Here is a 57,671-nt window from a genome sequence, read left to right as displayed (position 1 = left end):
CAGTCCTCGTATAGTCAGGAGTTAGAGGTGAGTAAAGGCCTAACAACAAGAACCCACACTATTTCTTCTAAAATAACGGGGCACGATTATGAACTGGAACTATCATTTCCAGAACGTTACTCATTAAACGATACAGTATCTTACCCCGTATTATATGTTATTAATTCCTTGGGGTTATCCGACTTTAAAGAGGCACAGAAAAAATTGGGTTCTGAGGGGGAAGTGGAAGACGTTATTATCGTAGGAATTGGTTTCGAGAATACTACTTCATACGATTCGTTTGTTAAAAGATATCACGATTTTACGCCATCTGTTGACACCCTGGATATGCGAAGAATGGAAAGTTTTTTAGATTTCCTAAAGGGACCTTAAAAGCTGGAGGGGCCGACGAATTTTTGGAAAGTTTAAAATCAGAAATAATTCCATTTGTAGATAAGCACTATAATACGAATTCGGATAGAGGAGTTACAGGAGAATCTTTAGGAGGTTTGTTTACTGCCTATTGTTTTATAAACTCTGATGGTTATTTTACAAGATTCGGAATAAACTTTCCTCGGCTTGAGTGGAATAATGACGAAGTTTTAGATAATGGTATCTCTAAGTTCAAGGCAAGTGATCATTGGGATATACCTGCAACAAAAGTCTTTGTTTCTTCGCATGAACCCCTTATTTCAGTAGTAGGTATAGAAAGGGTTTCCAATGTTCCAACAACATTAAAGTTTAGCGCCTCTTTGGAAAACAGTAATTATGAAAATATAGCCCTTACCCAACATATATTTATTAAAGAACCTAACCGATCCATATCGTCGGCTAGTGCTAGTAAAATTCTTTCCGCATTATATAGAAAGGAATAGAAGATTAAAACAGTTGTAAAGTGGCGGTTGATATTTTTCAACCTGCAATAGGCATGGAAAAAGAGGATAGTCACAAGAATACCTGGCTCGGTTACAGCGGAAAATGGATTGCGCCAGATGAACTAACGACGTTTACAGGTAGCAATAGAAATATCGCAATAAATGTGGAGCTTTCTAATTAACTCTCATGAAGTACCCGAAACATCTTTTGTGCTATCACTCTAAGAATACAAAATCAAAAATACCCCCAGCAGCACTCCAGCTAAAGGCACCAATTTCTTTCGCTTATTCTGTTCCTTAAAAATAAGTCCGCCAATTACCACCGCAATTAAAAGCTGACTCCGTTTAATGGCAGAAAGCAGCATTATTAAGGCCTCTGGATCTTGTAGGGCCTTAAAATAAAAATAATCGGCAGCCAATAGAAAAATACCCACCGCTGGGATACTCCAACGCCAGGTAAAGGCCTTGCGTTTCTCAGCATTGGGAAACCAGCTGATCGATAAAATGATCAGCAAAATCAAAATCACATAAAAACTAAACCAAAAAATTAAGGTTTGCGGATTTAAATCCACGTACTGCACAAGGAACTTATCATATAAACCGCTGGAAGCCCCCAAGAAAGTAGCTCCTATAATGGCAAATATCCATTTGTTCCTTTTAAAATTAATGCCCTCTTTCTTTCCTATTCTAGAATACAGGATCATGGAGAAAATAATGACAAAAAATCCAAGCCACTGCAAAAGATTCGGGCGCTCATTGTATATCAAAATAGCCCCGATAAAAGTGAAAAACGGTCCGGCAGATCGTATGGGGGTAACAATGGTGATGGGCAAATGTTTTAGCGCCTGATAGGCTAAAATCCACGAGGCCGCCATAATAGCCGATTTAATGAATATAAAGCCATGTACCTCCCAGGGAATGCTGGGAATATAAAATCCGCTAGCCATACTGTACTCCGGAAAAAATAGGGAACCAAAGAAAATGGGTAGAATAAATAAAAATCCCGAACCAATGGTGCCCAACAGTACCGGAAATACCTCATTGCCCTGTACAGCATGTTTTTTGCACAAGTTGTGCAATCCTAAAAAAAGCGCGGCTAAAAGCCCTAAATACATCCACATTCGCGCGAAGATAAACCTATTTTTATATATGGGGTGGACATTGCTGCTCTGCTCCACCTTGCACGCCTTTTGCTAAGAGGAGTTTTTTTTGGGAGGTGGTTAAGCATCTACTAAGAATACTGCATAGAACGCCAGATGCAGCAACCCTCTACCCAATATATGCTTATAAAGGGGTTAAAGGTCTAGGGGTATGGATCTAGGAAGTGTAAGTGGCTAGTGAACTATTCAGGTTTCATAAAGATGCTATTTTCCAAAGCGTTTAACCTTGATGCTTTTTTGCTCCACTAGAATTTTAAAAGGAGACAGTTTACTGGTTTTCCCAGATTCCACCGTGAAACTGGCGGTGGGTTGTTCGCAATGGGTCTTACTGGCTAAAGAGCCTTTATCCAAGGAAATTTGATAGGTTCCATTCGGTAAAAATACGGTGAATTCACCATCGTTGGTAGTGGAAATTCGCTGTATATGTTTCCCGTCCTTGGAGATGTTAAAAAGAATGCCTGCTATTTTAGGTTGAAATTTTTTGGATAGCATAGGATCGTACTCATACCGTATTTTTCCTGTAACGCTTCCGGTTTGGTGCAAAGGGATGGAAAGCTGCTGGTGGTAGGCGTTTAATTCAAACTCCTGTTCATTGGTAAACCATCCTTGGGCAGCAACAGAATTAATGGTGTAGGTTCCAAAAGGAACAGATCTGTACACAAGCTCACCGTTCTGGTCTGTTTTAAAAATAGCATCGTTCAGTTTAATAAGGTAGTCTGGTGCAATTTCATCGCCTTCATCAAATACATTATTGGCGTTGTGATCGAAGTATGCCTGAGCCCTAATTTTCCCTTTCCTAGCAGTAGAAGGAGCTTTCCCCTTAAAATTAATGGTTAGTCCGGCTTCTAGTGTAAATTGGTTGTTCTGGGAAGTATATACATAATTGTCATTACGCTGTGTCTGATATTGGGACCAAGAAGTATTGAGAAATAGTCGATATCGATTATTTGGTTGATAGTGGATATTTAGAAATGTGGAAATATTACTGCCTAGTTGGAAATTATTATTGTAGTTGAGACCGGAGTTGATAGCGAGTTTATCTTCCAAAAAGTTTTTGTTGGCGGAAACCGAAAATAGTAGGCGTTGGTATTCCTGGTTTGTACTGGTATTTTGTTGGGCTAAAGTACTCTCAGATAGGTAGAAACTTCCATATTGATAGGTGGCATTGGCATTTATCCAAGCAAAACGGTACATCAGATTGGTTTTTAATTGAGGTTTTAGAGAACTTTCATTGGCATATTTTACCAGCCCTTCTTCCATTCCAAGTAATACGGAGTGTTTCCTATTTAAGCTAGACCAATTTAGGCTATTTGTAATACGGTTGGCGCTCATTTTTCCTAAGGTAGTTTCCAAATCACTTTCTCTGAAGTTGGTACGGGTTTCCGTATGATGATAAAATCCGAGCCGTAGTCCAAATACCTTCCTTCTAGGGAAATTAATCCCCATATTAAAGCGGTAATTGGTAGAGGCGTAATTTATCTTATAGGTATGCGATTTGGGCGAATAGTTGGAAATGAATAGATTGGAATAGATAGAACGATTTTTGGATATGTTTTTAGATGCGTTCTGATGGATCTGAATAACCCCACGCCTATTACCTGGAAAATAATCACTGCTTAAAAAATAGTTCCCTGAAAGCTTTACCCTTTTTATATTTCCGGAGTACTGCGTTTCCAAGGCGTAGGAAGTTTGACTCTCATCTATTTCTTCATAGTCGCTAATGGCGGCATTTCCTTTAACGTTTAAGCGCCACCCTTCCCCAAGCCTGTAGGCTTTTTCCATTCCTAGCATGTGGTTTCGCGAATTATCCATTTTATCCTCCTTAAACACATAGCTGCCCAAGGTGTAATTATGGGTGTTTACATTGCCAAAAACACTGCTAACATACATTCCGTACCCCCGCTTTAAAAAAGCATTTTGCTCAATTAAATTATAGTTTTGATCTATAAAACCCAATTCCAAGGTTCTGTTGTTGTCTCTATTGGTGATACTGGAGGCTATACCGCGACCATAAAGTGGCATTTCCAATTGCTGACTAATATTTCCCACCTTCAATGAATAATTGTCTAAATGATACGTCAAGGAGGTGTTCGTTATATAAGGTACGTCTGCATTCTCTGTCAGATACATATTGCCGTCCATAGCCAAATAGCCCGCAGAAAGATTTACATCTGCCGAACCAATTACTTGATAACTATTGGTGTTTGCTCCAAGTCTTCTGTAGGAGGTGGTGATACTGTTTCGATGCGAATTATAAGTATCTCTGGTAGCTCCCAGATCGTGATGCTGCTTGCTAGAGGAAATGTTTTGAACGGTGATAGAGGTATTGCCAAAAAGATCTTTCCCCGGACCTCGCATTGCGGCTATCTGAACGGTGAATTGTGGTGAGGTTAACAAGGACCTTGGCGGTAGAAATCGCAAGATAAAATCGGTGTCTTCTCCTATGTGTACCACTCCATTTTTTTCAAAGAAATTCTTTTCCCCCGTAAGGTTAGGGATGCTAAACACCACGGTAGCATCCTGTATTTTGTTGCCTAAGTTGCTTACCGTTACTTTTAAAACCAAGGTATCGTTAGGATTGGTCAATAAGACCATAGGACTTTCGGTGAAAAGTCGCATGTGGTTATTTTCTTTTACCGTCTGGGCTGTTTCTTGGGTCTGTAGCACTTTCTTATGGGCGTCCAAGAGGTCTACTCCTATAGTGGAGGTGCCAACAAGGGCAGCAGGTTGACGCAATAATTTTGAGGAAATAAAGCGTTTTTCTCCAGGTTCTAAGGAAATAGGAACAAGTGGCTCAGAAATACTTTTAAATCCCGCTGGGGTATTAATTTGTATAAAACCCTCAAAGGGACTTTCAGTAGAATTGGTAAGACCTATTAGTACGTCTACCAGGTTAGATCTTGCTTTTCCGTCTTCCACTTTAACCGTCATTTCTAGGCCTTGTTGTGCGTAGGTAGAAAAACACCATAGGAATCCAAAAAGACAGCAGAGTTTTTTAGCAACGGATGCGCGCATAGGTGGGCCTGGGGTTTATTGTGGCGTGATGATATATTGTAACGTTGTACTGTAAATATCCGATGGGGCATTAATAAGATTAGGGTCGTTTGGATTGCTCTTATAGGTAATGTCAAAATTTACAGGTGTTCCTTCTGTGGTTCCTCCGGTCGCAATTATTTGTTCCAAGTTGCTTAGTGGAACGGGATTGGTTGTAGCGGGATTGTTGGCTCCTGCGGATAGCAAAACGCTTATAGCTTCCAGTGCAAGTGTGTTGCCGGAAGGGGAGCTGAAGAGGTCTTGAGATGATCTTACTTGTACTTGATAATCAGTATTGGCGGATACAGTTAGTCCGCCTGTGTAAGTTATTTGGGTGCCTTGTTCATAGTCGTTCACGGACTTTAGCTCCAAGAGGCCGTTGGATGCATCGGCATTCACTTCTATTGAAAACTGGGGAGTAACTGGAGGTATTTGAATTTGTATTTTTAAATTAAATTCTGTTGTTAGGATATCAGTTTTGTTTTTATTCTTTTTATAATAAAATCTGGCGCGCAATGGTAAAATAAATTCCGAGTTTTCCGGGTAGGTGTTTAGATAGGCTCCTCCGGCTACGCTAACATGGTAATACAAATCAAAAGTGCCTGAGAAAGAGGCGTTGGATTGAGGTACTAAAAATACTTCAGCTGTTTGTTGAAAAGGAACATGTGTGGGCATGCCTATTTCATCAATACTTGGATTACTGGTAGTGTTGGAAGGTTGAAAACTGATTTTGTCTGCGGGGAAACCGTCAAGGTCGATAGCCTCCACTGAGATTCGCCAGGTTCCTTTATCTATAGATGAATTCCCAGAGCCTTGTAAATTAAAATAAAATGCGTCCTGATTTGATTGTCCACCCTCATCCGTGATAATGATCGTAGGATTTTGTTCAACTACTCCAAAACTAATGTTTTGTGCATCGAGGGTTGCAAATGAAGCTATAAAAAAGACGATATATAGAGCGTTATTTTTCATAGGCAAAGGTTAATTCGGCCATTTCAAGGCTGGCATCATTGCCATAATCCATAATTATGGTTGCCACGTAATCCCCCGCTTGCAAGTCTTGGGGTAAGGTAATCTGGGTTTCCCTGTAATTTCCTGGCATGGTATAAAACACCAAGTGGTCTAGGGTTATTTTTTCCCCGGTACCGGTATGTAATAATTCTGGGTATAGAATACCATCTGTCCATATATTCCCCAAATTTTCAAAATGGACGGCAATTTGATTGGTTTCCTGATCATAAAGCATGTTTTGAACTTCCAGCTTTTTGTTCTGTGTTGTCCTGGTGCGGTGGTATAGCTTAATGCCAGAGCGCACACTAATCTTCATATTGGCGCCCGCTTTGCTAACATCGTCTATGGGGTTCATTTGGGTAACGTACAACATGGCCGTATGTACAGGGACGTCGTTGGTAAGCGTTTGCGGAGTGGCAATACTTACCTCTACCTCCTTGGATTCTCCTGGTTTTAGGGAGAAATAGTGTTGGTCTTGTTTTAAACTTACCCAACTGGCGCAGGAGGTGGCCAAACTATCGGCAGGATACATCATATTGTCTCCTTTTACATTGTACTCCCAATCGCCCAAGCTGATGGCAAGGTCTAAGCTGTTGGAAACACTCTCATTGGTCACCCTTATTTTTTGGGTACTATGTTGTCCTGGGTCTGTTTCAAAATATACCCGTGGGGGCGATACCGAGAGTCCGGTTTGTGCCTGGAGGGTGCCGTATAAAAGAAAGCATAAAAAAAGAATGGGGTATTTCATGGGGAGCGTAAGTTTTTACTTATTAAACGGTAAAAAGTGCTATATGGTATATAGCACTTTTTATAAATTGTGATTGCTGTAATAGAATTATTGGGCAGTAAGAGTATAGGTTACGGTCGTTTGATAGATTGAGGTTCCTTGATCTTTTACGTAATAATCCAAATAGCTGTCGCCTCCTCCATATTCTATGTTGATACCCTTTCTAGCGGCACCTTTATTATAACTTACAATAGTGCTTCCCGTTTTAGATAAAGCAACTCCGGTTGAGTAGGAAGGTTTTGGGGAACTAGTAATAGGTTTAGTTGTACCTTCTAATGCAGAGATTGTTATGGTATTCGCTGCGATTGATCCATGAGATCCATTCGCTACTGTGTTGTCAATATCATCCACTGATGAACTTGCGGTTACTTGGAAGCCTCCAGTGCTAAAAATCTCTAAATGGTCTTCTTGAAGAAGTTTCACACCAGCTGCATATTTTGCTTCTGTGTCATATACTAAATCCACTGTTGTTTGCGCAGGGTTCACCGTGATAGTATGAATACCTTTAAGTTTTACGTTTAAGGTGACATCGGCCGTTTCTGTTTGCGCATTTACAGCAAATGCGAACAACAGGGCTGAGCTAGCTAAAATAGTTTTTGTAATTTTTTTCATGGTTTTATGGTTTATATAAGTTTTGTTGGTTGCTAACGAGAACCTTAGAGGATGAATACTTTTCTGCGTTAAGAGGTTAATTTATTCGTTCAATAGCCTTTGGTGTCTTGTAGTCCGTTTTGTAAGTGGTGACGATTTAATCAAGTGGTAGCTGATAGGCATTATGGTGAATTTCTGATTTGATGCCTCTTGTTTATCTGAAAATACCCACGCTGAATAAGATTTTTGGGTTGTTTGTAGGAAAAAGACATTATTCCCATAAAATACATCAATGGATTGATCCCCCTTGGTGGAGGTTGCAATCGAAATTAAAGGATAGAAGAGGTAGTAAAGAACCCAGTATTAAACCGCACTCCTTGAATTAAATAATAAATCCCCTTCAAGCCGCTTGCGTTTACCACTTCTTAATTAAATAGTGGGGCATTTTCTCCACAGCTCCTAAAATAACCTCTCTAAAAGCCTTAGTTTAGTAAAGACAAAATAATCAAACCTTGTTGTCTATAATCCAATGTTGGCTAGTCTTTTGAGAGTTTTCCTTGTCATTGGAGTTAAGAGATGCTTTGAACCTAAAATCTAACCTTATGAATATCGATACCGCCATACTTGTAATCCTTAGTGTTTTTGGAATTTTTACGGGCATAATAATTATAACAAGAATTTTTGGACTGAGGACGTTTGCCAAAATGTCTAGTTTCGATTTTGCCTCCACCATTGCTGTTGGTTCCATCTTAGCAGCGATTGTTATCAATAAAGACCAAGGTGTCTTAAAGGGAATCTTGGCCCTGGTCTGTGTTATTGGATTCCAAACCCTGTTTTCCTTCTTGGTGAGGAAAAATGATTGGTTCAAAAAACTGTTTACCAATAAACCCCAAATGTTGATGAAGGACGGCGAGATTTATTATGATAATCTGCAAAAATGTAATGTTGGGGTGAGTGATCTAATGGCAAAACTAAGGGAGGCAAACGTTCACAAGTTTTCAGAAGTTCAGGCTGTGATATTTGAAAGTACGGGCGATATTTCCGTTTTGCACAGTAGCGCGATGGATGAGGTGGATTCCATGATATTGGAGGACGTTGCCACTTAAAAAAAAATTGACGGTTTTAAGGAAAAAATCTTGAAGAAATGTATTTTGCAATCGCATAGTGCAGAGCTGTAGTGGTTTTATTAAAAAAGATTTTTAAAATTATTTATATGAAAACAGGTAGATTGGAAGCGTTCAGTGATGGGGTTTTGGCCATTATTATTACCATTATGGTGCTGGAAATGAAGGTGCCCCAGGGTACGGACATGTACGCATTACTCCCCGTATTGCCAGTTTTCCTTACCTACCTGGGAAGTTTTATTTACCTGGGGATTTACTGGAACAATCACCATCACCTGCTGCAAGCAACCAATAAGGTGAACGGATCCATTCTTTGGGCCAATCTAAACTTGCTTTTTTGGCTATCCCTCTTTCCTTTTGTAACAGGTTGGATGGGTGAAAATCATTTTCAACAGAACCCTGTAGCTCTCTACGGTATTGTGCTACTGCTGGCAGCCATTGCCTATAAAATTTTATCCCACTATGTAATTAAAAGCGAGGGAAGAGAGTCGGTGATTGGGAAAGTACTTCAGAATAACAAAAAAGAATATGTCTCCATGGCACTCTACGCATCGGGGGTTGTCTTAGCCTTTGTAGAGCCTATTATAAGTGTTGCAATATATATCTTTATGGCTATATATTGGATTATACCAGATAGGAGAATAGAAAAGGAGCTTAAGTAGCAGTACGCTTAGATTATTGCTCCTACGGAGCCCCCTTTTTTTGTTAATCATGCCATGAGGTTTATGGTTTCTAAATCGGCTCCCATGGGAATTGGGGGTGCCTCCCTTTTTTGATTACTAAAGGGGGTAATAGACAATTAATTTCTAACTTGCCCAAAAGTTTTAAAATCCTAGGCTAAGCGGAAGATAAGCGTTTGCCTTAATTTTATTCACATGGAGAAAAAAATAAAAAATGTATTTGTACAAGGTGCTATAAGCCCCGAATTTATTGCTAATTCCATTGCCAAGCACCAATCCAAGACCACTATTGGGGCCCATGATATTTTCTTGGGCCAGGTAAGGGCCGATATAATTAACGACCAGGAGGTTGCAGCTATAGAATATACCGCTTATGAGGAGATGGCCAATCTGAAATTTCACGAAATAAGAGAAGCGACTTTTGAGAAATTCGATCTCAGTTGTATGCACATCTACCACAGTTTGGGAAGGGTGAATGCCGGAGAAATTTGTCTATTTGTTTTTGTTTCTGCTCCGCATAGAAAGGAAGTTTTTAAAGCCATGCATCATATCGTGGACGAAATTAAGAGTCAGGTTCCCATATTCGGTAAGGAGCTGTTTAAGGACGATTCCTATCAATGGAAAGTAAATACATAGGTTATGGTAGATATCACCCATAAAAAAGAGACGCTACGCACGGCCATTGCCCAGGCGGTGGTACAGCTAAGTTCGGAAGACACCATAAAAGCCATAAAGAATAATGCCGTTCCCAAAGGGGATGTTTTTGCCATGAGCAAGGCAGCGGGATTATTGGGGGTTAAGAAAACACCGGATCTGTTACCGGACTGTCATCCCTTACCCATAGAGTTTACGGATATCACCTATTCTATAGAAGGATTGCAAATTAAAGTACTGGTAACGGTTAAAACTATTTACAAAACCGGGGTAGAGGTAGAGGCCATGCACGGGGCCAGTATTGTAGCTCTAAATATGTACGATATGCTAAAACCCATTGACAAGGGAATTGAAATTCTAAATATAAAATTGGTCTTAAAAACAGGGGGTAAATCCGATATAGGAACCAAAAACGTGGAGGGTAGTTAGGCCATTATTTTTAACAACATCTTAATAGAATATAGTCTTATCTTTGTAAGGTGAAAGTAGCTATACATCATAGGATTATACTCTTACTCCTCTTGCTGGGACTTGGAAGTGCAGTTATGGCGGCACCTCCAATGGATCTCAACGAGATTCCGGATTATGGGGTAGAAAAGAATAACCAACAACTGTATGGGGATCTGCCTTTGTCGGTAAGTTTGGTGTTGCAGGAAAGCAACTCGGAATTGCCTGCCCCCTCCAAATCCAATTATACGCTACTATCCCGTCAGGAAAAAAATTATACTTCTCTCGCAGGCAGGAAACCAGTGTTGCCGTTAAGAAAGAAAACGGATATCACAGTAGGTCTGGATAGCCTGACGCTCATTTACCCTTTTCACACTTTTTTCTAGAAGCTTGATTTCATTAAACTTTTTTGATAGGAATCCTATCCAAAAAAAATGCTTCTCCCTAGTGGAGGGAGGCAAGACTATAATTAAAAATCAAGCTTATCCAGACTAATTTAAATACCAGCTAGGATTTCCATGGCCTTTTAGAGGTATGGTAGCTCGGGATTTATGTGGGTCGTAATTAAAAAGAAAAAAGAATGAGTAACTCAATGATTTTAATATCCGTGTTATTGGTACTAGCAGTGGTGGTTCCATTAATAGTTTTAAATATCTCCGGGAAAGGGGAGACCAAAACAGTCATCCATAAAACCAAAGAATATGCCAAAGAGGCCCAGCTTAAATTTGATGCCAAGGAAAGTTGGGGCAACAGGTTTATCGCCATTGATAAAAATCGAAATGTACTGGTTTTCTCGAGGATGGTAAACGGCGAGGTGATGATAAGGAAAATCGCCCTGGAAAAAGTAGAAAAAGTAGAAGTTCAAATGGAGACCAAAACCGTGAAAGTAAATGCGGTAAAAGAGAAGCTGTTACAAAAAATGGAGTTGGCCATTGTATGCTACGATCAACCAGATAACCCCCTTGTACTTAATTTTTATGAACTGGGGCAAATCTATACTGAGGACTACGAGCAAAGACGAGCAGAGAAATGGAAGGCCATTATTAATGAGGCGGCTAAAAATAAGGCAATGGTCAAAAAAGTTGCCTAATTAGAGGCCTAGCTTAAACCATTTAGGACGCCCGACATTACCAATAGCGGTATGCCGGGCGTTTTTATGGTGGGTGACTTATTCTCTTTTAGACCATATTTCGTGCAGGGGGTCCCCCTTGCTACTCTTTCCGCTATGGTACCAATCCTTGCCCATTACCTTATAGTTGAATGTGAGGCTTGCGCCTACCCGGGAATTGTCTCTAGAGAAGTAACCTATATGTTCCGTATACTTCCCATCCTTGGCTAAATAAGTGCCTCCTCCCGTACCAAAAAATTGCATGGATTCTGTGTTGTAGGCAATCCATTGAAAATGTCCGTTCATCAAAAACTTCATGGTCTTCCGCGGCCTGGAGGTATCTACCCTGTCTTCCCCTTGGTCTGTTACCCTTCCAGAAAATAACCACTTTCCGTCTAAGGGCTGTTGATTTTTGGCAACTGGGATAAAGGACATGGGAGTACCTAATTCCAAAATAAGTTGATCGCCCTCCATTTGGAAGGGGATTTCAGTTTCTTTGGAGTTGCCGGCTTCATAATTGGAATCGAATTCCATAACCAACTTTAAATTATTATTTTCCGCGGTATAGAATCCGCCATAGGTCCTTAAAAAGGTAGGGGGAGATTCCTTATAGGTACTGTGAATGAAATAATTGCCATCTATTTTTATTTCGTGCTTTATGGTTCCCTCCTCCTTTTGCTCATCAAAATGATATACGTTGGCCGCAATTTGCGCGCTAAGACTATTGGAAAATGTCAGGATAGTAAAAATGGCCAGGATTAAACAGGTTTTTGTAGTTTTCATAATGAGTAATTTGACGATTAAATATATGAATTAAATAATTGAAATTCAATAGAATAAGGACTTTTGGGGTTTTTGTAATTTGCCGTTAATTTACTGTGTGATAATCTTTATCCTAAATTTTTTTAAAAGCCTTGTTTTTCCATTTTTTTTGTTTTCATTTGCTGCCTCAAAATAAGCGTTAAAATTCGTTGGGACCTAAAACGTCCTACTGTTAAAGATGAACCACCTTTATAGATTTGGACATTGTAGCCCAGACCAAAAAAATCTGGGAACTCCGCCAAAGAACCTACGCCTAAAATGGCTACGAACGCTAAAATTGTATCTTTCCGTTACAGCTAGGCATGCCTATAGGTTTAAACCATTCACGGCAAAAGAATTGATGATCTAAGAAATAAAAATGTAACTTTCTGAAATCATTGCCATTGGCAAAAATTAAATATTTGCATAATTCTTTATTTTACAGGTACCATTATGAATACTAAATATATCGATTTAATAGAACAGACCTATGATTTTCCACAAGAGGAATTTACCTTGGAGGATAGCAGCCTAAAATTTCACGATATTCCACTTATGGACTTGGTGGAGAAGTATGGGAGTCCCCTAAAATTCACCTATCTTCCAAAAATATCCGAGAATATAAACAAGGCGAAGGAATGGTTTAAAGTGGCTATTGAAAAGAATAACTACAAAGGGAAATACTACTATTGCTATTGTACCAAAAGCTCCCATTTTAAGCCGGTTTTAAACGAAGCATTAAATAATGACATCCATATAGAGACCTCTTCCGCGTTTGATATTAATATAGTAGAAAGACTAAAGCAGACAGGGAAGATAAAGGACGATACCTATATTATTTGCAACGGGTTTAAAAGGGACCAGTACATTTCCAATATTGCGAGGCTTATTAATAGCGGACATCAAAATTGCATCCCAATCATAGATAACTATGAGGAGTTGGATCTTTTGACCGATGCCATTGACGATGTCTTTAAAGTAGGTATTCGTATTGCTTCTGAAGAGGAGCCTAAATTTGAATTCTATACTTCGCGTTTGGGGATTGGATATAAAAATATTGTACCTTTTTACGAGAATCAGATACGGGATAACGATAAGGTGGAGTTAAAGATGCTTCATTTCTTTATCAATACCGGTATTCGGGATAATTCCTATTATTGGAATGAGTTAGTAAAATGTTTAAAAGTGTACGTAAGGCTTAAGAAGATTTGTCCATCTTTGGATAGCCTCAACATCGGTGGGGGGTTCCCTATCAAAAACTCTTTGGCATTTGAATATGATTATCAGTATATGATAGATGAGATCATCAATCAGATCAATATAACCTGCCAAGAGGCATCGGTTCCCGTGCCCCATATTTTCACCGAATTTGGGAGCTTTACCGTAGGGGAAAGTGGGGGAGCCATCTATGAAATACTATATCAGAAACAACAGAACGATCGGGAGAAGTGGAATATGATAGACTCTTCTTTTATTACGACACTGCCAGATACTTGGGCTATTAACAAACGATTTATTATGTTGGCGATTAATCGTTGGAATGAGGAGTATGAGCGCGTGCTTTTGGGCGGATTAACCTGTGATAGCGATGATTACTATAATAGTGAACAGAATATGAACGCCATTTATTTGCCAAAATATAAAAGGGACAAGCCTTTATATATCGGATTCTTTAATACAGGTGCGTATCAAGAGACTATTGGTGGCTATGGTGGCTTGCAACATTGTTTAATTCCACATCCTAAGCATATCTTGATAAATAAGGATGAGAATGGGAATATTACGACGGAGCTGTTCAGCGAACAGCAAAAAGCCGATGAGCTGCTTCATATCCTAGGTTACGGTGCTAGCTAGGAGGGGAATGCCATTTCGGATTAATGCGTATTATTAATTATAACCTGCCTGCCATTTGGTAGGCCAGACCACTAAAAACTATAAAAGTTAAAAAATGAAAACGACTAACAATTACGCTGGCATACCAGATGAATTTGCGCAATTGGAGAAGGCAAAGGTAGTTTTAATACCTGTGCCATATGATGGAACCAGTACTTGGGGAAAGGGAGCGGATAAAGGTCCTCAGGCCTTTTTGGAGGCTTCCGAGAATATGGAACTCTATGATATAGAAACCGATACTGAAGTGTATCAGCAAGGGATTTACCTAGCTAAGCCGGTGGATGAAAACAGCTCTCCGGAAGCTATGGTGAATGCAGTGCACAAAACAACCAAGGCCTATATTAAACGCAATAAGTTTGTGACCTTATTTGGAGGGGAACACTCCATTTCCATAGGGACGATTCGTGCTTTTAATGAATGTTTCGACAATTTAACTGTACTGCATATAGATGCACATGCAGACTTAAGGAAATCCTACGAGGGTACTCCTTACAATCACGCCTGTGCAGTTCATGAAGCCAGTCAGACTACCAATCTTATCCAGGTAGGTATCCGAAGCATGGATGCTATTGAGAGGACCTTTATGGACGAGGAGAAAACATTTTTTGCCCATGATATGGTGCAGGATACGTATTGGGTAGATAAGGTGATCGATCTAATGACAGACAATGTATTTATTACCTTTGACCTAGATGCCCTAGACCCTTCCATTATGCCTTCTACCGGTACCCCGGAGCCAGGAGGGTTGTTCTATTACGAAACCCTGGAGTTCTTAAAACAGGTGTTTTCGGAAAAGAATGTGGTTGGGTTCGATATGGTGGAGCTTTGTCCCAACGAACAAGAAAAATCCTCAGATTTTTTAGCGGCAAAATTGTATTATAAAATGTTGAGTTATAAGTTTATGGGAGAGGCCGTAACAGATGACTATGATAATACGTATGAGCTAAAGTCTAATAGTGGTGGTAGTAACAAAACAAAATTTACAGATGATGAAGAATAAAGGTGCCATTTCTAATTTTATTGAAAAATATTATTTGCATTTTAATGCTGCGGCCTTAGTGGATGCAGCTAAGGGATACGAGGCTCAATTGGCTCAAGGATCCAAAATGTTGGTAGCTATGGCCGGTGCCATGAGTACCGCCGAAATAGGTAAGATTTTTGCCGAGATGATCCGTCAGGACAAGGTGCATATTATATCCTGTACTGGAGCCAATCTAGAAGAGGATATTATGAATCTAGTGGCACACTCACATTACAAGCGAGTTCCCAATTATAGGGATCTAACCCCGCAAGAGGAATGGGATTTAATGGAGAAAGGTCTTAACCGAGTAACGGATACCTGTATCCCGGAGGAAGAAGCTTTTAGGAGATTGCAGAAACATATTCATAAGATATGGAAGGATGCAGAAGCTGCTGGCGAACGCTATCTTCCCCATGAATATATGTATAAATTACTCCTTTCTGGAGTATTGGAGGAATACTATGAGATAGATATCAAGGATTCTTGGATGTATGCCGCAGCTGAGAAGAACCTACCTATCGTATGTCCAGGATGGGAAGATAGTACCATGGGGAATATTTTTGCTTCCTATGTAGTAAAAGGAGAGCTAAAGGCAAGTACAGTGAAATCTGGGATAGAATATATGACCTTTTTAACGGATTGGTATACCGCCAATTCCGAAAATGGGATAGGATTTTTCCAGATTGGTGGCGGTATCTCTGGGGACTTCCCCATTTGTGTGGTACCTATGCTCTACCAAGATCTAGAGCGTACAGATACTCCATTTTGGAGTTACTTCTGTCAGATCAGTGATTCTACCACAAGTTATGGATCGTATTCTGGTGCTGTGCCTAATGAGAAGATTACCTGGGGTAAATTGGATATTAATACCCCTAAATTTATAATAGAGAGCGATGCTACTATAGTTGCTCCCTTAATTTTCGCTTATTTATTAGATATGTAGTTTATGGATAATTTAAAAAGAGTTATTGTTGATTTTAAGAAGCTTACGCCAGAAGTTTTAAAGCTATTGGTAGAAAAGTATCCAGATGGGTATGACGATCTTAACATCATCACTTTTAAGAATGCCAAAGGGGAACGTATAGAGGCAGTAGAGGTTACTACCGAAGATACCAAGTATCTAGTGAAAATTAGTGCCAAGCTAGAGATGACCATGGCAAATTATGATGAGGACGATTATGAGGACTTCGATGAAGACGATCCAGAAGCTATTCCAGATGTAGATATAGAAGGAATGGAAGATGATGACGTGGACCTGTAGCATCAACGCTGAAGCATTGTAAAAGCCTCTAGACCCCAATTGTTTAAAGTGAAAATTGCTATTGGAGCAATATCTGGATTCTTGGGAGTTGACTTTTTGCAAAGTGCTAGTTCACCTGTTCTATCGAAACAGTTCAATTTAAGTATACTACTGGCTCCCCGAGGGACTGTCCTGTCCCATTCTTTGGAAGGGGAGCCTTTGTTGTAGGACGGAGATACCTCCGCCTTTCGCATTAAATAATAGAGGGAACCAGTTCGCCATCTAAACATAGTTGAAAACCGGTGTAACATTTTTTTTTCAAGGAAAAATGCCTACCCTATTTTTGTGCTATTCATAAAATGTTCCGTCCTTTATACACTTGTTCCCTTTAATTAAAGTTGGAACGATCCTGGAGAACTGCCGGTGGCAGCAAAATCACTTCAAGAGGGAGGAAATTAGTAGGGAATACCTACTGCTGAAGAATTCCATTGGAATTGGTGCGGGTACATAGTTGTTAGATTTAAAGTGGTTGAAGGGTTTCTTAGTATCTTGTAAGAATTTATTCTTTCTCCGAATGGATAACCCTAAGAGGGGCTTTAAATAATAGCGGTGTTCAATGCTTTATTGATTTTGGAAAATTTTGGATGCGATGTAAAAAATGGTCTTTTTATGGGATGGCCTCCTGTGGCAAGGCAATTAATATTAAAATTAAATGGGCAGGAAACCTTGCACCTAAAGGGTTGCTGGGTTATGTTGCCACATAAAAACAGTTATTGAGTAATGACGGATAACGAGCTAATGGTAATTGGTAGTGAAGAGTGGTGTGTTTTTGGGGAATTGGAAATTCCGGCTATTAAGGCTAGGGTAGATTCTGGTGCCAAAACCTCTTCTATTCAGGCAAATAATATAAAGGTCTTTAAAAAGGGAACTCAGGATTGGGTGCAATTTGAAGTAAATCCCTTGCAGGAAAATAGGAGTATTGTTATTGAATGTAAGGCCCCTTTGATAGATCGTAGAACGGTAAAAAGTTCTTCCGGTGTATCCGAGGAGCGTTATGTGATTAAAACCCCGGTAAGCTTGGGGGATGCTACCTTTGATATAGAGCTCACCTTGGCCAGTAGGAATACCATGGAATACCGAATGCTTTTAGGGAGAGAAGCCCTAAATGGTAGGTATATTGTAAATCCGGCTATTAGCTTTAATGTGAAAGAGATGAGCCATAAGGAGGTAACAGATCAATATGCTTCCTTTGTGAAGGAGAAGACCGGATTAAAAATTGCCCTTTTGGCCAGTAATCCTAAATTGTACAGTAATCAAAGGATTATGGAGGCTGGGGAGGCCCGTGGCCATGAAATGGTGTTCCTAAATGTGGAGCACGCCTATATGAAGCTCGATGCCAATTCGCCCGAAATTAGATACCGAGGCGGTAATATCTTAAACGAATTTGATGCTATAATCCCTAGGATTAAACCAGCGGTAACCTTTTATGGCTGCGCGCTAATTCGTCAGTTTCACAACCTTGGGGTGTACTGCCTAAACTCAGCCGAATCCATCACCCAATCTAGGGATAAACTATTTGCCTCGCAGCTATTCTCTAAGAATGATATCCATATTCCTATTACGGGCTTTGCAAAATCGCCCATGGATACTAAGGATTTAATTCAAATGGTAAATGGTGCGCCCTTAATCATAAAATTATTGGAGAGTACCCAAGGGAAGGGCGTGGTGTTAGCTGAAACTAATAAGGCGGCAGAAAGTGTTATCAATGCCTTTAAAAGTGTGCAGACCAATATCTTGGTGCAAGAATTCATCAAGGAGGCCAATGGCCAGGATATCCGATGCTTTGTTATAGACGGTAAGGTAGTTGCCTCCATGCAGCGCCAAGCGGCAAAGGGGGAGTTCCGAGCTAATATACATCAAGGAGGGGAGGCTTCGGTGGTAAAGATTACCGCAGAAGAAAGAAGGCTGGCAATTAAGGCAGCAAAAGTACTTAATTTGGCCGTTGCCGGAGTAGATATTATCCGCTCCAACAAAGGCCCTTTGCTTCTTGAAGTAAATTCTTCCCCCGGTTTGGCAGGGATAGAGGATGCCACAGAGAAAGACATTGCCAGTATGATGATTAAGGCAATTGAGAAAAAACTAAAATTTAGTCTCCTATAGGGTATCGGAGCTTCTTAGGTTTTTAATCATTTCCTCGGTAGTTTGTTCCAAATCGAATTCTGATTTCCAATTCCAGTCTTTTCTGGCTTCGGAGTCGTCAATACTACTGGGCCAGGAATCGGCGATATCCTGCCTGAAATCTGGATGGTATTCAACTTCGAAATTTGGGAACCGCTTTCGGATGCTTTCAGCTAATTCTGCCGGGGTAAAACTCATCCCGGCTAAGTTGTAAGACGATCTTTCCTTAATAGCCTCGGCATCGCATTCCATAATAGCTATGGTGGCCCTAATGGCATCGTCCATATACATCATGGGCAATTTGGTGTCTTGCTTTAGGAAGCAAGAGTATTTTTTATTGGCTAGGGCATTGTGATAGATGTCAATGGCATAGTCGGTGGTCCCACCTCCAGGAAGGGTTTTCCAGCTGATTAGGCCAGGATATCGTACGCTTCTAACATCTACCCCGTACTTTTTATGGTAATACGCGCACCAGCGCTCCCCGGCTTGTTTGCTAATGCCATACACCGTACTAGACTCCATGATGGTATGTTGTGGAGTATCCTCTTTGGGAGTGTTGGAACCAAAAACTGCAATGCTGGATGGCCAGAATACTTTGCTTATTTTTTTATCCTTGGCAAGGTTTAATACATGTAGTAAAGAATTCATGTTTAAATCCCACGCCCGCATCGGAAATTTTTCGGCTGTGGCACTTAGCATAGCCGCCATGAGATAGACCTCTTCAATCTCGTAATGCATTACAATGTTTTCTACGGCTTCATAGTTGGTAGCATCCAGAAGCTCAAAAGATCCAGATTCCATTAATGCGCTGTTGCCTTCCCTTATATCACTGGCTATTACCTTGTCGTTGCCATAGCGTTCGCGCAATGCCATGGTCAATTCAGTTCCTATTTGCCCGCAGGCACCTAATATCAATATCGACTTTTGCATTAAAATGAAATGATTTAAAAGTTGGCATAAATATACCTTTTATTAAAATTTGTACCTTCGTCCTATGGAAAAAATTTGGTTGTTGGGCATGGTTCTATTCTTGCTGGTATCATGCAAGGAAGAAGCGGACAAGGAAATTACGGTGGCGGCACAGGAGGAGTTTATCAATATAGACTCTCTTCCCAGACCTATAGCCGTAAATGCTAAGGCTGAGGCAATTTTAAAAAACTGGCAAGCCTTTTACAATATGGAAACTACCTTTGAGTCGCTCTATCGGGTGGAAAACCGGGAAGACCTTAGCTTGGTGATAGACGATCTTCTTGAGAAACAGAAGCAACTGGAGGCTTCCACGTACCCAGAGATTTTTGATAAGCCGCAGATTAAGAGTAGGTTAATAGTGCTTCATACCTTTATTTTAAAGACCAAGGGGAATCTGGAATACCGGATGGATACCAAAGAAACTACCTTGGATATGATTGCGGCATACAACGCTTATAGAAATCAATTTAACGTACTGGTAAATAGTGAGTTAGATACAAGTCTGATTTTAAATGAATAACCTTTATATATTTTTTGTAGCCCTTATGGCTTGGTTTCCAGTTCACTCCCAGGAAAACTTGGAGAAGGAAGCTGTACGTACCGTTTTAGAGGAATGGCACTTGGCCGCTTCCGAAGCCCGGTTCCAAGATTATTTTAATGCCATGTCCGAAGAGGCAATCTTTATTGGAACGGAAGCAGGGGAGCGCTGGGATAAAGAAGCGTTTATGGCCTATGCCAAGCCACATTTTGATAAAGGAAAAGCATGGAGTTTTAAAATTCTGGAACAACACCTTTATTTTAATGAAGCTAAGGATATGGTGTGGTTTGACGAGTTGTTGGATACCCAAATGAAGCTATGTCGCGGCTCTGGGGTGCTACAAAGAATACATGGGGAATGGAAAATATCCCATTATGTGCTTTCCATAGTAATCCCTAATGAAAATGTGTCCGAGGTAGTGCGGATCAAGCAGGAAACGGACAACGAAATCATAGAAAAGTTTAAGAAACAATAGGGAATAGCGATGCACTGAAAAATTTACAGCAAAAAAAAAGCCACTATAATTAGTGGCTTTTTTGGTTTTATACCTTAGGTACTTGCGGTAACCCTGGTAATATTGAGGCATTATTCCTGTGTCTCTGGGGTTTCTTTTCTGGACTGCAAGGCCTGCTTGCTTAAACCTGCCAAATTAAAATTAGGAGAAATCTTTAGAGCTTCATCAATAGTTGCCAATGCTTGGTCTATATTGCTTTGGTCGTTATTGAACTGCACTAGGGCCTTTAGATGAAGTAACGCCGCCTTTAAGGATACTTCATAGGGTTGTTGCCTTTCATAGAAGGCATACTTCATATCGTTTGTGGCGTTTGCTATGCCATATTCAATATTTGCTGCCGCTCCTGCATTGTCTCCGGTCTGAATCTTTAGATCGGCCATTTCGTAGGCCAAGTATGGATTTGGATCTCTTTTGTTTAATATTTCAAATTGTTCTAAGGCTCTTTTGGGCTGATTTAAAGCCTTTAAGGAAATTGCTTTTACCTGTACTGCTAGGTCAGAGTCATTTTCGTTCTTCTCTATTCCTATGGTGTTTAAAGCCTGTAGGTGCTGATTGTCGTTGGCGTAGATGTAAGCCAAGGTATCATTTCGTTCCGGGCTGGGCGAAAGAATATTGAGGTGGGTCAAGGCATTGATCACCCCGTCCACATCACCTTGCAGTCTCATTTGATTATAAAATGCCTCATAATGCTTAAGCAACTCACTCTTGGTCTGGGCCTGCGCCGAAATTCCTACCAGAAGAAGGAGTATCAATCCTATTTTTTTCATCTTTTTTATTTTTTAGTGAGCCAAATCTAGTGAATTATTTTATTTCTACTGTTATGCGTAGTCTTAAAGCTTTGATAGGCAGTAAAAAGGATGCCCAAGGGCATCCTTCAATCTTATTTTTACCGTTGGGGAGATCTAGTACCTAGGCCATTATAACCTCCTTTTTCTTACTATTCCTGAAAGTTTTTAGGAGGTTGGCATAAAAGGCAATGCTGGCATTGTCCGTTTCTAAACAGGAAAGTAAAAACCCTTTTAAGTTGTCGTAATACATATTAGTCCTCATAAGGGGAGTAGAGAAAGTTAAGTTTTTTGGATCGTAACTACTATCGTCCACTACAAGGTCCATTAGTATCCTGTTGCGGTGATAATCTATGGTGATATCCACTGCATTATAGTGCTTTTTCACTATCATTTCATGTAAAATCTGGTGTTTTCTTGATGTTTCCAGACTGTAGCAGCTGCTGGAAACCAAGTTTTGGACTTCCTTAAACACCCTGCTTTTTAGGCCTGAATTTTCCATAATATCCTTTGTTTTATTTTTGTTTAAAGGTATGGCTTGTCGATGAAATGTTGTAATTCGTCGATTTAATTTAACGAATGGAAGTGCCCTTTGTTGTGAAAGTGTGAAATTGTGTGGTGAATCAACTGATAATTGAGGTGTGATATTGGTATATTTTAACAATTTCTGGGGCGTTTTCTATAATTTTATGATTTTTATCATTGGAGGATGGGAGGTAAGATGGGGGAGCGATCCCTTTTTTGGTTGCCTCTTCGGTATAATATGCTTGTTTGCTGGGATGTAAGGGATACACTCCGTTGATTAAAAGGTTGGTGGGATTGTTTGCTATTACCGTACGGATGAGCCCCACACAGTCGTCTAGATGAATTAAATTCACGGGTGCCATTCCATTGGAAAGGCCTGTTTTTCCAGCTACAAAATTAGCGGGATGCCGATTGGGGCCAATGAGTCCGCCAAACCGTATAATAGTAACATTCAAATTCCGGTCATTTCTCAGTAAGTCTTCCGCTGCCAATAGTTGCTTCCCAGATTCCGAACTGGGTTCCGCCAGGGTGGCCTCCGTTACCCTACCTTGGTGGTCCCCATAAACCGAAGTACTGCTGATGAAAATTACCATTTTAATCTTAGCCGCAATAAGGGCTTTATGTAAATGACTAATTTTTTTAACATAGTCTTCCTTGGGGGTGCTCCGCAGTCTAGGGGGCACATTTATAAGCAATACATCTACGTCTTTTAGAAATCCTTGAATATCCCCCTCGATTCCCGTCTCCGAAAGTTGAATTAAAAAGGGGGTTATCCCTATTTTTTTTAATTGCTTCAATTTCTCTTGGGTAGTGGTGGATCCAACTACTTGGTAGTGGGTATTGACCAATTCAGTGGCAAGGGGTAGTCCAAGCCATCCACATCCTAATATCCCTATAGTTTTATTCAAAGTGGATTTTTTTTGTGATTAGTATGGCATCGTTTAAGACAAAGGGCATCGGAATATGGTGGTCCGGTCTAGGGGGGACGCTAAAATTGGGATGCTCTAATAAATCATTGGATGCCTCATAGAAGGTAAGTTGTAATTCGCTGTCTTTTGGGAAGAACAATTTTAGGTTGGTAGGATCGTTATCGCTCACGTAATGCGTAATCAATTTATTGCTCCTTCTATTTTCTAAAAAGAAATTGGATAAGGGAATACTATTGATCTCCGCTCTGGATAGGGCTATGTCATTGGTAAATACCTCCAGCCTATTTATTTGTCTTTTAGGCGTAAATGTAATCTCTATGCTTCTTTCGTTCCCAACAAGGGTATCCTTAAGAACCGTTATTTCCGGATGTGCTAAATTTTTCAATGGTGCTTTGCTTACAAAACGAAAGCCCGTTCCATATTTACTACTGAGGTTTTGGTGATCGGTTGAAGGAGGCACTTCCTTTTGTTCCCCAATATATTGTGAGGTCCAACCAGAAAGTACCCGGTCATAGGTTGCCCATTGTGCTGTTTGGCTGTCTGCATCCAACAGGTAGACAAGGCTGGTGGGTTTGGCCGTATCCTTACTAAAATCAGAATTTAAATGGGCGGACACCATAAAACCTATAAATAGAATGAAGAAGAGGGAGGCCAATTGAAGTTTTGGTTTGGTATTCCCTAATAGAGGTAGCAGTAGAAAGAAGGTAAGGGTGGTGAGTACCGTTGAGGTAATTATCATTTTAAGTCCTAGCCCTACGGGAAACATTTTAATAAGGGGAGAGAATATCCAAAGGGCAGGTAAGGCCAAAAATACGAACCATAGGGGGTTGGGCGATTTCTCCCCTAATAGGATCCATAGCGAGGCTAATAGTGCCAATACTGGGATTAAAAAGAAACTTCCCCCTTTTAAGTAAATGGCCAGGAGTGCACAGATAAACAACCAAAATAAGGCTGGGGCAATTAGGAGATTGGGGGTGCTGGCTTTCCCAAATCGATGGTAGCACCAAAAGCTTACTGCCATAGAAAGGAAAACGAAGGCAGCAATGTAGGTATATCCATTATAGGTGAACCCATGAAGCATATCCTGGTACTGAGGGTAAATTTTCAGGATTAAAGACCATCCAAAATATCCTATAAGACCGTTAATGAACAGGGATAAGAGCATAGGACCAAACCCCTTCCCAATTTCCTTTAGTTTCAGGATTTTTTTTCGAAATCCGTGGGTAAGTAAAATCAAAAATAAAATAATGCCTCCCAAAAGCATGGGAAATATCCATTTAAAGGGGTAGGATACTAATTTAAAGAAGGGAATATTAAAATAGACTAGGTCTTTTTCACTTTTAAGTTGGGTAAGATCGGCATGGCTAAAATAGTTTAAGAGTGGCATTAAATAAGCCCCTTGATGTGCCAGCGTATTGGCATCCAACCTTTCATAAGTATCTTTGGCGGTATGATAATCGAAATGGTCATCGATAAAAGCAAAATTAAAACCATCTATATCCCCATCCTCCCTAAAGACCGTAAGGTCGGTATCATTGGGGAGCATTTTATAAATACTATATACCAGGGAATTGGCAACGGGGTAATGGGGGTTGGCAGCTATAAAGCCATCGATCAGGGAACTGTTGCCTTGGTTGGTTTCCAACAACATATAGGAGGGACCGCCACTGCCTCTCGACTCAAAATTCAGGGCCAATCGCACTTCCTTAGCCCAGGGGTGGTTATTAACAAATAAATCGGCCCCGTTTAGACCCAGTTCCTCCGCATCGGTAAATAGAATAATAATGTCATTCTTTGGGCGATTTTCACCTGATAAGTAGGCCCTTACTCCCTCCAAAAGGGTTGCTACCCCACTGGCAGCATCACTGGCACCTAAGGAGGAGTGCGGACTACTGTCATAATGCGATAGCAATAAGAGGGCATTTCCTGGATTGCTGCCTTCTATACGCGCCATAATATTAGTCACCTTGCTAAAGTTGGCCCAATCTCCTGCAGTATATCCCGTTTGTAGTATGGGGTTTAGCCCAAGTTGCTCTAGTTGGGAAATAAGGTATTCCCTAACTGCGGAATGAGCGGGGAAGCCAACGGCATGCGGTTCCTGGGACATGTTCTTTACATGCATAAATGCCCTATCCGTGGAAAATTGGGTTTTGTCCAAATCAATATCTGGTTTATAGGTGGGCATGGAAGACCAAAAACTAATGTAAATGGCCAATAGAATAAGTAGAAGGGGGATAACGGTTGGAAATCTTTTCATCATGGGTTTGGAAAAACTTAAAATTAAGAAATTCTTTTCGCATTAAATAAGTGTGCTGTTTGTATAAGGGTGTATATTGGGTAATCCTCAGTAAAATATTGATTTTATTGATGTAAGCGTGGTGAATCTTCCTGTTTGTTGTGTATTTGTCGTTAAAAAGCTATATTTAATGTCAACCTAAAACTTTGTATTATGGCTATAAAGAACTTTCAAGGGGTCCGGAGACCTGTAAAACAGGCATTTGAGGCTCCTATTTTGGTAGCGGATTATATGTCTAAAAAATTGGTGACTTTTTCACCAGATCAATCCATCTTAGAGGTCATGGAGGATTTTGCCAAACACCATATTTCTGGGGGACCTGTAATTGATAAGGACGGCTGCTTGGTGGGTATTATTTCTGAGGCCGATTGTATGAAGGAAATCTCGGAAAGCCGTTATTTTAATCAACCGATTATGGATAAAAGGGTAGAGCGATTTATGAGCAAGAACGTGGAGACTATTGCCCATGACACCACCATTTTTGACGCTGCCGGAATTTTTGTGGCACACAATAGAAGGAGGTTGCCGGTAATGGAAAACAATAGGCTAGTGGGGCAGATAAGTAGAAAAGATATAGTGATCGCTGCTTTGAGGCTAAGCGGGCAAAATTGGAAATATTAGAACGTGCAGTTTTTGTTTACGGGGAAATTGGAGTTGGTAAACGGTTCCTATTGTTGCTACTTCCAAGATGCTAGAGGGGAGTGTTATTCGCGTTTTACAATCATATAATAATCATTGTCCAAAGGCAGGTAGCCCAAGTCGTATACAAAATAGTACGTAGTTCCTTTTTTGGTGGTGTACAGGTTGGTTAGGTATTCAAAATCGAACCCCTTATCCATTAGGCGGGTTTTTGTAGTCTTGGTTTTTCCGTCTTTAAGGGGAAAACTGTCCAATATCCTATAGTTCTTACGCAAGCGGTTATTAATATTACGCACCAAATTTTTACTGTCCTTGTTTAGTTTGTTGTTGTAGGAATTCCTGCAGTAGTCCGAACAGTACTTTTTATCGATGCGTCCTACTATTTTCTCCCCGCATTCCAGACATTTTTTTTCCATTTGCCACTATTTAAAAGTTAGGAGGGTTGGTTTTGGTTGTTTTTTGTGGTTGAATTTCCAAATCGCTATCCCAATATAGTGAAAATGCAGCATAGAGGGTTGGTACTCCTAAATGAAGGGTGTTTGCCTAGCTAATATCCAAATCGTATTTAGTTAAGAGACCCAATGCACCTTCTCTTGAAAACTTAGCCTTTTTTAGTTTGTTGTTTTCTGGGTCGATGTTAATATGGATAGTAGAACGGAAATCGGTTTTTAATAAGACCGAATTCATAAAAATAGCATTCTGAAGGTCGCACTTATCAAATTGTGCATTGGAGAGATCGGCATTTGTAAAATCGGCCTGATGCAGCATACAATCTCTAAATATAGTTTGCCTGATGCTTAAGCCGTAAAAGGAGGACAGGTTAAGGTTGCAGCCCACAAATTGAAACGAGAGTAAAAATGGGTTACAGGCGTCAAAGTTGACTCCTAGCATTTTACAATGTTCAAATTCGGTTTCCTTTAAAGTGGTGTTTTTAAGGTCTACATTACTGAGGTCGCAGGCTATAAAGGTGCTTTCCATAAAGGAAATATTGGCAAGGCTGGCCTTGGAAAAGGTACAAGAATCAAACACACAGTGCTCGTACTCGCCTTTCGGTAGTTTGTTTATGGTGAAATCTACATTTTTGAAGGATTGGTCTACTATAAAGGGATTGTTCATTACAGATAAGCTTAATTTAATGTTGTAGCGTGTGTTGCCTATTAAGGTAGTGGGGGTTGTTAGGAATGTTATGCCTTGCCTTTCTTACAAAGTTATGGCATTCGTACGAGTTTTCTGTTTTACCATTTCCGTATAACCTATTTAAAATAAAAAAAGTTGGCCGCCCCGGTAAGGGGACCAACTTTTTTAGGGTTTTAATTATTAGAAAATCCTTTTCCTTACGGAACCTCTTGGGGTTGTACATCTTCTAGGGTGCTAATATCTATTTTGGGCTTTGGGAGGTTCATGGCTTTGATGGCTGCCTTGCATTCGTCTACCATTTCTTGGGTCATCTTATAGCTATAGTTTCCATAGTCATTATAATCAAACTCGCCCACATGGAAAAAACCGTATTTGTCAAAGAATTCGGTCAGGTCTGTTCTGCTCACTTCCGAGGCTGTTTTAACAAAGTTGAGCTGGTATTTGGCGGGATTGTTACCACGGTCTCCCCAACCACCAGAATGCCGAGGATTGCTGCTTTTTTGTCTACTTTCCTCACCTTGTTGGCGGAATGCTTCAAAAAGGTCTGGATAAAAATCGGGATTTTCCCCAATGCCCGAGAAGTACAATTGTAGTTGCCAAAAGGGAACTACTCGGTTAAACACATCCCCATCCTGGAGGTAACTTATTTTACCGTCAATAATGCTTTCCCTTGCCTTTGAATAATTGTTTTGAGCAGAAATCCTACTTTTATTCCCAAAGGAGGTAGTGACATAGAGAGAGAATACGTTGTTACTCACTTCCCCAAGTCCGCCCCAATTAAAATGCGGACGTACTTGGTGTACGTGACCTACTTCATGACTAAAGCCCCAGCAGGGATCACCTTTAATTACGCTACTCGGATCTACCACCATGGACATGGCGTTTCCAGGATCTGTCCCCATATAGGCCACGCCGTCCTTATCCCTAAACATATAGTAATTATAGTTTACACGTGCTAGAATTCTATTTTTGGGAACCTTATTGTATTTAATCAGCCCCAAGAGTCGGTGTTGTCTATACACCAGGGTGTCGTAATTATTGATTAACTCCAAGCCCCTGTTGTAAGCATACTTTTTAATAGCTTCTGCAGGGTAGGCAATTTGGATGTGCTTTCCCCGTGCATCCACAATAGGGTAAATGGCATTATCTACCAGGGAATTCCAATCAGTATCCGTATCAGTGGCGCTATCAAAATAACCGTTCACCGCAGCAGCTGGGAAGTGTACTTGGATGGTAGGCTCTTTTTCGGGTTGTTCAGAAAAATAATCGATATAGGCCAATCCATCAAAGTCGGCAATAGTAATTAGGTTAACACCGTTTTGTAATTTAAATTTTTTCTTTTGGATTCCCCATCCTGCGGGATCCTTGGTGGGGTCTATACCTTCTGGGGCTCTGCGGTTCCAGTTTACAACTACTACACTAACCTCGGTGTTGTTTTCAATGCCGTCTGCCAGCACAAGGTGTTCCCCAATAGGTAGATAGATGCCCGTTATATTTTCATACTTGCTGTAGCCATCCCCAATCATTAGTTGCTGACCTAAGACTTTAGGGGAGAGATATGCTTTATACTGGGCCATTCTAAAATTAGAATCGTAGGAATTGGCATTTAGGGCAGTAGCCACTTCCCGTAACTGCTTGTTCTTTATGTTGGCTATATCCTTTTTCTTCACCTTTTTCCTGAGGGAAAGGGCCATGGGCGTTTCAAATACCGAGAGGTCCTGGTAGATGGAGGCTATTTCTGTAGCAGATTGACTATAGCCTGCAATAAAAATGGAACAAAAGAGAAGGGAAATGAAATGTTTTTTCATGCGTATTTATTTTGAATTTAAAGGTTTGGAGTTCCGTTTTTTTATGAATTAATAAACAAAGCAATGTAATGAGTAAGTGATGCCAATGGTATGCTGACACTGAACCTGCTTCTTTTATCTATAATTCTATTTTTAATTGATGCAACTGATGTTGACATTCTTTTATTAGTCGTTCCACTGGTATTTTAAGTTGGTTGATGAAAATTCAACAAGGGGCAAGATACTAATTATTAAAGATATAATTAGCCCCCAAGGAGCTTGTAATTAGGGGATACATATAGTTTGATGGATTATACAAACAAGGAGTGAGTGTGGAGAAGAGACAGAGGAAATCTCCTCTAGGCGCTAGGCTGATTTAGGATTTTATAGATACGTGTAAACGACTACAAATGTTTACAAGCGAAATTAAGTAGTTATCAACCGACTAGCCCTTGCTTCTGGGATTAGGTTTGTGGTATCAAAAAATCTTAACTGTTTAACATTAAATCTTTTTATTATGAACGCACTTAGAAACAAAGTACAGTTGATTGGAAACTTGGGGAACGACCCAGAGATTATTAATTTGGATGGAGGTGGCAAACTGGCCAAGTTCTCCATCGCCACTAATGAGATTTATAAGAATTCCAAAGGGGAGAAGGTAACCGATACCCAGTGGCATAATGTGGTGGCCTGGGGTAAAACCGCAGAGATTGTGGAAAGTTATTTAAACAAAGGCAAGGAAGTGGCCATAGAGGGAAAGCTTACCACAAAAAGCTATGAAACCAAAGAGGGAGAGAAGCGTTATGTTACGGAAATACGATGTAACGAGCTTCTGATGTTGGGGAAATAAGGTAGGCTTATTTATAAGATAAAGTCCTGTTGTTTGTAGCAACAGGTCTTTATGTATTACGTAAGTTATCTTGTTAGTAATGAACGAGGTATAAAACCACAGCTATATGGTAGCGTAGCGGTTACACTTAGAACCCTCTTCAAGGGAGCGAAAATGTCATCGGAAAAAGGGAGAATGGTTCGGTGAAGTAACCACGATAAAATCTGACAGTTAAGAATTATATTTAAAGAGTGAAAACAACAAATATTAATCCTTAAAACTGTCAGACGAAATCGTAGCTATTACAGTTCAGGTGTTTACGCCACCTTTTTATCCATCAAATCAAAACATGGGCAGCGTTTGCATCGTTTGGATTCGGATTTTAGATACTTTTCACAGCATTTAGTCTTACAACCAGGAGGAGCCAATGCTTTAAGGAGTTTTTTCTGCTCCTTTTTAGCCGCTTTTTTCAGCTTCTTATGCTTCTTCTTGTCGTCTTTTTTTTTGTCTTCTTTTTTCTTTTTACCCACAGTAGTTCTGTATTACCATGGCAAAAGTATTTATTTTAAATGAATCTAAATAAGATAAAATGTTAAAGTTGATACCTATGATGGATAGCAAACTGCAGGGGCCAATTGTCTGACATTCAGTTTAAAGAAGAGGTGTTTGCAAGGTATTGATCTTGCGGTGGCTTGGCCTCCCAACTCCTTATTATGATAGTGAAATATGGGGATATCTACTTTTTGTGCAAGGCCAATTGGATGCGTTTTCTAGGGATATCTACCTCCAGTACCTTCACTATTATTTGTTGGTGCAGGCTTACATGTTCGTTAACATCCTTTACAAAACTGTCCGAAAGATTAGAGATATGGATTAATCCGCTCTCTTTAATTCCAATATCTACAAAGCAACCAAAGTTGGTGATATTGTTTACAATTCCGGGGAGTAGTTGCCCCTCTCTAAGATCGGAGATGCTCCGTATGTTTTGGTCAAAGGTGAAAACCTTTGCTTTTTCACGAACGTCTAGGCCAGGCTTCTCCAATTCCTTAATAATATCTTCCAAGGTGGGTAAGCCTACTGTATCCGTACAGTATTTTTGTAGATCAATTTTTTTAATGACTTCTTTATTGCCAATAATATCTGTAAGGGCAATATTTTGGTCTTTCACCATTTGCTTCACTATGGAATAGCTCTCTGGGTGTACTGCAGAATCGTCCAAGGGGTTTTTTGCTTTTTTAATCCGTAAAAAAGCAGCTCCTTGTTCAAAGGCTTTTGGTCCTAATCGGGGTACTTTTTTTATCTCAGACCTACTTGTGAACGGGCCATTTTCATTGCGATACGCCACAATGTTTTCTGCTAGCTTTGGTCCTATACCGGATACATAGCTCAGTAGGGGAACACTGGCGGTGTTTATATTAACCCCAACGGTATTCACACAGCTTTCTACTACCATGTCCAAGGAGTCTTTTAATAGGGTTTGGTCCACGTCGTGTTGGTATTGGCCAACGCCAATAGACTTTGGATCTATTTTTACTAATTCTGCTAAGGGATCACCTAGGCGGCGGCCAATAGATACCGCCCCACGTACGGTAACATCATAATTAGGGAATTCGTCCCTAGCAATTTTTGAGGCAGAATAAATGGAGGCACCCGCTTCGCTAACCACAAATACTTCTATGTTGTTTTTAAACTGAATTCGTTTTATTAGTTGCTCTGTTTCCCTAGAGGCGGTTCCATTGCCAATGGCAATGGCTTCTATTTTGTAGGCATCTGCCAAGGAGCTTATTTTTTTTATGGCACCAATGCTGTCATTTTTTGGAGCATGGGGATAAATGGTTTCGTTGTGTTCCAATTCTCCTTGGGCACTAAGGCACACCACCTTACAGCCAGTTCTAAATCCTGGGTCTATGGCCAATATCCTTTTTTCACCCAAAGGGGATCCAAGCAGTAGTTGCCTTAAGTTTTTGGAAAACACCAGGATAGCAGCTTCATCGGCTTTGGTTTTGGCAACTTTAAGGGTTTCTTTGGAAAGGGAGGGGTATAATAATCGCTTGTACGAATCTTCTATAGCTAATTGAAGTTGTGGGGTGCAAGCGTTATTAGAGCGTATAATTCTGTTGGCTATGTTAGAGATGGCCCTATCGTGGTCTATGTCTATTTTTACGCGTATAATACCTTCATTCTCTGCGCGCAGTATGGCCAAAAGTCGGTGAGACGGACATCGGTTTAATGATTCGCTCCAATCAAAATAATCCCTGTATTTCTGTGCTTTTTCGTCTTCTTTCTTGGTGGATATTACCTTCGTGGTAAGTTGTGCATGCCGTTCCAATTGGTTCCTAAGCAAATTTCTAATATCGGTACGTTCGTTAATCCATTCAGCAATGATATGGCGCGCCCCTTCCAGCGCCTCGTCTTCCGAGGGAACGGTATCGCTGAGGTATTTGGAGGCCTCATACTCCAATTCATCGGACCGCTGTGCCATCATGATTTTTGCCAAAGGCTCCAATCCATTTTTTATGGCTGTCTCCGCCTTGGTCTTCCGCTTTTTCTTAAAGGGGAGGTAGAGGTCTTCTAGGGTAACTAGGTCTTCTGCTTTTTTAATGTTTTGTTCCAAATCCTTGGAAAGGGAACCTTGCTCCTCAATAGATTTTAGAATGGCCGCCTTTCTTTTTTCCAAGGCTTCAAACTGCGCTTTGTATTGTACGATCTCACCTACCTGTACTTCGTCCAAATTCCCTGTTCTTTCCTTACGGTACCGGGAAATAAAGGGGACGGTACAGTCCTCATTCAATAAGCCAACCGTGTTTTCCACGCTTTTAATGGGTAATTGAGTGTGTTTGGTAATATAGGAGATCAAATTCATGAGGTATGGTAATTTTTAGGGATACGGTGGGAACACCGTTCAGGGTTGTCTAATTAGGAATTATATGTTGAAAGACGATTTCGAATTTAAGTTGTCCAACGTTTCCCGGATCGAGCGCAGTCGAGGTTTTTCAGGTCTCGCTTCCACTTAACCGGACAGTGTTCACATTTGTGTGCTTATTGGGTCTCGACTGTGCATCATCGGACTGCTAGCATTTGTTGTTCTTCCGATGTCGACTACGCATAATCAGGTATTATTCACCACTGGTTTTTATTAGATCTCAACTGCGCATTGCCAAAAGCATGCAATGCCACAGCTGAGATGCTCTTCCTTTTATCGGCAACTTAATTAATGGTCTCCCCGTTAGCTACATCGTCTTCATCGGGATTCACAAATACCAATTTTCCGTCTTTGTTTTCGGTCATGAGGATCATTCCCTCGCTTTCTACTCCTCGTAGGGCCCTAGGGGCTAAGTTGACCAAAACGGTTACTTTTTTTCCCACGATTTCTTCGGCTTTAAAACTCTCTGCTATACCAGAAACAATGGTTCTGACGTCTAGTCCGGTATCTACCTTTAAGACCAAAAGCTTCTTGGCCTTTGGCATTTTGGCAGCTTCTATAATGGTGCCCACCCTCATATCCAGTTTGGAAAAATCGTCAAAGGTGATGGTGTCTTTTTGTGGGCTTACATCCTTGTTCATTTGTTCGTTTGCTTTCTTGGTGGCTTCCAATTTGTTTAATTGTGCCTCTATGGTCTTGTCCTCAATTTTACTGAATAAAAGTTCAGCCTTATTTATTTGGTGTCCGGAGGGTAATAGGACATCGCGCTGGCCAACGGCCTCCCATTTTAATGCCGATTCTAGCTTTTCTGTTGCCAACATAGTGTTCAGTTTCTGCGCTGTAAAAGGTAAAAATGGTTCGCTTAAAACGGCTAGTGCAGAAGAAATTTGAAGGGCTACGAACATAATGGTCTTTACGCGCTCCTCATCTTGTTTAATTACTTTCCAAGGCTCTTCATCGGCCAAGTATTTGTTGCCTAAACGTGCCAAGTTCATCACCTCCTGGCCTGCCTCTCGGAAGCGATACCTTTCTATAGAGCTGGCAATTATCCCTGGGAATTTCTTTACTTCCTCCAAGGTTTGTTTATCCACTTCGCTAAATTCGCCAGGACTGGGAACCAACCCATTGTAATACTTGTTGGTAAGTACTACCACACGATTGATGAAATTTCCATAAATGGCAACCAGTTCATTATTGTTCCTTGCCTGGAAATCTTTCCAGGTAAAATCGTTGTCCTTGGTTTCCGGGGCATTGGCCGTTAAGCTGTAACGAAGCACGTCTTGCATATCCGGGAAATCTTCCAAGTACTCATGCAACCATACGGCCCAATTCTTGGAAGTGGACAATTTATTGCCTTCCAGGTTTAAGAATTCATTGGCGGGAACATTTTCTGGTAGTATAAAATCGCCATGCGCTTTTAACATACACGGAAAAATAATACAGTGAAAAACTATATTGTCTTTCCCTATAAAATGAACCATTTTGGTATCCTTATCCTTCCAATAGGGCTCCCAGTCTTTCCCTTCTCGTTGGGCCCATTCTTTGGTAGAGGAAATATACCCGATGGGTGCATCAAACCAAACGTACAGCACCTTTCCTTCGCCGCCAGGAACCGGAACTGGAATTCCCCAGTCCAAATCCCTTGTTACGGCCCTAGGCTTTAGTCCCTCATCTATCCAAGACTTGCACTGGCCATAGACATTCGGTTTCCAATCGCTCTTGTGATCCTTGAGAATCCATTCCCTTAAAAATGCTTCATGCTTATCTAAGGGTAAAAACCAGTGTTTGGTCTTTTTTAAGGTAGGAACGGCGCCAGAGAGGGTCGATTTTGGGTTTATGAGATCGGTGGCGTTTAAAGAAGTTCCACAGTTTTCACACTGATCTCCATAGGCTTCTTCATGACCACATTTTGGGCAGGTCCCGGTAACAAAACGGTCTGCTAAAAACTGTTGTGCCTCTTCATCGTATAATTGGTCGGTAGACTCCTCTATAAAATCGCCTTTTTCGTATAGCTTAGTGAAGAAGTCGGAGGCTGTTTCATGGTGAATGTTTGCCGAGGTTCGGGAGTAGTTGTCAAACGTAATTCCAAAATCGGCAAAGGATTGTTTAATAATACCGTGGTATTTATCGATGATATTTTGTGGCGATACTCCTTCTTTTTTTGCCTTCATGGATATAGCCACCCCATGCTCATCACTGCCACATACAAATGCCACATCGTTTCCGGTGGATCTTAGGTATCTGGTGTAAATATCGGCAGGTACATACACCCCGGCTAAATGTCCAATATGAATGGGGCCGTTGGTGTAGGGTAGTGCGGCGGTAATAGTATATCTTGCAGGCTTATGTTGGTTTTGTGACATCACTGTATAATTAGGCTGCAAAAATAAAGATTTTTGCTTGGAGGTGGGGCATTCTACCAAAAAATAAGCCTAGGAGGTGCAAATGGGATTGGGCTTCCCATTAAAGGTTTCTTTTGCCGCTTATGCTACCATGATGGACTTACTAAGTTTTTGGTCTTGTACCTGAATCTGGTAGATGTATTTCCCGGAACCAATGTGCATGGGGAGTTGCTCTCTAATATTAATTTCGGTGACACCTTGCGGCATCATCCCATTATAGACTATTCCCAGGTGTTGCCCCATAATGTTGAATAATCGGATATCCACTTCTGCGCTAAAGGGCATTTCCACATGGAGGTGTGGGGTTTGGTCCGTGGGATAATAGGGTTTGTGTATTATACTGTTTGCCAATTCCACATCGGGTACGGTACCGTCTGGATCTGGTGTTGGCGGGGGATTGGGTTGCCCATTGTCCACGGTAATATCCGGGAATTCCGTGCCACTGCAATTAAAGCCTAAATTTACGGGAGCGTAGGGATGGTTTAATAGGTGTTGTTCTACAAGGGGGATGGGGACGCAAAGCCACTCTGCCATAACCGTAGCATAGAGATCCCTAAAATCCATGGTGAACTCCAAATTTCCCCGTCCGTCTGGGTCATCCAAGGCAGGATGATCGCCCACAAAAGCACTGCCATTTAACCCAGATCCGAAGAAAAGGGTGGGGGCTGCCTTCCCGTGGTCGGTGCCATTGGAACCGTTCTCATAAATACGCCTTCCAAATTCTGAAAAGGTCATTCCCAATACCTGTTTTTCCTGTTGGGAATATGCCAGGTCTTGATAGAAATTATTGACGGCTATAGATAGGTTAGACATCAGTTGTTCGTGCACTAGAGGCTGATTCCCATGGGTGTCAAATCCGCCCATGCTTACCATATATACCTTGGTGCCCAAATTTCCTTTTATGAGTCGCGCCAAGAGCGCCAATTGTCTTGCAAATCCGTTTTTTTGATAGGTTACCTCATTTTTACCACGGGCATACGCTTCATGGATTTTTCCCGAATACTCATAGGTGGTATTGGCAGTACCTCTTAAAAACTTTAATTGGTCCCCGTACATACAGGGGTCAAATAGGCTTTCGTCTAAACTGTATTGCGAACCAGTGGCGGCAATTTGTTCTAACTGATCTACGTTGGAGGTAACAAAGGCATAGTTGGTCTCTTCCCCTTGGAAGACTAGATTACCATAGTTACCTATTTGAATGGCCGCTGGAGCATCTGGAGGGTTTACCAAATAATCTGGATAGCGATTCTCAAAATGTCTTCCCATCCAGCCAGTATTCAGTCTATTAAAGCCGGTGGAGGTTAGATCGCAATTGGCAAATATATCCGAACCCGTAAAATGAGATAGATTTTGATTTTGGTAGCCTACCCCATGTACTGCCTTAAACTGGCCTTCACCCCACATGGATTCTAAGGATTTCATATACGTTGGGACTCCAAATTCATCTGTTAACCGTACTATCTTACTCTCTGGGATGTAAATATTGGGCCGTGCATTAGCATAAATATCGTATTGGGAAATGGGAATAATGGTATTAAGGCCATCATTGCCCCCTGCGAGTCGGATTAGCAATAGGATATTGTCTGTTTCCGCTGCAGCAATGGCTGCGGTTAGCGGGGATAGGGCCGAGGCAGTGAGTAAATTACTTCCCAGCATTAGGGTGCCAGACCCGGCAATACCCAATGTCTGTAGGAAAGAGCGTCTGCTCCAGTATTCGTGCTCTAGATCGTGACTGTCTTCCTGGGCGCCATTTTTGTGGTGATGGGTGGGCGTGTTGCTCATAATGCCTAGATTATTTTAGTTGAAATTCGGGTTGTCTTACCAAGTGTAATAGCAGAAAATATACCTGCGAGGGCACTTCAGGGCTTACGCTCAATATCCAATAGCCATTCCCTCCTTCAATAAAATCCGCCCCATAGTAATTATCTGGGACCTCCTCAATCATAAAAACATCCATAGCATTGTTAAAATCTTGCTCTGTAAGTAGTCCTTTGGGTAGTATTTTATTCACAATTGCCTCTACTACAATTCTTGGGTTACTGGTGTTTCGGTTATTCTCCCCAACTGCGGCCATTGCAAAATCCCTAAACTCTTCCTGTTGGGCACCATAAAATTTTTGTAGCACCATCTCACTGGTCAGCCACCTGCCAATCATAAAATTGGTGTTGATCCACGTTCGGTTGCGTTGCCAGCCATTTACATCGTAGGGGTTAAAGACCTCCTGACCCAGTAACCTACATGCTTCTTCAACGGTGCTTAGCATGGAATCGTCATAGGAAAAACTGGTTTCGTTCATCAAATTAAGGAACATATCGAACGGACTCTTTATGATCACTCCTAGGGCGTTTTCATCGAAGAAATGCTGACTTTTAAAAAGTTGACTTACTACTGGAGCCAATTCAAAATTATTGGTAATGAAGGTGGCAGAGAGTCCATTTATAATGGATTGTGCATTGGTAGCCTCATCGGTAGCATCTGGATGAATAAAAAACTCGTATAGCTTCTTGCATATAAAATAGCCTATTTCATTGGCTCTTTCCTCAAAAAGGATATCCAGCACATCGTCATAGCCCCAATTACCCGTTCTACCGAAAATAGTTTTCTGATCGTTATTATATTTGGAGGCATCAAAAGTAACCTTGGTACAGCCAATTTCTCCGCGATTCACATAGCCAGTTAGGGCTTTGGCGGTTTCTATAATGTCTTCTTCAGTATAGCCGTTTCCTTCGCCCATCGTAAATAATTCGAACAATTCTCGGGCATAATTCTCGTTGGGATTGTTCCCGTTACTATAGGCTCCATCCAAGTAATAGAGCATGGCACTGCTAAGTCCAATTTCGTGTACCATGGTCTTAAAGTTTCCTAAGGCATTTCGCTGTAGGCAATCTATATATTCATATAAAAATTGGTTACACCTGTAGACCTCCAATTGCGTTACCAAATGATTACTCCAGAAAAAACTGAGTCGGTCCCTTAGATTGTTATTTAAAAGCGCATCGGTATAAGCAATGCGCCACGTTGCTTCTTGGGTTCTTTTAATTTCATTGCTCTCATCCCTGTCTGCGGGATAATTACTGTTGTTCCAATTGGCCCAAGGTGGAGCGGGCAAAGGGGACATGTTTTGGGCTTCGGCAATTAAATTGTTCACCAAGGTATTTGCAGTTTGCCCCGTAGCCTGATCTATGGTCTGGACTGAAGCGCTAAATCCCAAGCGCCTATATAAATGGGCAACCCTGGAAGAATCCAAGGGAGGGGTGTAGGGCGTTAGGGGAGAGGTGTTGCAGTTTATAAAATAATCCATGGGTAGTACTGCATTTTACGGGTTGTTGATAGGGGTTATTGGGATAACGTTTTATTTTCCAGCAAAGTATGTGCTTCCTAGTAAACTCGTTATAACACCAATTGTAATACGTGCTAACGGTAGTTTTGGATCTTTGCAAGCCGTGTTTTCTACAAGATTCCCTTTATTTTTATAGTATCTTTAGTGTTATATGGCAAAGCACAACGAATTTGGGGCGAAAGGAGAGAAATTGGCGGAGGCGTACCTTTTAAAGAAAGGATACCGAATTGTCCATAAAAACTATCGGTATCAAAAAGCCGAAATTGATATTATTGCCCGGAAGGGCGATTTGTTGGTTGTGGTAGAAGTGAAGTCGAGAAGTTCCGAATATTGGCAGGATATTGCAGCTACTATAACCGATAAGAAAATCAAGTTATTGGTGAAGGCGGCAAATCATTATGTAGTTAGTAAAGATTTGGATGTGGAGGTAAGATTTGATATTGTGACAGTGCTTAAGGAAGGCCCTAATTTTAAGGTAGATCACTGGGAAAATGCCTTTTATCATTTCTAAACATTTGTTTTATTTGTAACAATTTGTTAATTTTACAGAAATTTTGATAAAATGAGAACTATTTCAGCGGTTGTAGAGGATTATATTAAGAAAAAACCATTCCTGCAAAGTGCGTTGGCTCAGGGAATTATAAATCTCACCTCCTTGTCTAGGATTGTAAAGCCCGAGATAGAGATGGAATTGGGAAAGGATATTAGAAACGGAGCTATCGTAATGGCTTTAAAACGACTTTCCGATGATCTTGAATTTCGTGCGACTCATAAAATTATTAAAGTTCTAAAAAATATTGGGGAGATAACCGTTCGCTCCTCCTTAACGGATTTTACATTTTTAATTTCCGATAGCATTTTAGAAAACCAAACTGCTTTATTGAAAGAGATCAACAAGAACAAGGACGTTTTCTATACTTCTTCTAGGGGGGTAAACGAAATGAACATTGTGGTGAGCAATAGTTTGGATGCTGCTGTAGAGGAATTGTTTAAGCAGGAAAAATGCACCCAAAAGGCCGAACACCTTTCCTCCATTACGGTAAAGCTGCCCTCAGAGAATGTTTCCGTACCCGGTATTTATTATTTCATTTTTCAGCGCTTGGCTTGGGAGGGGATTGTGTTGTACGAAGTGATCTCTACCACCAATGAGTTTACTATTATCGTAAATGATGAGCAGGTAGATGTAGCCTTTAGAACCATTAAGGATTTAAAGACCTTGTAAGGTGTTAATGTAGCATTGAGCTAATGTACCAATTAGATAATGTAGCAATGAGCTAATGTACCAATTAGATAATGTAGCAATGAGCTAATGTACCAATTAGATAATGTAGCAATTGGTTAATGTAGCAATGTGCCAATGAAATAATGCAATCCTGTAACAATGCATTCATTTGGCGCTGTGTTACTATATAGGTGGGGTAATTCTATCTACTACAGCCTTAAAAACTATGCGTAGAGGCTTGGTTTACCGAGCTTTTATAATAATCCAACCTCTATTTATGGCAGTAAATCCCTAGGTACTATCCGCAGAGTAGGGGTTCTTGATTGCACTAAATTAGTACTGTTCTTTTAAAAATTGAACCACCTCTTCATAATTTCCTGGCTTGGCAAGAATCCGTTTTTCCGCATCCAAAATTAAGTAGGTAGGGGTTTGATAAATATCGTAGGTTTTTACGTAGGGACTTTCCCATTTTCCCAGAGAGATCCCGTGAATGAAGTCGGGTAATCTAGAAGCTTCCATTTTCCAATTTTCCTGATCATTTTCCAGTCCTATAGCTAGTACTTTGGCGGAGGAAAAAGCTTTCATTTCTTGCTGTAATTTTGGGAGCTGGGTGGTGCAATGGGAGCATTCACTGCTCCAAAATACCAAAACGTAGTATTCGTTCCCAGACAATTCGCTCAGCTTATAGGATGTTCCTTCCCCATTCCATGCTACTTCCGGGGCAACAGCACCTATCTGCAATCGGTTGTGGGTGGCTATTTTCTGGATAAGGCCTGTGTTGTTGGTCGCTTTCGCCAATGGCTGTAAATACGCACTGTAGATATACTGGGCAGTGGGGTTCAGCTGGTTTTTTACCGCTATATCCCACAGTTTATCCATTATTTGAGTCGCAAATTCGGGATCTACCGTATCCAACATGGCAGCAACACGATCTATATTTTGCTGTAACTCCAATGCTACCTTATCCATAGACAGGGATTGGGTGGAGAACGTGTTAAACACATAGTTTGTAACCTTATTTACAAGAAAACTAGATCCTTGGAGTACCGGGTCTTTAAAATCTATGGCGTCAAAATAATGTTTCTTTTTATGGATAAGATATTTTTCTCTGTGTTGGTACTCCTTAGGGATATAAGGCTGGTTGGCTTTCACAAACCGTTCAGTCATAAGTCCTTTAGCCTGTTGTTCATACGATAGCTGAATACCTCTAAGTTGCTTAAAATGTTCCTCAATCATATCTTGATTGGGACGGTTGCTGGCATATAGTTGGTCTATTAGATACTCCAATTCATTTACCTGATCAAAGTAATTATAGTAGATAATGTTTTCCTGGGAGGCCTGGAATTCCAAGCCTGTTTCCAGATCAAAGGAAAGTACAATATCTTCCTTGCCGTTGTAGATTAGATCGAAGTAAAATTGGTCCTGAGGAATGGCGTAAACAATGCGATACATTCCTGTGGGGGAGTTTTCAGGGATTTCCAATTTAAATGCGCCATTTGTAATAGCGGCATCCGCAATATAAGATTGATCGGTTGCATTTATTTTATAGGCAATTAACCATTTTAGGTCTTCTGCCGGCGCCATATTCCCCGAAATACTATGTTGGGCCTGGAGGTTGAAGGCCAAGATGATTCCCAAAAATAGCAAGGTGTTCTTTATTGTCATAATGGAGTAGGTGTTAGGTAGATTCCACTTTAGAAGTTAGTTGCGCAGGGGCAAGCTGCTGCATGGCTCTATAGGCCTTATCCAAGGATTTAATATCATTGAACACCAACAAAAGTCGCAGTCCTTTACGGGTTTCTTTTTCCTTAAGCTTGGCTAGTTTAGGATTGCTTTGGATAAATTGTAAAACCGTAGTGAACTGTTTGCTTTGATAGAATTTGGATTGCTGATCGGCAATGAAATACCCTATCATCTTCCCCTTTTTCATTACAATTTTCTCTAAGCCTATGCCATTGGCAATCCATTTAATGCGAACCGAGTTTAATAGGTCTACTGCTTGGGTGGGCAGTTCCCCAAAGCGATCTATAAGGTGCGATTCAAATTTCTGCAGGGCTTCTTCTTCCTTAATTTGGTTGAGTTCTGTATACAGATTAAGGCGTTCGGTTATATTATTGATGTAATCGTCTGGGAATAACAGTTCCAGGTCTGTGTCTATTTGGGTGTCCTTTACAAAAACAGTGGGCTTTCCTTCCACTTCTTCGTAGAGTTCCTTAAATTCATTCTCCTTTAACTCATCAATGGCCTCAGACAATATTTTTTGGTAGGTGTCAAACCCAATATCGTTGATAAACCCACTCTGTTCGCCTCCCAAAAGGTCACCGGCTCCCCTAATTTCTAAATCTTTCATGGCAATATTAAAGCCACTTCCCAGCTCTGTGAATTGCTCCAAGGCCTCAATTCGCTTTCGGGCATCGTTAGTCATAACCTCATAGGGTGGGGTAATAAAGTAACAGAAGGCTTTTTTATTGCTTCGGCCTACACGTCCCCGCATTTGGTGTAGGTCGCTCAGTCCAAAATTATTGGCATTGTTAATAAAGATGGTATTGGCATTGGTAACATCCAAACCGCTTTCTACGATGGTAGTGGATACCAGTACATCAAACTCCCCATTAATAAAGGCCAACATAAGGGCTTCTAGCTTTTTACCCTCCATTTGCCCATGACCAATTCCTATTTTGGCATCTGGAACCAAACGCTGAATCATTCCCGCTACTTCCTGGATGTTCTCTACCCTATTATGAATAAAATAAACCTGACCGCCACGTTGAATTTCATAGGAAATAGCATCCCTGATTAATTCTTCATTAAAACGGATAACCTCACTTTGTATCGGATACCTGTTTGGAGGGGCCGTATTAATTACAGAAAGGTCCCTTGCAGCCATAAGGCTAAATTGCAACGTCCTAGGAATGGGGGTTGCCGTTAAGGTAAGCACATCTACATCTTCCTTTATAGCTTTGAGCTTGTCTTTTACGGATACGCCAAATTTCTGTTCCTCATCTACGATCAGTAGCCCAAGGTCTTTAAACTTAACGTTTTTATTCACCAATTGGTGGGTGCCAATAATGATATCTACTTTTCCAGCTTCCAAATCCTCCAAGGTTTGTTTCCTTTCCTTGGCGCTCCTAAAGCGGTTGAGGTAGTTAATGGAAACGGGCATCTCTTTTAGGCGTTCCGAAAAGGTTCGGTGATGTTGAAATGCCAAAATAGTGGTGGGTACTAGTACGGCTACCTGCTTGCCGTTATCCACTGCTTTGAATGCGGCACGGATGGCCACCTCGGTCTTTCCAAAACCTACATCCCCACAAACAAGTCGGTCCATAGGCCGATCGCTTTCCATGTCTTTTTTAATGTCCTCAGTAGACTTGCTCTGGTCTGGGGTGTCCTCGTAGATAAAAGAAGCTTCCAATTCGTGTTGGAGGTAACTGTCCGGACCGTATTGAAATCCTTTTTTAGCGCGACGTTTTGCATAAAGTTGGATAAGGTCAAAAGCAATCTTCTTTACGCGCGATTTAGCCTTGTCCTTAACTTTTTTCCATGCCCCGGACCCTAGCTTGTATATTTTTGGGGGTGAGCCGTCCTTGCCGTTAAATTTGGAGATTTTGTGTAAGGAGTGAATACTCACATATAGGATATCGCGTTCCCCGTACATCAGTTTTATAGCCTCCTGCATCTTGCCTTCCACATCTATTTTTTGGAGTCCGCCAAATTTTCCGATACCGTGGTCTATATGGGTTACATAGTCCCCTACCTCCAATTTGTTCAGGTCTTTTAGGGTAATGGCCTGTTTCTTGGCGTAACCGTTTTTTAGGTGGAATTTATGGTAGCGCTCAAAAATCTGATGATCTGTATAACAGGCAATTTTTAAGTCCTTATCTACAAATCCTTGGTACAGCGGGGAGACAATTGTTTTGTAATGTACTTCCTTATCCACCTCGTCAAAAATGTCATGGAAACGTTGGGCCTGCTGCTCTGTGGCACAAAAGAGGTAATTTATATACCCATTTTTGTGGTTCTGGTTGAGGTTGTCTATTAAAAGATCAAACTTTTTATTGAAGGAAGGTTGGGGTTGGGTATTAAAAAGTATGGTTTCCCCCGTATTGGAATCCTTGTTTCCGTCTATTTCAAATACGCTAAAATCTTCCAATTGTTCCCTAATGGTATCAGCATTGGCAAATAGCTCTAAGGGCTCTGCCCGCCTAATTTCTTTGGATAATTTGGCGAAGGCCTCTTTGGCCTTTTCATAAAAATCGTCCAACCTGTGGTAAAGATGGTGGAGGTTTTTGCTGAAGATAAGGGTGTTGGGGGCAATGTACTTAAGAATGCTCTCCCTGCTTTCGTCCAAAAACTTATGCTCTACATTGGGGATAAGAGTGATCTTCTTTACCTTTTGGTTAGAGAGCTGTGATTCTACATCAAAAGTTCGGATACTATCAACTTCGTCCCCAAAAAACTCGATACGGTAGGGTTCATCGTGGGAGAAGGAAAACACGTCCATAATTCCCCCTCTGAGTGAAAATTCACCTGGTTCGGTCACGAAATCCACCCGTTTAAATTGGTATTCGAACAACACCTCATTTAAAAAATCGAGCGAAAGGGTGTCCCCCAATTTAATTTTTAAGGTGTTTTTTTCCAGCTCCCTACGGGTGACTACTTTTTCGAATAGGGCATCGGGATAGGTAACGATAATAGCCGGTTTCTTTCTGGAGTTGATGCGGTTTAGAACCTCTGCCCGCAACAATACATTGGCGTTATCCGTTTCCTCTATTTGATAGGGCCTTCTATAGCTTCCCGGGTAGAAGAGGACATCCTTTTCCCCAATAAGTTGCTCCAAATCGTTTAAATAATAGGCGGCTTCCTCCTTATCGGATAGAACAAAGAGAAAGGGCGAAGATGCTTTTTGGAAAGCTTCTGCGACTACAAAGGACAGGGAAGAGCCCACCAAGCCCTTAATATTGGTCACGGAAGCGGGGTCCTTTGTCGTTTTATTTTGAGAATTGGCAATGGAATTCTGCAGTTTTCGCAGTTGCGGAGACTGTGCAAACAGTGGTGGCAGGATAGATTTTGTCAACCGTAAAATTTTTTACAAATATAACTAGAGATTTCGCTTTCCCCTAAAGATGGGGAAAGATTTAAAACCTATAGCCCTTAGTGGGGTTTCAGGATATGTGCCCAATCGAGGTTTTAGGGTTTTATACAATAAGCATAGTACGTATGCTATTTGGGGTGATATGCCAAAAGGTTAATGGTTGAATGAGGGTGGTTCCCAAGTAGTGGTTTCTACAAAATAGGGGCCTTTAAAGCCCCTAGATTGTAAGAAACATTAATTTGAATGGTAGTTTGCTAGTTTACCAGTTCCAGAATTTTTGAAACCGTTTCCTGATGGTTAACACCTAAGCCTTCTTTTTGATGGACTAATTCGCCCCCTTGATCAAAGACGCTAATGATATTGCTATGGGAGAAATCCAATGGAGAAATCCTTTTATAGTTAACCGCCAGCACGGCCGCAAATTCGCGTGTATTTGCTTCGGTCCCCCTTAATAATACCCACTGGTTAGACTCCATCAAATTTTCTTTGGCAAAAGCGGCCAATCGCTCAGGAGTGTCGGTTTCTGGATCGATACTAACCAGCACCAAGGTTACATCCTTTTTTTTGTCTGCCGGAATCTGTTTCTCAATATTGCGCATATCCGCAGCCAGTCTTGGGCATGCAGCCGGACAAGAGGTATAGATCATCACCATTACCACCACATTGCCCTGTAACTCCTTTAATTCAATTTCCTCGTTGTGCTGGGTAGTCCAAACAGACGGTAGGTTGTAGATGGAAAGATCGGAGATTTCACCCTCTTTTTTTTCTTTTTCCGCCACTAATGTTAAGTCCATATTACAGATAGGGCAGGTCCCAGGTTCCTCATAGGTTTTTTCTCCTTCACAAAACATGGGGCATTCGTAGGTGACGGTTTCCAGCTTGTCGCTCTTACCGAAATTACAACCGGTAAGGGTGCCTATAAGCAAAAACAAAAGGACTATTTTTAAGGTGTTTTTCATCTTACTTCCTATTTACTTACTATGGTTTTCATTTATATTTTCAAGAGGGGCTACACATCTAAATCCCAAGTTTCGCATGGTATAATTAGCTTTTAAGCTGCCTCTTAAGGCATAGCGCATAAAGGCGGCATAGTTCATAAGGTCCGTAGCTCCTACAGCGGCACTTCCGCAAAAAAGATTACTGTCTTTATCAACATCCTTCCGAGATTCCCCGGAAATTAATACCGAATTGAAATCTAGGGTCCATTCCCATACCAATCCATGGAGATCGTATATACCCCAGTAATTTTTAAAGGTAGAACCAATCTCTTTTTTAAAGGTTTTGAGAGCCTCGTACCAATCTAAAATCTGCTGGTTGTAGCTTTCTTTTCTTCGGGCATCTGCTGTAGTTTGGTCGGCCATGGCAGCATATTCCCACTCGTCTACAGTGGGCAAGCGTTTGCCTTGTAGCTCACAATAATTTTTTGCGGCAAACCACGAGATACTGGTAACAGGGGCATTGGGTTTTAATTTTTCCCCATAAGAAAGGTCCCCTTCCCAGTCTGACAAGTAGCTGCCGTCCGAAAACAATCGTTTTATCCTGCTGCGTTGCCATTGTGGATTTTCCTTTACGAAGTTTAAATATTCCCTGTTGGTCACGGGATATACGTCCATTTTAAAGGACTGTACATCAACGGTGGTAGAGTCTACTCCGTAGAGTGGAATATAAGTCCCTCCTTTTACCTCGGCCATATCATTCCGCTGAGCAGAGGTGGTAAATACAATGATACTACAGATAAAGGTTATGGCGATTCTTATGAAGGGACTCATATTTATTTGTTTTGTTTATAAAGGTTTATTTACTTCTTCTGCTCTTTACCATGGCCGGGGTAACTTCCTTTTTAGAATTTCCCCAACTGTTGTAAACATAGGTCAAAACATTGGCCACCTCTTCATCGGATAGGGTCTGAGCGGTCATCACACTATTATAATTCTTGCCGTTTACGGTTATTTCCCCGGTTAAACCGTACAAAACTATATCTATGGCCCGTTCAACATCGGCATTTAAATAATCCGAATTTGCAAGGGGGGGAATGCCTCTGGAATACCTTGTCCTTCTCCTAGGTGACAGGCAAAACAGGTCTGCATAAAAGTCGCTTTCCCGAATTCCATTTTCTCAGCCATTGTTTTGGCGGGTATTTCGGATTCTGGAGTTTCGTCCGTACTTGGCATGGTCTGTATCCCTGGGCCTTCCGGTAAATAGATGCCCTCTCTCAATTCTCCGGAATAGATCTTTTTGTTCTCTTCACCTTCTACTTTTAACATTCCCAGTGCCCCTTTATTAAAGGCCCTAAAAATAGAATGGTCTACAAGAATTAGCGTTCCCGGAACATCTACCTTAAATTCTACAATGGCTGCCCCACCAGCAGGGATTAGGGTGGTCTGAATGTTTTCATTGATCAGGTCGCCTCCCTCAACATAAACTTTATCAAATATCTCTCCGATCACATGGAAGGAAGAAACTAAATTTGGACCTCCGTTACCAACAAATAGGCGTACGGTCTCTCCAACATTTGCGGTGATGGCATTATCTCCGGTAAGAGCGCCCACACTTCCATTAAATACTACATAGTCTGCGTGTTCGTTGACCGCTTTCTGCATGTCGAACGGTTGTAATCCTCGTTCCCCATTGGCGCCTTTGGTATAGAAATCACCCTGCATAATGTAATATTCCTTATCTACCCGTGGCAATCCGCCTTCCGGTTCTACCAGGATTAGGCCGTACATTCCATTGGCAATGTGCATACCTACTGGGGCCGTGGCACAGTGGTATACATATAGGCCGGGGTTGAGGGTCTTAAAGGAGAATACCTTTTCGCGACCGGGAGCTACAAAGGAGGATTCTGCACCACCGCCGGGACCGGTAACGGCATGTAAATCTATGTTATGCGGCAATTTGTTGTCCGGGTGATTTTTTAATCGGAATTCTACCTCGTCACCAACCCTTGTCCTGATAAAACTTCCGGGTACCGTACCTCCAAAGGTCCAATATACATAACGGACCCCATTGGTCATTTCAGATTCCAACTCTAAAATCTCCATGTCGACAATCAGCTTTTTTGCCTTTCTCTTTCCTACCGGGGTCGGAACATGTGGGGGGGAGGTTAATTCTGCGGTCATTTCCCTTATGGCCGGGATTTCAGCTGTACTGGCATAAACTTTTTTCTCCTTTTCCGCACAGGAAAAAAGAAGGGAAGCCACCCCCGCAAGTTGGGTTGATCGCAAAACTAGTTTTTTAGTAGTATTAATTTTCATAATAATCGTTTTATGGTTTGGTTTATAAAAGTGATGTATAAATATGTTGGGTTTTAAGTGTCAAGATTAGTTAAATTTGGATGTAATAATTATGAGAATTATCATGTTGTTCCTTTTTATTAGACCATTGCGATGGTTATTGTTGCTATCAATTTATTGAACTGGCTAGGAACCATGCGGATTAAAAGTGAGCGAAAGGATCATACTGGGATTTATTATAGGGTATTGTTTTTCTAAACAGCTCCTTTACGGCCACCTTCGGAGGTAAACCGGCGGGTGTATAAAGCGAGGGATCCAAAGGATAAAGGGTGCGTTTTAGGGCCTGTGGTGCAGCGGAAATTGCAACTAATTCCATCCCGTTTCGTTTTTGGGGAATATAGGTGATGCTCCATGCAGCAATCTTAAGGCTATTACATGTTAAAGAAAGAAATCCTTGTTCTTTTTAATTGTTGGAGGAAAATAATGTGGGGTTAATGGTCATCATTATCCATCCCCAATTATTTGTGTTTCCATCAAAATTTGCTTTTAATGCTTCCATTCCAGTAGTTGGGAATAACTGTGAGTACCCAGCTGTTATCGAGACATATTTTTGTAGTTTGTGGTTATAGGCCAGATCTAATTCACTTCCAAGTTGTTTCTTATTGGTGCCAGCTATGGGGGCCTCCGCAGAGAAATTATGTAGCGCAATATTCAGGCTGCCTTTTTCGCCAAGTACCAGTTTGGTTTTTAGATAGAGATCCACCAATCCAACATTGTTGATATGGTTGCCCACATAAAAATAATCCATATGGCCATTGAACTTGTGGTTGGTGCCATAAAACGGGGTAAAAGCCTTGTTCTTCCCGTTGGCGGAAACTCCGTTGTTATTTCCACTTAGTGCCTCCCCGCCAAGACCTATCTGCCATTTTTCTGTTATCCTATAATTGCCTTCCAGAGCGACAAGAAATGCGTTTAAATCGTTATTGGCGACATCCTTGCCCATCTGGTAGAAAATATTGGAGGTTAAGCTCCAAGGTCCTTCTTGGAATGTAAGGTGGGTTCCAAGGGTTTGGCTATATCGAGTTTCGTTGTTATTGCTATTTATTAGGTCTATAAATTGCATCCCATTATTCAAAAATAAAAGACTGGCAGAAAACCGATCCCATGTTCTGTTTCCCCAGAGATACTGTAAACTCTTATAGGTGCCCGGTGTGGTTAGGGTAGTTCCGAAAAGATTTTCCGAATCTTGATTGTAGGCGAGGCCCAAATGGATGTTGAAATCCTGCTTGTGATACTTTAACAATAGGGCATCATGGCTACGTCCTTGTTGGGCCCATCCCACATTACCAAAAATCCGATGGTCATCATAACTAATTTCCTGTCTTCCCAATTTAACGGATACTCCTTCTTGCAGTAAAACCTCTCCCCAAGCTTGATGAATACCAAGTCCGTTCTCGTCAGATAGGTTTAGTTGGGGCACATCACCCCAAACCCTAACATCTTGGATGCTTAGATAAAAGGTAAGGCCTTCCAATTTGTAATCCGTATTAAGTCTTGTCCGTTGCGATACAAATAAGGCGGCATCCGTGTTGTCCGGAAATAGCGTTTTGTAGCCATGGCGATATTCGGATCGTGGACGTAATTCCGCGTCCAGGTTGAATTGTGCGTATCCCAAAGAAGTGATGAAAAAGCAAAATAGGATTTTGATGAGGTGCTGTGGTTTCATGCCGGGTCTGTTATTTATTGGGTTGAGCGATATCAAGAGAAGTAATTACACATTCTGTTCCTCCTAGTATACCAACTATCAGATGCAAAAATTTAATTTTCCGGTATAGTTTACTATGACGAAAATCAGCTCTGTCGTTTCTTACTAAAAAAAAATAGCATGTGGGTGAGTGGAAGCCAATTTTCAATTAGGGCGCCTATAGGTAATTAATCCCTTGAAAGGTCTTGGCAACCAAGGATTTCTTAGAATTGCTTAGCGGTATCTTTTGGTTATTGGTCATTAGGATATAGCCCCCATCGTTCCTGAAATATTTTTGCATATAAGTAGGGTTCACCAAATAGGATTGATGTACCCTAAGAAAGGAAAATCTTTTCAATAGCTTTTCCATATCTTTTAGGGTGCGACTAATAAAAAGTTTTTGCCCATTTTGTAAAAATATGGAGGTGTAGTTGTTTTGACTCTGACAATAGAGTATGTTCTGCACCTCTACAAACTCCAGACCATCACTTACAGGGATGGCTATCTTGTTTTGTAAGATGTTTTCTTGTTTAAGGTGGGTTAGAAGGTTTTGAATGTCAGAGGAAGTCTCTTCATTAGAGCGCGACTTTTCTTGCCATAGCTTTATTGCCTCTTCCAGTTCCTCTTCGTCTATTGGTTTTAATAAGTAGTAAATAGCCTTGGCCTTAAAGGCCTTGATGGCATATCTGCTATAGGCGGTAGTAAATATAACGTCGAAGGGAAGTTTGTTGAATTTCTCCAGTAGTTCAAAACCGTTCATACCGGGCATCTCCACATCCAGAAAAAGCAGGTCTATATCCAATCTTTTTAAGGCTGGTAATGCCGCTATGGGGTCGGTGCCTTTAAAAACGACCTTAAAATTTGGGAATAATTGACGGATGTGAAATAATAGGCTTTCTACGCAATGTAGTTCATCATCCAATATCGCAATGTTCATTACCTTGTTCCGTTTAATTTATTAATATTAAAAACAACGCAAGTGCCCAAGGCCTTCCCCTTGTCATCCGTTTTGTCCACTATAGTATAGTTTACAGACTGGTCATAACTTTTGTTGAACAGTTTAATTCGCTCATTTACTATTTCGGTGCCCCTGCTTTTATGTGGTTTATAGGAGGATCTTTTATTTTCTTGTCGCCCTTGGCCATTGTCATCGATATGAATTTCTACCCTATCCATTCTTTTTTCAACCTTTATGGCAACACATTTAGAGTCCTTTTTACTGGGTAACAGCCCATGCCAAATGGCGTTTTCTACAAAAGGCTGTAATAGCATGGTGGGAAGAAAAACCTTATTTGCTTCACTGCCAATTGAGTTGCAGATCGTGTAGGTAAAGTCACTGCTAAATCTATTTTCTTCCAATTCCAGATAATAGGTGGTGAGTTCCAATTCTTCTTGGAGACTGTGCATAGGTTTGTTGGCGGTCTCCAATACCATTCTTGTGAATCTAGAGAACTTCACCAAATACTTTACGGCTTTCTTGTTGTCGTTTTGCTGAATTAGATATTTGATGGAATTAAGGCAGTTAAATAAAAAATGTGGATTTAATTTCATCCTATTTGCCAAAATTTCTGCCTCCAATAAATTTCGTTTGTATTCTGCCGCTACCTTTTCCTTTTCTTGTTGATGGATGATGGATTGGGTTAGTTTTTTGTTTTGGTGGTTTCTGTACTGCAGCCATATTATGAGGGCCAAGGTTAGAAAAACTGCAGCTAATAGGAAAATGATAATCCCCCTATTTCTGATGGCTGCTTGTTGGTTAGCTATCTGGCTTTCTTGGTAGGCTTGTGTTTTCTTTAATAAGCCTATTTCTGTTTCCTTCTTTTCTAGATTAAATTGTTTACTTAGGGTAGCAATTTTTATTTCTTGGGAGGCCAGGTTTATGCTGTCCTGATAATCCCGCGCCTTTTTATAGTAGGAAAGTGCCTTGTTGTAATTGGACTTTTCTTCATATATGGCCGATATTATTTCAGAGATATTTACAATTAAGACCTTGTCCTTTAAATCTTCAGCTAGATTTAATGCCTTGTTTAGTCTTGCCAGACTTAGGTTGTACTTTTTTTGTTTAAAGGCAACTTCCCCTAGGTTGTAGAGGGTTAACGCCTGTCTTTGCTTATTTCCCAGTTCTTCAAAAATTTGATGGGCTTCCAAAAAGTAATCTTCGGCAATGTCTAGATGCTTGTTTTCTAGAAGGTAACTCGCTCCAAAGGATTTTAAGGTCATGGCTATCCCATAGGTGTCATCCAGCTCTTGGTTTAATTTTAGTAGCTTTCGTAAATAGGAACGGGCTGTTTCGTGCTGGCGTAATTGGTCGTGGTAGCCGCTTATGGTTATGTAATTCATAGCCAAACCTAAACGGTTATCTCCTTCTTGGGCAGCCTCTAGGGCTCGCTGTAGGTAATGTAGGCCTTCTTCTTGTCTTTGTGGGATGGCCATAAAGGTATTGCCAAGCCCATTGCAAGCTATTTCTATGTTTAGTAAATTGTTTTCTGCTTCTGCTATCCGCAGTGCTTTCATATAAAAGTCAACCGCCAACTCATAGTCTGCATTATACCTTCCGGCAACCCCGGCGTTATTGGCAAATATCATCTTATCCAGGGAATGCCCCTCAAAATTTTTGGCAATTTCAAAGGCCTTTACATGAAGCGGTATGGATAGCGGGTATTGTTGGTGATAGCGGTATAGTAAGCCTAAGTTGTTGAGGGCCCGGGCGTATATAATGGAATTGGGGGCGTTTATTGCTTGGTTTACAGCTTCTGTGGCAATTTCTAAATCCTCTTCCCCGTGATCTGATTGCCTGTGAAGCTCTCTAGATATCTTTATCTTCAAGGCCGTCTTTAGGGAGTCGGTAGTCGCTGTGGAAAGCTCTTGTTGCAATTGGTCCAGTTTACTTTGGGCCATACACCCAGCCCACATAAAGAATAGTAAAAGAGCCAAATAATGAGGGCGATGTCTTAATGCTGAAGCTCTATAAATCAAAATATCTTTTTTGTTGCCCATATGAAATTAGTGGTTCGGTCTGTTTGCGTAGGGTTAGCATTTATATTAAAGAAGGGTGTAGGGAAGAACGCGGCTATAAGTTTGGCATTGGAAATACGAATCACTGTTCTGAGACTTGTGCAAGGCAGTAGGTGGTTTTATGGAGGGTTGGGGGGTAGAAAACCTGCTGAATCCATTTCTTATAATGCTGCTAATGGGTACTATTATCGTCATTTCCCTGGGGGATTAAAAATTCAATTTAAATATAACCTACTTGTTTGGGTGATAGGGTGTTATATCGGTGATAGTGGTCCTATTGTCGGTGTCCTGTCTAACCCATTTATTATATAGTGGTTTTGGGTGAGAATTTCTGGGGATTCATTGAGTATGCCTCTATAAACGTAATTCTAATTGGGTTGCCGGGTTTACTAAATAGGGGGTGGCGTTTACTAGTTTGCTCTTGTGAACCGGATTAAATAAAGGGTGTTTTGAAGGGAATGGAAAAAAAACAATTCAGGAATATGTAAACAATCAATTTAAACAATTATGAGGAAAAATATTTTAATGACCACTTTTGCGCTCTTGGTTGCAGTGGGTGCAATGGCACAGGATGGCTTTCATAAAATAGGGGTTGGGGCCGAAATTGGACTCCCTATGGGGGACTTTGGAAAGGCATACAATAGTGGTTTTGGGGCTACGGGCAAAGTGTATTACGGGCTCAATGAAAACGCTAATATTACGGGGACCTTGGGATATATCCGTTTTGGATTGGACGGGGGTCCGGATGTTAGTGGGCATATGGGCATGGTGCCCATTATGTTTGGCTATCATCACGATTTTGATGGACTTTATATTGAGCCTCAATTGGGGCTAGTGGCATTGAGCTCCAAAATAGATATGTCTGGTTTTGGAGGGAGTTCTTCAGCTACCGAAGTGAGTTTGTCTCTTGGAGGAGGTTATAGCACCGGGGAGTGGGATTTTGGATTGAGGTATCAGATAGTGAGCAATGCCAATTTTTTAGGAGCGCGGATAGCTTATAATTTTTCAATATAAAATAAGAATACGTAAGAAATGAAATCAATTTATAGTAATACACTAGGCTTTTTAATTGTATCAGTAATGCTATTTGGCATCTCTGCCTGTTCTAAAGATGAGGGGCGCGGTGGTCTAGAGGATGTGTCAGGGGATAGTTATATAAGCATGAAGATCAATGGACAGGTGTGGAAAAGTGATTTGGCTGGGGTGACCACCTTTTATAAGGCGGCAGAAGAAGGAAATGAGGATTTCTTTACAGTGGGTATCTCAGGATTTAAATGCGAGGATTGCGATGCAGAAGCCGTGCTAGGGGAGGAGGTGGAGAGCCTTGGTATTATCATAGTGATCCCCATGAATAAATATAATGATCCTAATGGAGCTTATGTGGCAGGTTCATTGGATGACGATAATCTGGATGCTAATGGGGAAAGTATGGTTGTTTTCCATAAATCAACTGTTGAGAAGGAGCAATTATGGGATTATTATATTTCCGATGATGTTGCTGGTAAAGTGAAATCTAAAAGAAGTGTGAAAATCAATGGTTTTAAAACAGGCAAATTTGGTTTCTATGGGGAAACCGTGGAGGGATATACTCATCTCTCCGGTACTTTTGAGTACGATCTGTTTAAAGCTATGGGCGAGGCTGAAAGTCCAGAAAAACTGGTGATCACCGAGGGGAAATTTCACTTGGATGCGCTATCATTTTATAAAGGTTTCCTATAATGTAAGCATACAAGTTGAGTTAGTTGCAATGGCAAGGCTCCAAAGGTACCTTGCCATTTTAATTTTACCTATACTTGTCATTTTTGTGGGTATATTTAGATTGTTTAAAAGATTTAATAAAGGAGGATAAGGTGAGGAGGTATAAATTAGCTTTGATAGGTAGTGGATCGCTAGGAAGCATCATCGGGAAGGTTGTTACCGAAGATTTGCATGATAGTTATGAGGTGTTAGGTATTTTTAGCGAAAGGATAGAAAATGCAACAAAGTTAGCAGATGAGCTTGGCTGCAAGGTGTATAAAACGTTAAACGAGGTAATAAACGATAAGCCAGATTACATTGTTGAAGCTGCCTCTCCAGAGGTGTTTAAAGATATTGGAATGGAAATTCTGGAAAACGGCATAAGTTTAATTCCTTTATCGGTTGGTGCTCTTGCAGACGGGGAATTTTACAATAAGGTAAAAAAAACAGCCTCGGATCATGGTTGTCGCGTTCATATACCCTCCGGAGCAGTAGGAGGTTTAGATGTTTTGCGTGGATCTATGTTGATGGAGGAGGTAGAGGTAAGTATTACCACGGAAAAATCCCCTAGATCACTAAATGGAGCTCCATATTTAGGAGGCAGGGAGCTTTCTGAGGATAAAGTAGAAGAAATATTTAGTGGTTCTGCGTTGGAGGCAATAAAACATTTTCCAAAAAATGTTAATGTTGCGGTGGCTACTGCCTTGGCAGCAACGGGAGTTGAAAGTACTAACGTATCTATTAAAAGTATACCTGGGTTTAAAAACAACAAGCATAAGATTGTGCTAGTAGGAGAAACGGTAAATGTTAGTGTGGTGATTGAGACAACACCATCTAAGGACAATCCTAAATCTAGTGTACTAGCGGCATATAGTGTAATTAGCTTGCTTAAAAACTTAGTGTCTCCTATGCTTTCTAATAGGTTTAGTAGCTGGCAGAATAATGGATTTATCTGCCTATTGTGATTTTTTAAATATCCTATGGAAAAATTTATTCTTTTATTATTGTACCTATGTGGTACCTGGGAATAAAAAAAGGCTTTAACATTTCCGTTAAAGCCTTTCGTACTCGAGGTGGGAATCGAACCCACACTCCAAAGGAACTGGATTTTGAATTCTCGATTGTCTGGTCTTATATGGCTCTAAATGGCTTATAAACAGGTTGTTAGTGTTTTTTGAAGAGCCATATAAAACCATATAAAACCAAGAAAAACCATCATTTGTTGTACCTATGTTGTACCTAGAATTCGTATATTTAATACAAACTAGTGGTTATGGGGTCAAGTATAAAGATAACGCTTCGGAAAAAAGCAAACAAACAAGGTCATTTCCCCTTAGCTGTTCGAATCACCAAGGACAGGAAAACCAACTATTTGTATATTGGACATTATATCGACGCTAAATATTGGGATAAAGAAAAACTAGAGGTAAGGAAATCCCATCCAAATTCTCAACGCCTAAATAATTTGCTCGTACAAAAGTTGGCTGAAGCCAATCAAACTAGAATAGACCTTCAAACACGGAAAAATGATATTTCGTCTAAGCAAATAAAAAAGGAGATCGCAAATCCTCTTTCCAAAACTAGCTTTAAGGAAATTGCTGACCAATATCTAGAAGGGTTGGAAAAAACAAATAAACTTCAACGTTTATCATCTGATAAAGCTCGAATTGGTCATTTTATCAGGTTTGTTAACAATGAAGAATTAAGCTTTCAGGAAATTGATGAGACCTTGTTGCGCCGCTTTTCTCTTTATTTGAAATCAACTAGAAATCTATCCCAACGTTCGGTGGTTAACAATTTAATTGTTTTAAGAACCCTTTTCAACAAAGCTATACGATTAGGAATTGTGGACCAAAAACAATATCCCTTTGGGGCCCACAAAATATCTTTAAAATTTCCGGAAACAAAAAAAGTAGGATTGAATATAGAGGAAATACAGTCTCTTGAGGCATTGGATGATTTATCTAAGCAGGAATTTAATGCCCGAAGTATTTGGCTCTTTAGTTTTTATCTTGCAGGAATGCGAGTCGGTGATGTTCTACAGATAAAATGGAATAATATTTATGATGGTCGGTTACACTATCGTATGGGAAAGAATAATAAGCTGTTGTCATTTAAATTACCCGATAAAATAAACGGGATACTTAAGGTTTATGAAAAGGACAAGCGATTTGATGATGATTTTGTTTTTCCTGAAATGAAAACGGCCAATCTGAAAAATCCCAAGGATTACTTTAAAAAATTGAAAAACGGGAATAGAAAGGTTAATAAATACCTAGGCAAAATTGCAGAAAAAGCGGGGATAACAAAAAAGCTTACCATGCATATAGCTCGTCATAGTTTCGGTAATATAGCAGGTGATAAAATACCTATTCAGATGTTGCAAAAACTTTATCGGCATTCCTCGGTGACCACCACCATAAATTACCAGGCAAATTTTATGCATAGGGACACAGATAATGCTTTGGAGAAGGTCATTAATTTTTAATTCCCTTCCGATGGCTATAGAGAAAAATATCTAACCAAGGTCATATCCAAATAATTATAGAACATTAATTGTATCTTTACAGTGAGTAAATAAAATTACAATGGACTTACAGGCGGATTTAAAATGGATACACAAAGAGCTCGATAAAGTAAAAGACCCTATATTTATCGAAGCAATAAAGAATATGCTGAAATACAATAAGAAAGTATCATCGGAGCGTATCAGTATCGAACAGTATAATCAGGAAATTGACACATCCATTGCTCAAATAGAAAGCGGACAGACGTACACTCACCAACAAATGGAAGAGCGCATTAAAAAATGGGGAAAACAATAATCTGGACCCATCAGGCAGATGCAGAGCTCAATGAAGCCTTTTTGGACTTATTGGAGCAATCCGAGTCGCTTGAAACCACCACTAAGATCATCACTGAAATTTATGAATCGGCTGCGATATTAGCGACCAATCCAGAGATATATAAGTTGGATATCCTCAAGGAAAACAATAATGGGAATATCAGGGCATACGAAAAACACACCTATAGAATATCCTATTTGGTGGAGGAGGAGGCCGTATATATTATCCGTGTACGCTACGCAAGAAAGGAACCACTTGGATATTAAGAATTCCTAAGGCCCAAAATTTAGGCCGCCCCAACTTTCTAAAAACCAATTCTCTTTGTATTTGGAATAATCCGTAAGCTCGTCTTTAAACCCGTTATAGGCTTCCTCCTCTTGAGAGGTGGTAGGGCCCATGAGCGTTTCCAGGGCGTTCCATCCTGCTCGGAGTGTGTTGGCCTGTGCCAGACGCTCCCGCTCATTGGCAACGGTCACCAAGGCCTCCTTGAATCCGTTTGCCATATGGTGCTCTACGAGTTCCAGTGGCAAATTGGGGGTTATCCTGTCCAACACGTAACTATATGCCGCTTGTTTATAAAGTCCGCA

At 40.7% G+C, this 57,671-nt stretch carries 53 protein-coding genes and 2 pseudogenes (1 of these 55 running past the window's edge); 26 read left to right on the top strand and 29 right to left on the bottom strand.

Going from position 1 to position 57,671, the window contains the following annotated elements; genetic code table 11:
• The 3 genes and pseudogenes from BV214_RS10925 to BV214_RS16810 form a co-directional block, all read left to right on the top strand.
• Positions 1–372 carry the 3' portion of a hypothetical protein gene (locus BV214_RS10925; RefSeq protein ID WP_086477541.1) on the top strand. 60 nt of this gene lie to the left of the window's left edge, so only the last 372 of its 432 coding nucleotides appear in the window; its start codon lies off the left edge, out of view; its stop codon occupies positions 370–372.
• Between the two features lie 11 nt (positions 373–383).
• Positions 384–854: pseudogene (locus BV214_RS10920) on the top strand (alpha/beta hydrolase-fold protein); the annotation flags it as partial.
• Between the two features lie 20 nt (positions 855–874).
• The gene (locus tag BV214_RS16810; RefSeq protein ID WP_176328502.1) at positions 875–1,036 is read left to right on the top strand and encodes a hypothetical protein; all 162 of its coding nucleotides are present in this window, start codon (positions 875–877) and stop codon (positions 1,034–1,036) included.
• Positions 1,037–1,075: 39 nt separating this feature from the next.
• Here BV214_RS16810 and BV214_RS10915 read toward each other — a convergent pair whose 3' ends face one another.
• The 5 genes from BV214_RS10915 to BV214_RS10895 form a co-directional block, all read right to left on the bottom strand.
• Positions 1,076–1,975, bottom strand: a complete 900-nt coding sequence (locus BV214_RS10915) for an EamA family transporter (protein ID WP_086477539.1) — start codon at positions 1,973–1,975, stop codon at positions 1,076–1,078.
• Positions 1,976–2,218: 243 nt separating this feature from the next.
• On the bottom strand, positions 2,219–5,029 hold the full coding sequence (locus BV214_RS10910) for a hypothetical protein (RefSeq protein ID WP_140157750.1): 2,811 nt from the start codon (positions 5,027–5,029) through the stop codon (positions 2,219–2,221).
• A gap of 15 nt (positions 5,030–5,044) precedes the next feature.
• Positions 5,045–6,019 carry a hypothetical protein gene (locus BV214_RS10905; protein WP_086477537.1) on the bottom strand — a complete coding sequence of 325 codons (975 nt, stop codon included), beginning with the start codon at positions 6,017–6,019 and terminating at the stop codon, positions 5,045–5,047.
• Positions 6,009–6,806 carry a fimbrial biogenesis chaperone gene (locus BV214_RS10900; protein WP_086477536.1) on the bottom strand — a complete coding sequence of 266 codons (798 nt, stop codon included), beginning with the start codon at positions 6,804–6,806 and terminating at the stop codon, positions 6,009–6,011. The genes BV214_RS10905 and BV214_RS10900 overlap by 11 nt, the downstream gene beginning before the upstream one ends.
• Before the next feature lie 87 nt (positions 6,807–6,893).
• On the bottom strand, positions 6,894–7,457 hold the full coding sequence (locus BV214_RS10895; protein ID WP_086477535.1) for a hypothetical protein: 564 nt from the start codon (positions 7,455–7,457) through the stop codon (positions 6,894–6,896).
• Positions 7,458–8,038: 581 nt separating this feature from the next.
• Between BV214_RS10895 and BV214_RS10890 the strand changes: the two genes are divergently transcribed.
• From BV214_RS10890 to BV214_RS10865, 6 genes are all read left to right on the top strand, one after another.
• Complete coding sequence (locus BV214_RS10890; protein ID WP_086477534.1) at positions 8,039–8,542, top strand: DUF421 domain-containing protein; 504 nt, start codon at positions 8,039–8,041, stop codon at positions 8,540–8,542.
• A gap of 107 nt (positions 8,543–8,649) precedes the next feature.
• On the top strand, positions 8,650–9,222 hold the full coding sequence (locus BV214_RS10885; protein WP_086477553.1) for a TMEM175 family protein: 573 nt from the start codon (positions 8,650–8,652) through the stop codon (positions 9,220–9,222).
• A 213-nt stretch (positions 9,223–9,435) separates the two neighbouring features.
• On the top strand, positions 9,436–9,876 hold the full coding sequence (locus tag BV214_RS10880) for a molybdenum cofactor biosynthesis protein MoaE (RefSeq protein WP_176328501.1): 441 nt from the start codon (positions 9,436–9,438) through the stop codon (positions 9,874–9,876).
• Positions 9,877–9,879: 3 nt separating this feature from the next.
• On the top strand, positions 9,880–10,323 hold the full coding sequence (gene moaC / locus BV214_RS10875; protein WP_086477533.1) for a cyclic pyranopterin monophosphate synthase MoaC: 444 nt from the start codon (positions 9,880–9,882) through the stop codon (positions 10,321–10,323).
• Between the two features lie 50 nt (positions 10,324–10,373).
• The gene (locus tag BV214_RS10870; protein ID WP_086477532.1) at positions 10,374–10,727 is read left to right on the top strand and encodes a hypothetical protein; all 354 of its coding nucleotides are present in this window, start codon (positions 10,374–10,376) and stop codon (positions 10,725–10,727) included.
• Between the two features lie 194 nt (positions 10,728–10,921).
• Positions 10,922–11,431: a hypothetical protein gene (locus BV214_RS10865; protein WP_140157749.1), complete on the top strand. Its 510-nt coding sequence runs from the start codon at positions 10,922–10,924 to the stop codon at positions 11,429–11,431.
• A gap of 78 nt (positions 11,432–11,509) precedes the next feature.
• Here the strand turns inward: BV214_RS10865 and BV214_RS10860 are convergent, their stop codons facing one another.
• Entirely contained in the window at positions 11,510–12,232 is a 723-nt protein-coding gene (locus BV214_RS10860; protein WP_086477530.1) for a hypothetical protein, read from the bottom strand.
• Positions 12,233–12,703: 471 nt separating this feature from the next.
• Here BV214_RS10860 and BV214_RS10855 point away from each other — a divergent pair, with 471 nt between their 5' ends.
• From BV214_RS10855 to rimK, 5 genes are all read left to right on the top strand, one after another.
• Positions 12,704–14,104: a type III PLP-dependent enzyme domain-containing protein gene (locus BV214_RS10855; RefSeq protein ID WP_086477529.1), complete on the top strand. Its 1,401-nt coding sequence runs from the start codon at positions 12,704–12,706 to the stop codon at positions 14,102–14,104.
• Between the two features lie 94 nt (positions 14,105–14,198).
• The gene (speB, locus tag BV214_RS10850) at positions 14,199–15,143 is read left to right on the top strand and encodes an agmatinase (protein ID WP_086477528.1); all 945 of its coding nucleotides are present in this window, start codon (positions 14,199–14,201) and stop codon (positions 15,141–15,143) included.
• Complete coding sequence (locus BV214_RS10845) at positions 15,133–16,107, top strand: deoxyhypusine synthase family protein (RefSeq protein WP_086477527.1); 975 nt, start codon at positions 15,133–15,135, stop codon at positions 16,105–16,107. The genes speB and BV214_RS10845 overlap by 11 nt, the downstream gene beginning before the upstream one ends.
• A 3-nt stretch (positions 16,108–16,110) precedes the next feature.
• Entirely contained in the window at positions 16,111–16,425 is a 315-nt protein-coding gene (locus tag BV214_RS10840; RefSeq protein ID WP_086477526.1) for a hypothetical protein, read from the top strand.
• Between the two features lie 759 nt (positions 16,426–17,184).
• A complete protein-coding gene (gene rimK / locus BV214_RS10830; RefSeq protein ID WP_086477524.1) occupies positions 17,185–18,564 on the top strand; it encodes a 30S ribosomal protein S6--L-glutamate ligase in 1,380 nt (459 codons plus the stop codon).
• On the opposite strand, the gene BV214_RS10825 is transcribed toward rimK, so the two are convergent.
• Entirely contained in the window at positions 18,559–19,512 is a 954-nt protein-coding gene (locus BV214_RS10825; protein WP_086477523.1) for an NAD-dependent epimerase/dehydratase family protein, read from the bottom strand. The genes rimK and BV214_RS10825 overlap by 6 nt on opposite strands.
• Before the next feature lie 64 nt (positions 19,513–19,576).
• Here BV214_RS10825 and BV214_RS10820 point away from each other — a divergent pair, with 64 nt between their 5' ends.
• Positions 19,577–20,071, top strand: coding sequence for a hypothetical protein (locus tag BV214_RS10820; RefSeq protein WP_086477522.1), 495 nt, complete (start codon positions 19,577–19,579; stop codon positions 20,069–20,071).
• Positions 20,064–20,564 (top strand): nuclear transport factor 2 family protein, encoded by a 501-nt coding sequence (locus tag BV214_RS10815; RefSeq protein ID WP_086477521.1) that lies wholly within the window; start codon positions 20,064–20,066, stop codon positions 20,562–20,564. The genes BV214_RS10820 and BV214_RS10815 overlap by 8 nt, the downstream gene beginning before the upstream one ends.
• Positions 20,565–20,674: 110 nt before the next feature.
• On the opposite strand, the gene BV214_RS10810 is transcribed toward BV214_RS10815, so the two are convergent.
• From BV214_RS10810 to BV214_RS10795, 4 genes are all read right to left on the bottom strand, one after another.
• The gene (locus BV214_RS10810) at positions 20,675–21,370 is read right to left on the bottom strand and encodes a hypothetical protein (RefSeq protein WP_086477520.1); all 696 of its coding nucleotides are present in this window, start codon (positions 21,368–21,370) and stop codon (positions 20,675–20,677) included.
• 142 nt (positions 21,371–21,512) lie between these two features.
• Positions 21,513–21,890, bottom strand: a complete 378-nt coding sequence (locus BV214_RS10805; protein WP_086477519.1) for a hypothetical protein — start codon at positions 21,888–21,890, stop codon at positions 21,513–21,515.
• Between the two features lie 121 nt (positions 21,891–22,011).
• On the bottom strand, positions 22,012–22,821 hold the full coding sequence (locus BV214_RS10800) for an SDR family oxidoreductase (RefSeq protein ID WP_086477518.1): 810 nt from the start codon (positions 22,819–22,821) through the stop codon (positions 22,012–22,014).
• Positions 22,814–25,102: a M28 family peptidase gene (locus tag BV214_RS10795; RefSeq protein WP_317045179.1), complete on the bottom strand. Its 2,289-nt coding sequence runs from the start codon at positions 25,100–25,102 to the stop codon at positions 22,814–22,816. Before BV214_RS10795 ends, BV214_RS10800 begins: the two co-directional genes overlap by 8 nt.
• A 189-nt stretch (positions 25,103–25,291) precedes the next feature.
• On the opposite strand from BV214_RS10795, the gene BV214_RS10790 reads away from it, so the two are divergent.
• Positions 25,292–25,759 carry a CBS domain-containing protein gene (locus tag BV214_RS10790; RefSeq protein ID WP_086477516.1) on the top strand — a complete coding sequence of 156 codons (468 nt, stop codon included), beginning with the start codon at positions 25,292–25,294 and terminating at the stop codon, positions 25,757–25,759.
• 83 nt (positions 25,760–25,842) lie between these two features.
• On the opposite strand, the gene BV214_RS10785 is transcribed toward BV214_RS10790, so the two are convergent.
• The 3 genes from BV214_RS10785 to BV214_RS10775 form a co-directional block, all read right to left on the bottom strand.
• Positions 25,843–26,193, bottom strand: coding sequence for a hypothetical protein (locus tag BV214_RS10785; protein ID WP_086477515.1), 351 nt, complete (start codon positions 26,191–26,193; stop codon positions 25,843–25,845).
• Positions 26,194–26,320: 127 nt separating this feature from the next.
• Positions 26,321–26,893 (bottom strand): pentapeptide repeat-containing protein, encoded by a 573-nt coding sequence (locus BV214_RS10780; RefSeq protein WP_086477514.1) that lies wholly within the window; start codon positions 26,891–26,893, stop codon positions 26,321–26,323.
• A 218-nt stretch (positions 26,894–27,111) separates the two neighbouring features.
• The gene (locus BV214_RS10775; RefSeq protein ID WP_086477513.1) at positions 27,112–28,722 is read right to left on the bottom strand and encodes a M60 family metallopeptidase; all 1,611 of its coding nucleotides are present in this window, start codon (positions 28,720–28,722) and stop codon (positions 27,112–27,114) included.
• A 496-nt stretch (positions 28,723–29,218) separates the two neighbouring features.
• On the opposite strand from BV214_RS10775, the gene BV214_RS10770 reads away from it, so the two are divergent.
• Positions 29,219–29,551: a single-stranded DNA-binding protein gene (locus tag BV214_RS10770; protein WP_086477512.1), complete on the top strand. Its 333-nt coding sequence runs from the start codon at positions 29,219–29,221 to the stop codon at positions 29,549–29,551.
• A 296-nt stretch (positions 29,552–29,847) separates the two neighbouring features.
• On the opposite strand, the gene BV214_RS10765 is transcribed toward BV214_RS10770, so the two are convergent.
• From BV214_RS10765 to BV214_RS10745, 5 genes are all read right to left on the bottom strand, one after another.
• Entirely contained in the window at positions 29,848–30,060 is a 213-nt protein-coding gene (locus BV214_RS10765; protein ID WP_086477511.1) for a hypothetical protein, read from the bottom strand.
• A gap of 206 nt (positions 30,061–30,266) precedes the next feature.
• Entirely contained in the window at positions 30,267–32,393 is a 2,127-nt protein-coding gene (locus BV214_RS10760; RefSeq protein WP_086477510.1) for a Tex family protein, read from the bottom strand.
• 344 nt (positions 32,394–32,737) lie between these two features.
• Positions 32,738–34,816, bottom strand: coding sequence for a methionine--tRNA ligase (gene metG, locus BV214_RS10755; RefSeq protein ID WP_086477551.1), 2,079 nt, complete (start codon positions 34,814–34,816; stop codon positions 32,738–32,740).
• A gap of 120 nt (positions 34,817–34,936) precedes the next feature.
• Complete coding sequence (locus BV214_RS10750; protein ID WP_086477509.1) at positions 34,937–36,637, bottom strand: DUF1501 domain-containing protein; 1,701 nt, start codon at positions 36,635–36,637, stop codon at positions 34,937–34,939.
• Positions 36,638–36,647: 10 nt separating this feature from the next.
• On the bottom strand, positions 36,648–38,156 hold the full coding sequence (locus BV214_RS10745; protein ID WP_086477508.1) for a DUF1800 domain-containing protein: 1,509 nt from the start codon (positions 38,154–38,156) through the stop codon (positions 36,648–36,650).
• A 190-nt stretch (positions 38,157–38,346) separates the two neighbouring features.
• On the opposite strand from BV214_RS10745, the gene BV214_RS10740 reads away from it, so the two are divergent.
• On the top strand, positions 38,347–38,706 hold the full coding sequence (locus tag BV214_RS10740; protein ID WP_086477507.1) for a YraN family protein: 360 nt from the start codon (positions 38,347–38,349) through the stop codon (positions 38,704–38,706).
• A gap of 51 nt (positions 38,707–38,757) precedes the next feature.
• Positions 38,758–39,417: an aspartate kinase gene (locus tag BV214_RS10735; RefSeq protein WP_086477506.1), complete on the top strand. Its 660-nt coding sequence runs from the start codon at positions 38,758–38,760 to the stop codon at positions 39,415–39,417.
• Positions 39,418–39,750: 333 nt separating this feature from the next.
• Here BV214_RS10735 and BV214_RS10730 read toward each other — a convergent pair whose 3' ends face one another.
• The 9 genes and pseudogenes from BV214_RS10730 to BV214_RS10695 form a co-directional block, all read right to left on the bottom strand.
• Complete coding sequence (locus BV214_RS10730; RefSeq protein WP_086477505.1) at positions 39,751–41,082, bottom strand: TlpA family protein disulfide reductase; 1,332 nt, start codon at positions 41,080–41,082, stop codon at positions 39,751–39,753.
• A 13-nt stretch (positions 41,083–41,095) separates the two neighbouring features.
• Positions 41,096–44,491 (bottom strand): transcription-repair coupling factor, encoded by a 3,396-nt coding sequence (mfd, locus tag BV214_RS10725; RefSeq protein WP_086477504.1) that lies wholly within the window; start codon positions 44,489–44,491, stop codon positions 41,096–41,098.
• A 272-nt stretch (positions 44,492–44,763) separates the two neighbouring features.
• A complete protein-coding gene (locus BV214_RS10720; protein ID WP_245806779.1) occupies positions 44,764–45,468 on the bottom strand; it encodes an SCO family protein in 705 nt (234 codons plus the stop codon).
• A 12-nt stretch (positions 45,469–45,480) separates the two neighbouring features.
• On the bottom strand, positions 45,481–46,278 hold the full coding sequence (locus BV214_RS10715) for a formylglycine-generating enzyme family protein (protein ID WP_394334935.1): 798 nt from the start codon (positions 46,276–46,278) through the stop codon (positions 45,481–45,483).
• A gap of 25 nt (positions 46,279–46,303) precedes the next feature.
• Positions 46,304–47,763, bottom strand: a pseudogene (gene nirK / locus BV214_RS10710) (copper-containing nitrite reductase).
• Between the two features lie 181 nt (positions 47,764–47,944).
• The gene (locus BV214_RS16805) at positions 47,945–48,118 is read right to left on the bottom strand and encodes a hypothetical protein (RefSeq protein WP_176328500.1); all 174 of its coding nucleotides are present in this window, start codon (positions 48,116–48,118) and stop codon (positions 47,945–47,947) included.
• Between the two features lie 87 nt (positions 48,119–48,205).
• Entirely contained in the window at positions 48,206–49,468 is a 1,263-nt protein-coding gene (locus BV214_RS10705; RefSeq protein ID WP_086477503.1) for an alginate export family protein, read from the bottom strand.
• A gap of 196 nt (positions 49,469–49,664) precedes the next feature.
• Positions 49,665–50,423 carry a LytR/AlgR family response regulator transcription factor gene (locus tag BV214_RS10700; protein ID WP_086477502.1) on the bottom strand — a complete coding sequence of 253 codons (759 nt, stop codon included), beginning with the start codon at positions 50,421–50,423 and terminating at the stop codon, positions 49,665–49,667.
• Positions 50,423–52,483 carry a tetratricopeptide repeat protein gene (locus tag BV214_RS10695; protein ID WP_086477501.1) on the bottom strand — a complete coding sequence of 687 codons (2,061 nt, stop codon included), beginning with the start codon at positions 52,481–52,483 and terminating at the stop codon, positions 50,423–50,425. Before BV214_RS10695 ends, BV214_RS10700 begins: the two co-directional genes overlap by 1 nt.
• 525 nt (positions 52,484–53,008) lie before the next feature.
• Here BV214_RS10695 and BV214_RS10685 point away from each other — a divergent pair.
• The 6 genes from BV214_RS10685 (at position 53,009) to BV214_RS10660 (ending at position 57,350) form a co-directional block, all read left to right on the top strand.
• Complete coding sequence (locus BV214_RS10685; protein WP_086477499.1) at positions 53,009–53,515, top strand: outer membrane beta-barrel protein; 507 nt, start codon at positions 53,009–53,011, stop codon at positions 53,513–53,515.
• 18 nt (positions 53,516–53,533) lie between these two features.
• Entirely contained in the window at positions 53,534–54,220 is a 687-nt protein-coding gene (locus tag BV214_RS10680) for a hypothetical protein (protein WP_140157748.1), read from the top strand.
• Positions 54,221–54,303: 83 nt separating this feature from the next.
• Positions 54,304–55,203 (top strand): aspartate dehydrogenase domain-containing protein, encoded by a 900-nt coding sequence (locus BV214_RS10675; RefSeq protein WP_176328499.1) that lies wholly within the window; start codon positions 54,304–54,306, stop codon positions 55,201–55,203.
• Positions 55,204–55,511: 308 nt separating this feature from the next.
• Positions 55,512–56,726 carry a site-specific integrase gene (locus BV214_RS10670; RefSeq protein WP_086477496.1) on the top strand — a complete coding sequence of 405 codons (1,215 nt, stop codon included), beginning with the start codon at positions 55,512–55,514 and terminating at the stop codon, positions 56,724–56,726.
• A gap of 100 nt (positions 56,727–56,826) precedes the next feature.
• Positions 56,827–57,063, top strand: a complete 237-nt coding sequence (locus tag BV214_RS10665; protein WP_072765330.1) for a hypothetical protein — start codon at positions 56,827–56,829, stop codon at positions 57,061–57,063.
• Positions 57,048–57,350: a type II toxin-antitoxin system RelE/ParE family toxin gene (locus BV214_RS10660; protein WP_072765331.1), complete on the top strand. Its 303-nt coding sequence runs from the start codon at positions 57,048–57,050 to the stop codon at positions 57,348–57,350. The genes BV214_RS10665 and BV214_RS10660 overlap by 16 nt, the downstream gene beginning before the upstream one ends.
• A 6-nt stretch (positions 57,351–57,356) precedes the next feature.
• On the opposite strand, the gene BV214_RS16800 is transcribed toward BV214_RS10660, so the two are convergent.
• Positions 57,357–57,671 (bottom strand): hypothetical protein (locus BV214_RS16800; RefSeq protein WP_176328498.1); only part of this gene is annotated, 315 nt, incomplete at its 5' end.

Origin of the sequence: Arenibacter amylolyticus, assembly GCF_002150785.1 — a bacterium.
GTDB lineage: Bacteria > Bacteroidota > Bacteroidia > Flavobacteriales > Flavobacteriaceae > Arenibacter > Arenibacter amylolyticus.
This window is presented reverse-complemented; position numbering and strand designations above follow the sequence as displayed.

Coding starts and splice junctions, on each gene's coding strand:
- BV214_RS10915 (WP_086477539.1), bottom strand. CDS start 1,975: ATGTGGATGTATTTAGGGCTTTTAGCCGCGCTTTTTTTAGGATTGCAC.
- BV214_RS10910 (WP_140157750.1), bottom strand. CDS start 5,029: ATGCGCGCATCCGTTGCTAAAAAACTCTGCTGTCTTTTTGGATTCCTA.
- BV214_RS10905 (WP_086477537.1), bottom strand. CDS start 6,019: ATGAAAAATAACGCTCTATATATCGTCTTTTTTATAGCTTCATTTGCA.
- BV214_RS10900 (WP_086477536.1), bottom strand. CDS start 6,806: ATGAAATACCCCATTCTTTTTTTATGCTTTCTTTTATACGGCACCCTC.
- BV214_RS10895 (WP_086477535.1), bottom strand. CDS start 7,457: ATGAAAAAAATTACAAAAACTATTTTAGCTAGCTCAGCCCTGTTGTTC.
- BV214_RS10890 (WP_086477534.1), top strand. CDS start 8,039: ATGAATATCGATACCGCCATACTTGTAATCCTTAGTGTTTTTGGAATT.
- BV214_RS10885 (WP_086477553.1), top strand. CDS start 8,650: ATGAAAACAGGTAGATTGGAAGCGTTCAGTGATGGGGTTTTGGCCATT.
- BV214_RS10880 (WP_176328501.1), top strand. CDS start 9,436: ATGGAGAAAAAAATAAAAAATGTATTTGTACAAGGTGCTATAAGCCCC.
- moaC (WP_086477533.1), top strand. CDS start 9,880: ATGGTAGATATCACCCATAAAAAAGAGACGCTACGCACGGCCATTGCC.
- BV214_RS10865 (WP_140157749.1), top strand. CDS start 10,922: ATGAGTAACTCAATGATTTTAATATCCGTGTTATTGGTACTAGCAGTG.
- BV214_RS10860 (WP_086477530.1), bottom strand. CDS start 12,232: ATGAAAACTACAAAAACCTGTTTAATCCTGGCCATTTTTACTATCCTG.
- BV214_RS10855 (WP_086477529.1), top strand. CDS start 12,704: ATGAATACTAAATATATCGATTTAATAGAACAGACCTATGATTTTCCA.
- speB (WP_086477528.1), top strand. CDS start 14,199: ATGAAAACGACTAACAATTACGCTGGCATACCAGATGAATTTGCGCAA.
- BV214_RS10845 (WP_086477527.1), top strand. CDS start 15,133: ATGAAGAATAAAGGTGCCATTTCTAATTTTATTGAAAAATATTATTTG.
- BV214_RS10840 (WP_086477526.1), top strand. CDS start 16,111: ATGGATAATTTAAAAAGAGTTATTGTTGATTTTAAGAAGCTTACGCCA.
- rimK (WP_086477524.1), top strand. CDS start 17,185: ATGACGGATAACGAGCTAATGGTAATTGGTAGTGAAGAGTGGTGTGTT.
- BV214_RS10825 (WP_086477523.1), bottom strand. CDS start 19,512: ATGCAAAAGTCGATATTGATATTAGGTGCCTGCGGGCAAATAGGAACT.
- BV214_RS10820 (WP_086477522.1), top strand. CDS start 19,577: ATGGAAAAAATTTGGTTGTTGGGCATGGTTCTATTCTTGCTGGTATCA.
- BV214_RS10815 (WP_086477521.1), top strand. CDS start 20,064: ATGAATAACCTTTATATATTTTTTGTAGCCCTTATGGCTTGGTTTCCA.
- BV214_RS10810 (WP_086477520.1), bottom strand. CDS start 21,370: ATGAAAAAAATAGGATTGATACTCCTTCTTCTGGTAGGAATTTCGGCG.
- BV214_RS10805 (WP_086477519.1), bottom strand. CDS start 21,890: ATGGAAAATTCAGGCCTAAAAAGCAGGGTGTTTAAGGAAGTCCAAAAC.
- BV214_RS10795 (WP_317045179.1), bottom strand. CDS start 25,102: ATGATGAAAAGATTTCCAACCGTTATCCCCCTTCTACTTATTCTATTG.
- BV214_RS10790 (WP_086477516.1), top strand. CDS start 25,292: ATGGCTATAAAGAACTTTCAAGGGGTCCGGAGACCTGTAAAACAGGCA.
- BV214_RS10785 (WP_086477515.1), bottom strand. CDS start 26,193: ATGGAAAAAAAATGTCTGGAATGCGGGGAGAAAATAGTAGGACGCATC.
- BV214_RS10780 (WP_086477514.1), bottom strand. CDS start 26,893: ATGAACAATCCCTTTATAGTAGACCAATCCTTCAAAAATGTAGATTTC.
- BV214_RS10775 (WP_086477513.1), bottom strand. CDS start 28,722: ATGAAAAAACATTTCATTTCCCTTCTCTTTTGTTCCATTTTTATTGCA.
- BV214_RS10770 (WP_086477512.1), top strand. CDS start 29,219: ATGAACGCACTTAGAAACAAAGTACAGTTGATTGGAAACTTGGGGAAC.
- BV214_RS10760 (WP_086477510.1), bottom strand. CDS start 32,393: ATGAATTTGATCTCCTATATTACCAAACACACTCAATTACCCATTAAA.
- metG (WP_086477551.1), bottom strand. CDS start 34,816: ATGTCACAAAACCAACATAAGCCTGCAAGATATACTATTACCGCCGCA.
- BV214_RS10750 (WP_086477509.1), bottom strand. CDS start 36,637: ATGAGCAACACGCCCACCCATCACCACAAAAATGGCGCCCAGGAAGAC.
- BV214_RS10745 (WP_086477508.1), bottom strand. CDS start 38,156: ATGGATTATTTTATAAACTGCAACACCTCTCCCCTAACGCCCTACACC.
- BV214_RS10740 (WP_086477507.1), top strand. CDS start 38,347: ATGGCAAAGCACAACGAATTTGGGGCGAAAGGAGAGAAATTGGCGGAG.
- BV214_RS10735 (WP_086477506.1), top strand. CDS start 38,758: ATGAGAACTATTTCAGCGGTTGTAGAGGATTATATTAAGAAAAAACCA.
- BV214_RS10730 (WP_086477505.1), bottom strand. CDS start 41,082: ATGACAATAAAGAACACCTTGCTATTTTTGGGAATCATCTTGGCCTTC.
- BV214_RS10720 (WP_245806779.1), bottom strand. CDS start 45,468: ATGAAAAACACCTTAAAAATAGTCCTTTTGTTTTTGCTTATAGGCACC.
- BV214_RS10715 (WP_394334935.1), bottom strand. CDS start 46,278: ATGAGTCCCTTCATAAGAATCGCCATAACCTTTATCTGTAGTATCATT.
- BV214_RS16805 (WP_176328500.1), bottom strand. CDS start 48,118: ATGGAATTAGTTGCAATTTCCGCTGCACCACAGGCCCTAAAACGCACC.
- BV214_RS10705 (WP_086477503.1), bottom strand. CDS start 49,468: ATGAAACCACAGCACCTCATCAAAATCCTATTTTGCTTTTTCATCACT.
- BV214_RS10700 (WP_086477502.1), bottom strand. CDS start 50,423: ATGAACATTGCGATATTGGATGATGAACTACATTGCGTAGAAAGCCTA.
- BV214_RS10695 (WP_086477501.1), bottom strand. CDS start 52,483: ATGGGCAACAAAAAAGATATTTTGATTTATAGAGCTTCAGCATTAAGA.
- BV214_RS10685 (WP_086477499.1), top strand. CDS start 53,009: ATGAGGAAAAATATTTTAATGACCACTTTTGCGCTCTTGGTTGCAGTG.
- BV214_RS10680 (WP_140157748.1), top strand. CDS start 53,534: ATGAAATCAATTTATAGTAATACACTAGGCTTTTTAATTGTATCAGTA.
- BV214_RS10670 (WP_086477496.1), top strand. CDS start 55,512: ATGGGGTCAAGTATAAAGATAACGCTTCGGAAAAAAGCAAACAAACAA.
- BV214_RS10665 (WP_072765330.1), top strand. CDS start 56,827: ATGGACTTACAGGCGGATTTAAAATGGATACACAAAGAGCTCGATAAA.
- BV214_RS10660 (WP_072765331.1), top strand. CDS start 57,048: ATGGGGAAAACAATAATCTGGACCCATCAGGCAGATGCAGAGCTCAAT.